This window comes from Butyrivibrio sp. VCD2006 (assembly GCF_000423925.1).
Classification (GTDB): domain Bacteria; phylum Bacillota; class Clostridia; order Lachnospirales; family Lachnospiraceae; genus Butyrivibrio.
Genome location: NZ_AUIX01000024.1, coordinates 1 through 57,671, shown reverse-complemented (window position 1 = coordinate 57,671; position 57,671 = coordinate 1). Strand labels below are relative to the sequence as shown.

At 42.3% G+C, this 57,671-nt stretch carries 50 protein-coding genes (1 of these 50 running past the window's edge); 44 read left to right on the top strand and 6 right to left on the bottom strand.

Features of this window, described 5'->3' with window-relative positions; all coding sequences use genetic code 11:
* Nucleotides 1-268, bottom strand: partial view of a ParB N-terminal domain-containing protein gene (locus G586_RS0110430; protein ID WP_026527726.1) — the beginning only. It extends 608 nt beyond the left edge of the window; the window shows 268 of its 876 coding nt (coding positions 1-268); the start codon lies at nt 266-268; its stop codon lies beyond the left edge, outside the window.
* 564 nt (nt 269-832) lie between these two features.
* Between G586_RS0110430 and G586_RS0110425 the strand changes: the two genes are divergently transcribed.
* The 17 genes from G586_RS0110425 to G586_RS0110340 all read left to right on the top strand — a co-directional run bounded on the left by G586_RS0110425 (nt 833) and on the right by G586_RS0110340 (nt 19,061).
* On the top strand, nt 833-1,450 hold the full coding sequence (locus G586_RS0110425; protein WP_026527725.1) for a leucine-rich repeat domain-containing protein: 618 nt from the start codon (nt 833-835) through the stop codon (nt 1,448-1,450).
* A 20-nt stretch (nt 1,451-1,470) separates the two neighbouring features.
* Nucleotides 1,471-1,755: a hypothetical protein gene (locus tag G586_RS0110420; RefSeq protein WP_026527724.1), complete on the top strand. Its 285-nt coding sequence runs from the start codon at nt 1,471-1,473 to the stop codon at nt 1,753-1,755.
* A gap of 214 nt (nt 1,756-1,969) precedes the next feature.
* Nucleotides 1,970-2,485, top strand: coding sequence for a GNAT family N-acetyltransferase (locus tag G586_RS0110415; protein ID WP_026527723.1), 516 nt, complete (start codon nt 1,970-1,972; stop codon nt 2,483-2,485).
* 6 nt (nt 2,486-2,491) lie between these two features.
* Nucleotides 2,492-2,722, top strand: coding sequence for a hypothetical protein (locus G586_RS0110410; RefSeq protein ID WP_026527722.1), 231 nt, complete (start codon nt 2,492-2,494; stop codon nt 2,720-2,722).
* A 41-nt stretch (nt 2,723-2,763) separates the two neighbouring features.
* The gene (locus G586_RS0110405) at nt 2,764-3,444 is read left to right on the top strand and encodes an alpha/beta fold hydrolase (protein WP_026527721.1); all 681 of its coding nucleotides are present in this window, start codon (nt 2,764-2,766) and stop codon (nt 3,442-3,444) included.
* Nucleotides 3,445-3,538: 94 nt separating this feature from the next.
* On the top strand, nt 3,539-4,093 hold the full coding sequence (locus G586_RS0110400) for a hypothetical protein (RefSeq protein WP_026527720.1): 555 nt from the start codon (nt 3,539-3,541) through the stop codon (nt 4,091-4,093).
* A gap of 112 nt (nt 4,094-4,205) precedes the next feature.
* A complete protein-coding gene (locus G586_RS0110390) occupies nt 4,206-4,805 on the top strand; it encodes a DUF1349 domain-containing protein (RefSeq protein ID WP_026527719.1) in 600 nt (199 codons plus the stop codon).
* 16 nt (nt 4,806-4,821) lie between these two features.
* Complete coding sequence (locus tag G586_RS0110385; RefSeq protein ID WP_026527718.1) at nt 4,822-5,034, top strand: NAD(P)H-dependent oxidoreductase; 213 nt, start codon at nt 4,822-4,824, stop codon at nt 5,032-5,034.
* 130 nt (nt 5,035-5,164) lie between these two features.
* Nucleotides 5,165-6,124, top strand: a complete 960-nt coding sequence (locus G586_RS0110380) for a GNAT family N-acetyltransferase (protein ID WP_026527717.1) — start codon at nt 5,165-5,167, stop codon at nt 6,122-6,124.
* Between the two features lie 202 nt (nt 6,125-6,326).
* Nucleotides 6,327-6,788: a GNAT family N-acetyltransferase gene (locus tag G586_RS22565; RefSeq protein ID WP_026527716.1), complete on the top strand. Its 462-nt coding sequence runs from the start codon at nt 6,327-6,329 to the stop codon at nt 6,786-6,788.
* A gap of 220 nt (nt 6,789-7,008) precedes the next feature.
* Entirely contained in the window at nt 7,009-8,760 is a 1,752-nt protein-coding gene (gene ilvD / locus G586_RS0110370) for a dihydroxy-acid dehydratase (RefSeq protein WP_026527715.1), read from the top strand.
* Between the two features lie 90 nt (nt 8,761-8,850).
* Nucleotides 8,851-9,717 carry a CPBP family intramembrane glutamic endopeptidase gene (locus G586_RS0110365; RefSeq protein WP_026527714.1) on the top strand — a complete coding sequence of 289 codons (867 nt, stop codon included), beginning with the start codon at nt 8,851-8,853 and terminating at the stop codon, nt 9,715-9,717.
* Nucleotides 9,718-9,745: 28 nt separating this feature from the next.
* Complete coding sequence (locus G586_RS0110360; protein WP_026527713.1) at nt 9,746-10,942, top strand: hypothetical protein; 1,197 nt, start codon at nt 9,746-9,748, stop codon at nt 10,940-10,942.
* Between the two features lie 44 nt (nt 10,943-10,986).
* Nucleotides 10,987-12,153, top strand: a complete 1,167-nt coding sequence (locus G586_RS0110355; RefSeq protein WP_026527712.1) for a hypothetical protein — start codon at nt 10,987-10,989, stop codon at nt 12,151-12,153.
* 151 nt (nt 12,154-12,304) lie between these two features.
* Entirely contained in the window at nt 12,305-14,662 is a 2,358-nt protein-coding gene (locus G586_RS0110350) for an EAL domain-containing protein (protein ID WP_026527711.1), read from the top strand.
* Nucleotides 14,663-14,714: 52 nt separating this feature from the next.
* Nucleotides 14,715-17,249 (top strand): InlB B-repeat-containing protein, encoded by a 2,535-nt coding sequence (locus G586_RS22560; RefSeq protein ID WP_035773016.1) that lies wholly within the window; start codon nt 14,715-14,717, stop codon nt 17,247-17,249.
* A 6-nt stretch (nt 17,250-17,255) separates the two neighbouring features.
* Nucleotides 17,256-19,061: a hypothetical protein gene (locus G586_RS0110340; RefSeq protein WP_026527710.1), complete on the top strand. Its 1,806-nt coding sequence runs from the start codon at nt 17,256-17,258 to the stop codon at nt 19,059-19,061.
* 101 nt (nt 19,062-19,162) lie between these two features.
* Here G586_RS0110340 and G586_RS0110335 read toward each other — a convergent pair whose 3' ends face one another.
* Nucleotides 19,163-20,266 (bottom strand): hypothetical protein, encoded by a 1,104-nt coding sequence (locus G586_RS0110335; RefSeq protein ID WP_026527709.1) that lies wholly within the window; start codon nt 20,264-20,266, stop codon nt 19,163-19,165.
* A gap of 303 nt (nt 20,267-20,569) precedes the next feature.
* Here G586_RS0110335 and G586_RS0110330 point away from each other — a divergent pair, with 303 nt between their 5' ends.
* From G586_RS0110330 to G586_RS0110275, 12 genes are all read left to right on the top strand, one after another.
* Nucleotides 20,570-21,928, top strand: a complete 1,359-nt coding sequence (locus G586_RS0110330) for an MATE family efflux transporter (RefSeq protein WP_026527708.1) — start codon at nt 20,570-20,572, stop codon at nt 21,926-21,928.
* Nucleotides 21,929-22,093: 165 nt separating this feature from the next.
* Complete coding sequence (locus G586_RS27295; RefSeq protein WP_026527707.1) at nt 22,094-24,208, top strand: leucine-rich repeat protein; 2,115 nt, start codon at nt 22,094-22,096, stop codon at nt 24,206-24,208.
* Nucleotides 24,209-24,263: 55 nt separating this feature from the next.
* Complete coding sequence (locus G586_RS0110320) at nt 24,264-25,340, top strand: threonine aldolase family protein (protein WP_026527706.1); 1,077 nt, start codon at nt 24,264-24,266, stop codon at nt 25,338-25,340.
* 137 nt (nt 25,341-25,477) lie between these two features.
* Nucleotides 25,478-25,666 (top strand): hypothetical protein, encoded by a 189-nt coding sequence (locus G586_RS0110315; RefSeq protein ID WP_026527705.1) that lies wholly within the window; start codon nt 25,478-25,480, stop codon nt 25,664-25,666.
* A 39-nt stretch (nt 25,667-25,705) separates the two neighbouring features.
* A complete protein-coding gene (locus G586_RS0110310; protein WP_026527704.1) occupies nt 25,706-27,757 on the top strand; it encodes a response regulator in 2,052 nt (683 codons plus the stop codon).
* Nucleotides 27,754-31,209: a DegV family protein gene (locus tag G586_RS22555; protein ID WP_051204714.1), complete on the top strand. Its 3,456-nt coding sequence runs from the start codon at nt 27,754-27,756 to the stop codon at nt 31,207-31,209. Before G586_RS0110310 ends, G586_RS22555 begins: the two co-directional genes overlap by 4 nt.
* Before the next feature lie 24 nt (nt 31,210-31,233).
* Nucleotides 31,234-32,757 (top strand): alanine/glycine:cation symporter family protein, encoded by a 1,524-nt coding sequence (locus G586_RS0110300; RefSeq protein ID WP_026527703.1) that lies wholly within the window; start codon nt 31,234-31,236, stop codon nt 32,755-32,757.
* Nucleotides 32,757-33,548 (top strand): response regulator, encoded by a 792-nt coding sequence (locus tag G586_RS0110295; protein WP_051204713.1) that lies wholly within the window; start codon nt 32,757-32,759, stop codon nt 33,546-33,548. The genes G586_RS0110300 and G586_RS0110295 overlap by 1 nt, the downstream gene beginning before the upstream one ends.
* A 30-nt stretch (nt 33,549-33,578) precedes the next feature.
* Complete coding sequence (locus tag G586_RS24915; RefSeq protein ID WP_207640722.1) at nt 33,579-34,220, top strand: response regulator; 642 nt, start codon at nt 33,579-33,581, stop codon at nt 34,218-34,220.
* Nucleotides 34,204-35,514, top strand: coding sequence for a sensor histidine kinase (locus G586_RS0110285; protein ID WP_026527701.1), 1,311 nt, complete (start codon nt 34,204-34,206; stop codon nt 35,512-35,514). Before G586_RS24915 ends, G586_RS0110285 begins: the two co-directional genes overlap by 17 nt.
* Before the next feature lie 45 nt (nt 35,515-35,559).
* Complete coding sequence (locus G586_RS0110280; protein ID WP_035773014.1) at nt 35,560-37,782, top strand: ATP-dependent helicase; 2,223 nt, start codon at nt 35,560-35,562, stop codon at nt 37,780-37,782.
* A gap of 123 nt (nt 37,783-37,905) precedes the next feature.
* Nucleotides 37,906-38,109, top strand: coding sequence for a hypothetical protein (locus G586_RS0110275; protein ID WP_026527699.1), 204 nt, complete (start codon nt 37,906-37,908; stop codon nt 38,107-38,109).
* A gap of 78 nt (nt 38,110-38,187) precedes the next feature.
* Here G586_RS0110275 and G586_RS0110270 read toward each other — a convergent pair whose 3' ends face one another.
* On the bottom strand, nt 38,188-40,236 hold the full coding sequence (locus G586_RS0110270; RefSeq protein ID WP_026527698.1) for a HelD family protein: 2,049 nt from the start codon (nt 40,234-40,236) through the stop codon (nt 38,188-38,190).
* Between the two features lie 135 nt (nt 40,237-40,371).
* Here G586_RS0110270 and G586_RS22545 point away from each other — a divergent pair, with 135 nt between their 5' ends.
* From G586_RS22545 to G586_RS0110225, 9 genes are all read left to right on the top strand, one after another.
* Complete coding sequence (locus tag G586_RS22545; RefSeq protein ID WP_051204711.1) at nt 40,372-41,433, top strand: fructosamine kinase family protein; 1,062 nt, start codon at nt 40,372-40,374, stop codon at nt 41,431-41,433.
* On the top strand, nt 41,412-42,134 hold the full coding sequence (locus tag G586_RS0110260) for a lysophospholipid acyltransferase family protein (protein WP_026527697.1): 723 nt from the start codon (nt 41,412-41,414) through the stop codon (nt 42,132-42,134). The genes G586_RS22545 and G586_RS0110260 overlap by 22 nt, the downstream gene beginning before the upstream one ends.
* Complete coding sequence (locus tag G586_RS0110255) at nt 42,134-42,709, top strand: xanthine phosphoribosyltransferase (RefSeq protein WP_026527696.1); 576 nt, start codon at nt 42,134-42,136, stop codon at nt 42,707-42,709. The genes G586_RS0110260 and G586_RS0110255 overlap by 1 nt, the downstream gene beginning before the upstream one ends.
* Nucleotides 42,710-42,882: 173 nt before the next feature.
* Nucleotides 42,883-43,272, top strand: a complete 390-nt coding sequence (locus G586_RS22540) for a DUF4342 domain-containing protein (protein WP_051204710.1) — start codon at nt 42,883-42,885, stop codon at nt 43,270-43,272.
* Nucleotides 43,273-43,421: 149 nt separating this feature from the next.
* Complete coding sequence (locus G586_RS0110245; protein WP_026527695.1) at nt 43,422-44,153, top strand: spermidine synthase; 732 nt, start codon at nt 43,422-43,424, stop codon at nt 44,151-44,153.
* Entirely contained in the window at nt 44,110-44,784 is a 675-nt protein-coding gene (locus tag G586_RS22535; RefSeq protein WP_051204709.1) for a GGDEF domain-containing protein, read from the top strand. The genes G586_RS0110245 and G586_RS22535 overlap by 44 nt, the downstream gene beginning before the upstream one ends.
* A gap of 138 nt (nt 44,785-44,922) precedes the next feature.
* Nucleotides 44,923-45,234 (top strand): PspC domain-containing protein, encoded by a 312-nt coding sequence (locus tag G586_RS27620; protein ID WP_081674317.1) that lies wholly within the window; start codon nt 44,923-44,925, stop codon nt 45,232-45,234.
* A gap of 175 nt (nt 45,235-45,409) precedes the next feature.
* Nucleotides 45,410-46,342 carry an AEC family transporter gene (locus G586_RS0110230; RefSeq protein WP_026527694.1) on the top strand — a complete coding sequence of 311 codons (933 nt, stop codon included), beginning with the start codon at nt 45,410-45,412 and terminating at the stop codon, nt 46,340-46,342.
* A 54-nt stretch (nt 46,343-46,396) separates the two neighbouring features.
* Nucleotides 46,397-47,746: an MATE family efflux transporter gene (locus G586_RS0110225; protein WP_026527693.1), complete on the top strand. Its 1,350-nt coding sequence runs from the start codon at nt 46,397-46,399 to the stop codon at nt 47,744-47,746.
* Here the strand turns inward: G586_RS0110225 and G586_RS0110220 are convergent.
* Nucleotides 47,730-48,935, bottom strand: coding sequence for an MFS transporter (locus G586_RS0110220; protein ID WP_026527692.1), 1,206 nt, complete (start codon nt 48,933-48,935; stop codon nt 47,730-47,732). The genes G586_RS0110225 and G586_RS0110220 overlap by 17 nt on opposite strands.
* A 213-nt stretch (nt 48,936-49,148) precedes the next feature.
* Here G586_RS0110220 and G586_RS26965 point away from each other — a divergent pair, with 213 nt between their 5' ends.
* Complete coding sequence (locus G586_RS26965) at nt 49,149-50,846, top strand: InlB B-repeat-containing protein (RefSeq protein WP_026527691.1); 1,698 nt, start codon at nt 49,149-49,151, stop codon at nt 50,844-50,846.
* A gap of 99 nt (nt 50,847-50,945) precedes the next feature.
* Here G586_RS26965 and nagE read toward each other — a convergent pair whose 3' ends face one another.
* Nucleotides 50,946-52,388, bottom strand: coding sequence for an N-acetylglucosamine-specific PTS transporter subunit IIBC (gene nagE, locus G586_RS0110210; RefSeq protein WP_026527690.1), 1,443 nt, complete (start codon nt 52,386-52,388; stop codon nt 50,946-50,948).
* A 41-nt stretch (nt 52,389-52,429) separates the two neighbouring features.
* Nucleotides 52,430-52,912 (bottom strand): PTS sugar transporter subunit IIA, encoded by a 483-nt coding sequence (locus tag G586_RS0110205; protein ID WP_026527689.1) that lies wholly within the window; start codon nt 52,910-52,912, stop codon nt 52,430-52,432.
* A 201-nt stretch (nt 52,913-53,113) separates the two neighbouring features.
* On the opposite strand from G586_RS0110205, the gene G586_RS0110200 reads away from it, so the two are divergent.
* The 5 genes from G586_RS0110200 to G586_RS0110175 all read left to right on the top strand — a co-directional run bounded on the left by G586_RS0110200 (nt 53,114) and on the right by G586_RS0110175 (nt 57,467).
* Nucleotides 53,114-54,187, top strand: coding sequence for a hypothetical protein (locus tag G586_RS0110200; protein WP_026527688.1), 1,074 nt, complete (start codon nt 53,114-53,116; stop codon nt 54,185-54,187).
* 190 nt (nt 54,188-54,377) lie between these two features.
* Complete coding sequence (locus G586_RS25605; RefSeq protein WP_026527687.1) at nt 54,378-55,034, top strand: DUF998 domain-containing protein; 657 nt, start codon at nt 54,378-54,380, stop codon at nt 55,032-55,034.
* Between the two features lie 66 nt (nt 55,035-55,100).
* Nucleotides 55,101-55,553 carry a GNAT family N-acetyltransferase gene (locus tag G586_RS0110190; protein ID WP_035773012.1) on the top strand — a complete coding sequence of 151 codons (453 nt, stop codon included), beginning with the start codon at nt 55,101-55,103 and terminating at the stop codon, nt 55,551-55,553.
* 75 nt (nt 55,554-55,628) lie between these two features.
* A complete protein-coding gene (locus G586_RS0110185; RefSeq protein ID WP_035773010.1) occupies nt 55,629-56,246 on the top strand; it encodes a hypothetical protein in 618 nt (205 codons plus the stop codon).
* A 411-nt stretch (nt 56,247-56,657) separates the two neighbouring features.
* The gene (locus G586_RS0110175; protein WP_081674316.1) at nt 56,658-57,467 is read left to right on the top strand and encodes a sulfite exporter TauE/SafE family protein; all 810 of its coding nucleotides are present in this window, start codon (nt 56,658-56,660) and stop codon (nt 57,465-57,467) included.
* Nucleotides 57,468-57,671: the final 204 nt, after the last annotated feature.

The following is a 57,671-nucleotide window of genomic DNA, read 5'->3' as shown; positions in this document are numbered from 1 at the left end:
CTGCTTTCATCTGCATGACATTATCAAACACACTCTTTCCTATGGTGGACCTGCTTGTGCCGATAATCTTATCCATAGGCACTAGTAATTCGCAGTTACTTTTAGGAGATTTGTAATGAGGAAAAATCTGATATTCATCTCTGTTAGGTTCCATGATTTTTGCTTTCATTTTCATAATGTGGTCCGCTGGAATACCCTTTTCGAGCAAATATTCCTCTAAATCTCCTGCATAATAATACATATCTTTATCTTCTGAATAACGATACATAATTAATACCTCCCCCAAAATTTATTTTCTCTTAAATTTTATAATATTGAAATCTCCAAAATCAAATTTACATAAAAGGACCAATGATAGTGCAAAATATAACAAAAGTCTCTCAACCATGCGCTTTGAGAGGCTATTATCTATATTTATCTTTTATCATAATTTAGGTGTTTATGGAGTTTATTTGTCTCGTGAACCGATGATCTGCGAAAAAAATAATAGGGAATCTCATTTGAAGAAAGTCATGAAATGACCAAACGCGCATAAATACTAGGTTTTTGTATGAAATTCTTATAATTATTGGATTTGGTTATCATAAAACTAGCCTTTAGGCAATATTGAAATTAATTGTATGCCATTATTTTTGAAAAGATAATCGGAGTTTAACGGAGAAATATTATGTCAAGTGTCCCTCAAAAGCTTTGAATATTCAAATAATAAAGGAGTCATATGGTTTAGTAAGTGTCCAAGATGGTGTTTATCGTTATTTAAGATATTATGAACAGCATGGATGGTAAAATATGTATAGATACTGTCATATGAAAGGTTTTAGTGAGGTAGTGTATGATGAAAAAGGTAATCTATTCGCTTAAACTTATTCTTATCATGATGATGCTTTGGATAACCAAGATGGATGTGTCCGCAGCAGAAGTAATTGGAACGCGTACATCGAAGGACTATACATATACTTTGTATGATGATGGCCTTCTTAAAATGAGCAGAGCTGAAACTCCTAATGAGGAAGGACTTTCACTTGAATATTGGAATGATACGTATACTATTTCACGCATAGAGATTGAACCTGGTGTAGAGTCAATTGGTTCAGGGTTATTTAGCAGATTTAATAATTTGACTGAAGTGGTAATCCCAAACACTGTAGTAAGTATAGGTGATAATGCTTTTTCAAATTGTAGTAGTCTTGTTACTGTTAGTATACCTAATACAGTTACTTCGATAGGTGAGGGAGCTTTTTCATTTTGTGGAAATTTAACCACATTATCGTTACCTACAACGACTCTAAGTATTGGAAAAAGAGCGTTTACACAGTGTGAAAAGCTTGATAATGTTACGATACCTGATGCCAGTTCGTTAGGTGGGGGTGTTTTTGGATATTGCTCAAATTTGTTTAATGTAATTATTTCTGATGCAAAACTTCAAAAAATAGATGCAGATGGAAATTAGAAACAAATGTCCCAGGTCACGTGGTTGGAAATGATGTGTCAGCAGGCTTTGATAAGGATTGGATTGAGATTGTTGACTTAAATCTTCAGGTAGCAGCCCCGGGCACGCAGGTAGCAATGAATAAAGTCATTGATCAGTTCAAGCATGGAGATGTAGATTTCGTTTTCAAGGGCAACTATATGGGCATAGATCCTGATAATCCTTCTGACACCTATGATCTCAGGCAGGGCTACATTGAAAATGAGAACACCTCTTATCCGCTGTTTCATTATCTACTCTCGGATGTAATCACAATAAAAGATTAAAATCCAATAGCTTAATCAAAATTCAGTGAAAAGCAGGCCTAAATCCGTGTAGGAGAAGGCCTGTTTTTATTTTGTGATATTTTTATATTTGGATAATAGACGCTATGGTCCCTAGACGGCGTTATCAGGGCATACAAACGCTTATTCATTATCAGAAAGATGAATAGGTTTTTGAGGGCTTGAAAATAAGAATTGTGATTGGGAGAATGTTTATATGAGTAAGATTGAAACAGAAAGATTATTTTTACGAGAAATGAATATGGATGATTATGATGCATTGAATGCTGTTCTGGGCGATAAGGAGATAATGCAGCATTATCCGTATGATTTTGATGAAGAGAGGGTTAAGGGCTGGATCGAGCGCAATATGCAGCGTTATAAAGACAACGGATTTGGCTTATGGGCAGTGTGTCTTAAGGAAACCGGAGAAATGATCGGAGACTGCGGGCTGACGCTGCAGAATATCGATGGCGAGATGCTTCCTGAGATTGGCTATCATATCAGAAAAGATTGTCAGCGTAAGGGATATGCCAAGGAGGCAGCAAGCGCAGCACTTAAGTGGGCTTTCGAGAACACCGATTATCCGTCTTTTTATTCGTACTGCAAGTATACTAACGAGCCATCCTACAAAACGGCAGAAGCTATTGGAATGCATTTTGAAAAAGAATATCCCGACGAAGCAAATAAGATTACACACGTTTCAGTAATTCACAGAGCAGAAATGAGGTAGGTTGGAATGGTTGTGTCAGATCATAATCCCTGGGAGTTAATAAGTCTTGATGATTATGAAAAGCATATGAGTCTTGAATCAGTTCATTGCCAGATGGAGGAAAAGGCTCTTTCAGAAACCATGACAAGGCTTGGATATGGTAGAATTTTTAAAGATTCTGTGCCATTACCAAATGGTAAGGCTTTGTTAAGGTTAGATTATGGCAGGGAAGAAATTGCGGATAAAAGATATTGGTAAAGGAGTGAAATGCTGGATTATTCGAAGTGGAAAGGAATATGATGGATATCACACAATATTTTATAGAAAAGGGTAAGGGAGAACCACTTATTCTGCTTCATGGAAACGGGGAAAATAGCAACTATTTTCAGGGGCAGATTGATGTGTTTTCAAAGCAGTATCATGTTTATGCGATCGATACCCGAGGACACGGGAAAACACCGAGAGGCGAGAAGCCATTTACCATAAGGCAGTTCGCAGACGATCTGTTATGTTTCATGGATGAACAACAGATTGAGAGGGCGCATTTGCTCGGCTTTTCAGACGGTGGGAATATTGCTATGGTCTTTGCTATTCAGCATCCTGACAAAGTAAATCGGCTGATTCTGAACGGAGCAAATCTGAATCCGTCCGGAGTAAAACGATCCGTACAGCTTCCAATTGAAATAGGGTATAGGTTCGCAAAGCTTTTTGCCAACAAAAGCGATTCTGCAAGATTAAATGCGGAAATGTTGGGTCTTATGGTAAACGATCCAAACGTGGAACCGGCAGAGCTTTCCAAAATAGAAGCGAAAACTCTGGTTATTGCCGGTACAAAAGATCTGATAAAGGAAGATCACACAAGGCTGATTGCTTCGGCTATCCCGAATTCAGAACTTGTTTTTCTTAATGGTGATCATTTTATTGCAAACAAGAATCCTGAGGAATTTAATCGGGCAGTTCTGGATTTTTTATGCAGGTAAGTTCTCAGTTTGCAGGGCTATTCTATAGGAAGTTTATGCTAATTATGTAACTGAGGGGAGGCTTTATGAATAATTTTCCAGTGGAGGAATCGTTTTGGAAATATTAAGCGTTAACGGAAAAGAATATGAAATAGTGCAATTGCTGGGGAAAGGAAAAGGCGGCTATTCCTACTTAGTTACCAGAGACGGTAAAGAGTATGTCTTAAAACAGATACATCACGAGCCATGCTCATATTATCAGTTTGGTAATAAGATTCAGTCTGAGATAGATGATTATAAACGGCTTAGTACTATTGGGATTAAAATGCCATTGATGCTAGATGTGGATCTGGAAAATGAGCGCATTTTAAAAGAGTATATTCATGGAAATACGATATATGACCTTGTTTACGAAGACAAGATGAAAGCAGATTATCTAGAGCAAATTAAAGAAATGTGTAAACTGCTCTATCAAGCAAAGACTAATATTGATTATTTCCCTACAAATTTCGTAGTAGAAGATGGGGAAATATTCTATATAGATTATGAGTGTAATGATTATATGGAAGCGTGGAATTTTGAAAATTGGGGTGTGAAGTATTGGTCGAAAACTCCGGAGTTTTTGAGATACGTGGAAGAGCAGTTGGCCGCCGGAATATTTGATACATAATGATATTAAGGATGAAAACAGTTATGTCTGCATAAATGATAATGGTGATATTATCGGTACATTCTTCTTTATCACGGAGAACATGGTTGGGATTACAGCAAAGGAGTAACTTATGGATCTGAATGATTTTAAATGGACAAGGCAGCCAAAGAGTTTTGAGATTAAAGATGGCACGATATCCGTTACCACACTTCCGCATACAGACCTCTGGCAGAGAACTTATTATCATTTTCAGAATGATAATGCACCTGTATATCAGATGAAGACTGATGAAAAGTACTTCAGTTTCATTGTGAAGACCAGTTTTAAAGAAAGCCATCACAGATTTGATCAGTGCGGAATAGTCATGTATCTGGACAGCGATAACTGGATAAAGGGATCTGTAGAATGTGAAAATGAAAGGTTCCAGCACCTTGGTAGCGTAGTTACAAATAATGGCTATTCAGACTGGGCTACGACAGAAATCCCCGCTGATGTTAAGTCCATGTGGTATCGCTTCAGCAGAAGGGAAGATGATTACTGCATAGAATGCTCAGATGACGGAGAAAAATGGAAACAGATGAGGATCTGCCACATGCCAAAAGGTGATGGTGAGATCCAGTTTGGTATATATGCATGTTCACCGGAAGACTCATCATTTACGGCTGTATTTAGTGATATGCAGGTAACGGAATGTGCCTGGAAGGCGCATGACGGACAGCAGCCGGATTAACGAGGAGGTAGGACTTATGGCTAAAAAAATAGTTGTTGTAAATGCAGGACCACGGGCAGGGTTCAATACTGATACACTTTTAAAAGAAGCAGCAAAGGGATGTGAGGAAGCCGGAGCGGAAGTAGTAAGATATGATCTCTTTAAGCTTGAGCGATACACTGGCTGCACTATTGAGGGCAAACGGAATTCCGTCAGGAATAAGCTATCAGCTGCTGACGCGGGCAGATGAGGATGATAGCGAGGGCTACATTATCCACGCATTAAATACTGTGAAAATATATTAGAAGTCACGACGAATTTTGAGATGAATTAATATCTCTGGATTAAAACAACAAATCGGTATTTTCAGAAAGGGAAAAATGATAATTAGAGACTTTGAACCGAAACATGTAGAGGAAGCATCGGAAATTGCCCTTGGAGTATATAATTATGAGAGAGCATTTACACAGGAGCTTCCGGAAATATCGAGTATTCCGGTACTGGAACAATTATCCGGAAATGGCTTCGGTGTTGCAGCATTTGAAGGCGGAAAAATGGTCGGATTTCTTTGCAGTGTGGAACCATTTGAGAACGCTTTTCGTTCCACTGATGTGAAAGGAGCTTTTTCACCAATGGGTGCGAATGGTGCTGTTATGGAAAATCGCGGCAAGATTTATGCGGCAATGTATGAGGCAGCTGCAAAAAAGTGGGTAAAAGCCGGAGCTATGTCACATGCAATTTGTTTATATGACCATGATGAGGAAGCAAAACAGCAGCTTTTTCGGTATGGATTTGGCTTAAGGTGCGAAGATGCCATTCGTCCGATGGAAACAATCGATTGCAGTGTATGCAGTGGATACGAGTTTTTGGAATTGCAAAAGGAAGATTATGCAGACGTTTATCCTTTGCAGTTGGGACTTAATGAACATTACTGTACCAGCCCCTATTTTATGAACCGAAAACCGGCTACACTGGAAGAATTTCTGGATTCTTCTGAAAGAGATAAGGTACGTTTCTTTGCAGCGAAGATATGCGGAGAATTATGTGCTTATATGGAAGTGTCAGATGAGGGTGAAACCTTCATTGCATCAGGGGACCTTTATCGTCATATCACTGGGGCATATTGCATGCCGGAACACAGGGGCATGGGTGTATACAAAAACCTTTTGAATTATGTCATCAATACCCTGAAAACTGAAGGTTATACCAGACTTGGCGTGGATTTTGAAAGCATCAATCCGTCAGGCAGTGGGTTCTGGCTTAGTTTTTTTCATGCCTATACAAACGGTGTTGTGCGCAGGATAGATGAGCGAATTATTCAGAGAATGTCTCTGATATAGTTTCATAGGATCCGGTGTGGGCATAGGAGAAAAGTCTTCATAAAGTCCAGATATGCTGTCGGACATTAAATCACAAATCCAGAAATGTGATAGAAAAATGTGGACTTACCTACGAGGGTACTTTGAGAGATTACTTTAAGATGAGTGAAGATAAGTTTGAGGGAAGAATGTATTATTCGATTCTTCAAGGTGAGAGGTAGAAGTGATAACTACAGAACGAATTAAAATTTATCCTGCTAACAGACAGCAAATGGAAGATACCATTGCTTCAACGAATGATGCAGAACTAAAAAAGGCATATACCGAAATGCTGGAGGGATGCCTTGAGCATTCTGAGCAATGGGATTGGTATGCCATGTGGATAATTGAAAATGAAGACGGCATTCAGATTGGGGACTTATGCTTCAAGGGATTGGAAGATGGCAAAAATCCGGAAATAGGATATGGAATAAATGATGAATTCCAAGGAAGAGGATATGCTACTGAGGCTACTAAACTTGCACTTAAGTGGGCATTTAGTCATGACGGTGTCATGGCTGTTGAAGCAGAAGCTGATCCGGACAATATCGCTTCTCAGAAAGTCCTTACAAAGTGTGGATTTAAGGCTACCGGAACGATGGGCGAAGAAGGCCCCAGATATATTGTTTTTAAGGGACAAGATTGAATGAAGAGATATTCCAGAAGTATACAAGAAAAAAAGCCCTTTAGATTTCCATAAAGAGATATTCCAGAAGCATATAAGAAAAATCCCTCAAAAGAATTCTCAAATTTCCCCACCCCCACAATCATTTAAATAAGCCTGACTCCCCAAGTATGTTACAATTGTAGAAAATATCTTGTATTCTATCGAATTAGTGTGCAGAAATTAGGCAGGTATGGGGAACATGGAACTGACAAGTCAGAAGATGAGAAAACTTGCACCGGAGCTTGATCCGTTGCGTATAGGCTGTGGATGGAAGAAGGAGGATCTGGGAAAACCTCAGATCATAATAGAAAGCACTGCCGGTGACAGTCATCCGGGAAGTGGGCATCTTCCTATGCTGGTGGAAGAGGTAAGGCGAGGCATATATGATGCCGGGGGCTTTGGCGCAAGATACGCCTGCACGGACATGTGCGACGGTGAGAGCCAGGGAACAGACGGAATAAATTATTCTTTGGCAAGTCGAGAGATGATTGCCAACATGATAGAGATTCACGCTAATGCTACGCCCTTCGATGGCGGAGTCTATGTGGCGAGCTGCGACAAAGGAATGCCGGGGAATCTCATGGGAATGGCGAGAGTGAACATTCCGGGAATCGTTGTGCCGGGCGGGACCATGAGCGCCGGTCCTGAGCTTCTTACGCTGGAGCAGCTTGGAATGTACAGCGCGAAGTATGAGCGCGGAGAGATTACTGAGGAAAAGCTGAACTGGGCCAAGGAAAACGCCTGCCCGACCTGCGGTGCCTGCAGCTTTATAGGGACTGCTTCCACAATGCAGATAATGGCTGAGGCTATGGGACTAAGCCTTCCGGGCAGCGCACTTTTGCCTGCAACAAGTCCTGATCTCAAGGAATACGCTTATAAATCCGGACAGCGTATTGTAGAAATGGCAAAGGAAGGCCTAAAGCCCTCCGATATCGTAACCATGGATTCCTTGGAGAATGCGATCATGGTTCATGCGGCGATTTCGGGAAGTACCAACACGCTCTTGCATCTGCCTGCAATTGCGCATGAATATGGGCTTTCCATCGATGGCGATACCTTTGACAGACTGCATCGTGGTGCACACTATATTCTAAATCTCCGTCCTGCAGGAAAATGGCCGGCTGAGTTCTTCTACTATGCAGGCGGAGTGCCCGCAATCATGGAGGAAATCAGGGATACATTACACCTTGATGTCATGACTGTGACAGGAAAAACTCTCGGAGAAAATCTTGATGAGCTAAAGAAAGGCGGCTTTTACGAGCGCTGCGATAAGTGGCTTACCGGAGCCGCAGAAAAATACAGAATTCAGATTTCAAAAGAAGATGTGATAAGGCCCTTCGATAAGGCAATCGGCACTAACGGAAGCGTTGCGGTTTTAAAGGGAAATCTTGCGCCTGAAGGTGCAGTAATAAAGCATACAGCCTGCCCTCCGGAAATGTTCAGGGCAGTTCTCAGGGCTCGCCCATTTGACAGTGAAGAGGAGTGCCTTGATGCAGTCCTTCATCACAAGGTTCAGAAGAATGATGCGGTTTTCATCAGGTATGAGGGTCCCAAGGGGAGCGGAATGCCTGAAATGTTCTACACTTCAGAAGCTATAAGCTCTGATGCTGAGCTGGGAAAAAGTATTGCGCTCATAACCGATGGGCGTTTTTCCGGTGCATCCACTGGTCCGGTTATTGGACACTGCAGTCCTGAAGCTCAGGCAGGTGGTCCGATTGCACTGGTAGAAGAAGGCGACCTTATAGAGCTTGATGTTTTCGAGCGAAAACTGAATATTGTCGGGATTTGCGGAGAACGAAAGACTCCTGAAGAGATAGAAGAAGAGCTGGCAAAAAGAAGAGCAGCCTGGAAGCCCAAGCCCCGCAAATACAAAAGCGGTGTGCTCAGGCTCTTTAGTGAACTGGCTGCAAGTCCTATGGAAGGAGCATATCTTAAGTACGACGAAGACTAAAAATTCCTAAATTCGAGATTGCATTTTTCAAACCATTACTGATAATATGTCTTGGGGGAACGAATATATTTAAGGGGATATATTGTTGGTATGAAAAAAGAGAATATTGATCAAAGAAAAGTAGCTACTGTCTTTGTTTCCTTAACATTGATACTGACATGGGCTTTTCAATTTATGCCTATGATCCTGAAAATGGATGTTTCGGAAACATCTGTATCATCATTCGATCCGGCTTCCGTCTTTTTTGCAATAGGTGGAATGCTGCCTTCGCTGATCGGCACAATTTTTGTTTTGGTTTTGTATAAAAAGGAGAACGTAGGAGATTTTCTGAAAAGATGCTTTGTTCCTACAAAAAAAGCGGTGCTGGCCATACTTATCAGTCTGGCTTTTATTTGCTTTGAAGCTTTTGTCGTGCAGTCTGTTTCCAAGATGTTCGGCGGAAGTGCTCTGGGCTTCATGGGATTAAAGATGATCATTGATAATCCTCTGATGTTCTTTTATTTTCTGTTTTGGGGTCTGATTTCAGGACCGTTATCCGAGGAAGTAGGTTGGAGAGGATTTCTGTCGGATATGATAATCACTAAGGAAAATATCTTTAGAAATACTCTGATAATCGGCTTTATCTGGGGCATATGGCATCTGCCTCTGTTTTTCTATCCCGCGCAGATTCAGTATGAATGGGCACATACAAATTTCTTGCTCGTAATCTGCTTTGTGCTTAGCTGTATGACAAATGCCCTTGTTTACAGCGCCATCTATGTTATTTCAAACAGAAGAGTATTCTCTATATTTTTCCTGCATATGTTTGAAAACATCATCCTGACCGGAGCGATGATCTATCCCTTCAGTGATGTTTATAAGACACTTGTTAATCCCGTTACAATTGTGCTGGATGTGCTTTTTTACCTGATAGTCACAAGAACAGGCCTGTACAGGAACGCGCTTGAAAAGATCTGATACATTAAACTATTTTGGAGGGAATGATATGAAAAAAATAAGAGGAATTATAAGAACAGTTATCGCGGCAGCGCTGGTTTTATCTATGTGTGTCCCGATAAAGGCGGAGGCTTACATTTATTACAGCGACGAATATAACTCGTATACAAGGGCCTCAGTAATTGAGGATAAATCCAGTGATGGATCAGTGTCCTACACTAACAGGGTAACCGGTAAAACATACAAAGTGTATCCTGACGGAAGAACAGAAGGTGATCCCGACTTCAATATTTGTGGCGCAAAGGTACTAAGCAGATATATGGTCCAGGTTGGAAGTAATCAGGATATCAAAATAGCGATGCCATTTAATCAGAAGCTTGGTGCTTTCAAAATCACAAAGGGCAAGAAGAATCTTTCCGGGAAGATACGTTTTGAAAATATTGTCAGAAATCATAAAGAATCCATCATAAAAGATGAAAATGGCAGATACTATTACAGAGACTATCTCACAGGTGAAAGAATATACGTAAATGATAAGAATGCTGATATACGTACTGACAGAGCTGTTTATAAGATCAGGCTTTATGGCAAAAAGAAAGGAAAATCAAGAATTGAATTTCCTGTAGAGAATTTTAACGGAAATGTAATCGGTAAAAAAACCATAGACATAGATGTTACCAATGATGCCAGAGTTTTCACCAGTGTCACATTTGCCGGAAAAGAGTTGAACCTTGACATCAACAACATGAGTAATTATATCGGCTCAGGTAAAGGGAAAAACGAACAAAAATACGTCAACTTCAAGAAGGGACGATTTAAGGTAAAGCCCAATAAGTATTACCAGGTTCATGCCATTTTTGTGAAAAGGTCAGCCGGATATGAACAGACGGATTTACAGGTAAATGACGTCACGGGCACACAAATGACCCCGGTAAAAAAAGGTGCGGATTTAAACGGAGATGGTGACTGCAACGACATAATATATGGAATTCAGGAATCGGAAGAGGGCTATACCTACGAAAAAGTCAGAAACGGTCAGGTTGTTAAGCTGAGTAATGTGCCTGATTCGTATACGAATGTCTACGGCACCTGTGACAGACACGGAGCCGCAGCCAATTACGAATACCGCGAAACTAGCAGCTCCAATTTAGCTACTACAACTTTTATTATCGTGTACAGAGACAAAAGAGATGGAATGTTCAGGGTTTCCAATTATGTCCTGCATAGAAGAATTTCAAAGAAATAACGTGACTGACTATTAAGTATTGACCTAAAAAGGAGTAACAATTGATGAAAAGAATAACGATAATGACCGTGTGTGCAACGCTGTCTCTTTTAATGCTTCCGCTGCCTGTAAATGCGGCATACGATTTTTATAACTCACCGGCAATAACAAAAGATGCAGATGACCAGGGCAATGTTAAATACACAAACAAGGCTAACGGAAAGACCTATACTGTCTACGCTGACGGAAGAACAGAAGGTGACGACACCTATAGAATCTTGAGTAAAGAAGCTCTGAGGAAGGAAACGGTTGAAATTCAGAAATACAAGGAAATAAGTATTTCTCTTCCCTACGGCCAGGCTTCCATCAGCAATGTTAAGGTAAAAAAAGGTAAGAATGTCATATCCGCAAAGATTTCCGAGGCAATAACTCAAAAGAATAAATATATCCCTTACGGAAGAGAGGCGGACGGAAGAACTTTTTATCGTGAGAGGCTGACCGGTGAGAAAGTGTATGTGGATGCGCAAACCGAGATGTATACCGACTATGCAGATTATAAGATCAGAGTATTTGGAAAAAAGCTTGGCAAGGCTGTTCTTGAATATCAGGTAAATGATTCCGCAGGGAATAAAATCTGCACAAAGACTATAAAGATAAATGTTAAGGATAACGCAAACGCAGTACTTGCAGCGTCTTTCGGAGGAAAATCACTTATACTCGATTACTCTAAAAACGCAAACAATAAGAAGTATATCTACAATAACAAGACAAAAACCGGCGGACAATTCACAAGGAAGAAGTCCGGAAAGTTCAGAGTAAAGCTTGCTAAAGACTTTCAATTAAAGAGCATTTATGTCGCGCGTTACGATCTTGATAAAGTGGAAAAGCCCTTAAATGAAAAGGACTATCAGGGCTGGGATATGTACAGCGCAACAGCACCTCTTGACCTTAATGGTGATGGAGATTGCAATGATGTGATCGATGGCTTCGAGGAAAAAAAGGAGTCCACTGTTCGTTATGAAAGGATAAGAAATGGACAAAAGATCAAGCTGACTAAAACCACCTTGAAAGGCGGGAATGATTACATAAGGAAATATGACAACTCGAAGCATACTCTTACAGAGAGTGGTAACGTATCTGTGACTGAAATTATTGTTATATATCAGGATAAAAGAACCGGTAATTACTACTGGTGGGCAACAGATATAAACCTATTGGTGGAAAATGCCTGAATTCTATAGGTTACAATATTGAAATATATAAGGAAGTCAGTGATACTGGCTTCCTTTTTATGTTATAATAAAAAGAGTTTTACTTTTTATATTGGGCAATTCCGTAACTGACTGACGATTTTGAACGCAACACTCCAGAGGAAGATAGCTTATGGTTCTTTTCTTAACCAGCAGTTTCATACCATATCAGGAGCCTGATGCTTATGAAAAAGCAGAGCCTATCGAATGTTTTGGCTTTTTTGAGGATCTTGCCGGTGAATGGCCTGAATCAGCCAATCTTCTTTATGTGCCATGCGATCCGGATGCGACAAAAGATAATGAGCATCAGCTGAAACAGGTTTTGGACGCCTTTGAGTTCGCTGGCCTTGAGGTAAAAGACGTTAAGATACTGGATGGAAAAAAATTTACATCTGAACTGGTCGAATGGTCCGATGTAATCTATCTTGCAGGTGGACATGCACCCACGCAGCTTGCTTTTATGAAGCGCGTTAATCTGAAGAGAGCACTCTCAGGCTATAATGGTATTGTTATCGGCCTAAGTGCCGGCTCAGTTAATGCGGCTTTTTACGTTTATCACATGCCTGAGCTTCCCGGCGAAGCCACGGATCCAAACTATGTCAAGTTCACTGACGGTCTTGATCTTACAAATATCCAGATAATTCCACACAGAGATTATATGCGTCAGTTGACTCTGGACGGTCTTAGATTTATTGATGATATTGTTATACCAGATAGCTTCGAATGCAGGTTTTATCTCATTTCCGACGGTAGCTATTTCAAGGTTAAAAATGGAATGACTACCTTTAAGGGTGAAGGTGAGCTGATTGAAGACGGCGTGATAAGTCCTCTCAAACAGGGTAATATTGTTCCGTACATGAGCTACATTGAGCAGCCTGTTATCAGGACACTTATCTCTGAAGGCTATGACATGGTCTTTACCGTGGAAAAGCATGATGAGCGCTGCGAAGTATATTTTTTGCGGGACAGCCTGAATGACCTTTTCGAGCGTAGCCGCCTCAATTTTAAAGATATTCGCACAAAAATTGCAAAAAGAATCGTAGAAAAAGAGCGCGATATTTTTACGGAAGAGATGCAGCTGCCGTTCATAGAGAAAGAAATGGCTGACAGAGGAGATTTTGTCAGAACCATTCATGTAGATACGAAGGATGGCCGCCGTGCGAAAAATATCAGAGTCAAGGAAGTTCCGGGATATCCGGACTGGCTGATGATCATTGTCATAGATATCACAGCGATTCTGGATCACGACTGGATGACAGACGAATACGCAAGGACAGGCTTTTTGGACAGAGCAAGAGTTTTCCTTTCCGAGCTATCTCCGGATGAGCATTATTCCCTTGTCTATGCCAATGTTAAGGGGTTAAAAGCCGTAAATGAGCTGTTTGGCAATCCGAGAGGTGACCTTGTAATTTTCCAGACAAGAGATGCCTTAAGGAAACACCTCCGTCCCGTGATCATGGGGAGACTCGAGAATGACCATTTTGTCCTGATAACTGCTGATGAAAACCTTACGGATAAAAATATAAAATCCATGAGCCGTCAGGTTTTCAAGACCGAGTCAATAAAATACAGTTATGAGATTCACTGCGGAATATACCCGATAACAAATCCCAGCATCGATATTTCACAGATGCTGGCAGGCGCTAAGCTTGCTGAAAAGAACATCAAGGACAATAACAGAAACATTCTCTTTGGATATTATGATGATTCCATGAAGGAGAAGTATGTCAAGCAGCGCTATCTTTTATCTGACTATGAGAGAGCTCTTGCAGATGATGAGTTTGCGCCTTATTATCAGCCTATCGTCAATGCCAAGACCGGTGAGATCGTAAGTGCCGAGATGCTCATAAGATGGCGTCACAGAGACCTTGGAATGGTTTCGCCTGCTGACTTTATTCCTATAATTGAGTCTGAGGGAAAGACGTTCCTTCTTGATAAATTTATGCTTGATCGCGGAACTGATTTTATAGAGAGACGCGTCGTTGAGGGTAAAAAGATCGTGCCATGTGCGATAAACCTTTCTCGTGTGGATTTCTATGACTACGCGTTTATCGAGAGCATTTTTGATTCAATTAAGGGGAAAAAGATCGATCCTGCGATGATCAGATTTGAAATCACGGAATCTGCCTACACTGACTTAGAGTCCAAAGCCCTTGATTATCTGTATAAGATGAAAAAACACGGCATCCAGATTCTTCTTGATGATTACGGCAGCGGCATGAGTTCACTGTCAATGCTGGAAACCTTTGATTTTGACATAATCAAGCTGGATATAGGTTATATCAAGAAAATTGGAATCAATAAAAAGTCAGAATCAATCATTATCTCGACGATCAAGCTTGCACATGCTCTGGGGGCCAAGGTGACAGCTGAGGGCGTTGAAAATGAAAAGCAGCTAAAATTCTTGCAAAATGCCGACATTGACTATATTCAGGGCTTCTATTTCTACAAGCCCATGCCGGAGGCAGCGTTTGAGAATCTGCTGAATTAGTTCAAGTTAGTTCTAAAATAGAGGGGAAAAAATAAAATGGGGAAATTATCTAATGAAAAAAGTTTTTGTAAAATCAGAGAGGAACAATAGGAAATTTTTAAAGAGAGAATGCCGCGCCTTAAGATTATCAATCAGGTCTGTGGCACTCTCTTTTTGTGTGCTTGTAGGGACTTTTTCAGGAAATGGCGCGATAACTGTAAAGGCCGCTGAAAATATCGCAGTCTATTATCCTGCAGATGATCTTCCGGCAGTACCGATGCCGGAGATGCATAATGAAGTCATCGTATGCGATGATGCAATTGTTCCAAGAGTACGTAATGCATCTAATACTGATGTAAAAACAGGACCGCATTATCAGTCGCTTGGTGATGAAACCAGCAAAAAGATATATCGCGCAATGGTTAAGGCCAGTGACAATGTACTGCCATATGGTGAGAACAGTGCTTCGGCTTTTTTGGCTGCGGCAGTTCCGATCGTTGAAGACGAGGAGAGCCGGTTTACATACGAGTTTGACCAGTTTGAGGATGCCTATGAAGCGGCGCGATATGATTATCCCGACCGCACTCAGCTTACTCTTTGCGGTTTTACTTTCTCAAGCAGAGAAAGCAGGTATAGCGAAACCAATGAGGTCAGGTATAGCACGTATCTTACAATGCAATCCAAGGTAAGTGGATACGATCAGGAACGTTTTTCACAGATGAATGATGAGCTGAAGCAAAAACGTGCTGAGATACTAAGTGATCCTACAATTGCCGGTGCTAGCGGAAACCTGGGAAAAGAGCTTGCAATTCATGATAAACTCATTCAGATAAATCAATATGATAAGACCTGCGCTAATCTTAATTCTTCTTATCATGTGGGGCATACAGCATATGGTGCGCTGGTGCTTGGATTGTCGGTCTGTGATGGTTATTCTATGGCATTTGAGTACCTCCTTGCTAAAGAAGGCTTAAGTTCCATGGTTATTTCGGGACATGTTGATGATGGCGGTGGCCATGCATGGAATATCGTCAAACAGGGCGGAGACTGGTACGAAGTAGATACTACCTGGGATGACTATAATAGCACGGAGAGCCTGCCGGATGGACTTGTAGAGGCCTTGAGGCATAATTATTACCATCTTACAACCGAAAAACTGGCAAATTACTCCTATGAATTCAAAATCGGTGGCAAAACTGCCCGCGGAAGTAATAAGCATATAAGGGATGGCTTTAGTGCAAACAGTCCGATAGCTACAGGAACAAAGTATAGCTATGAAAATGTGAAAGCGATATTGAATAGTGCCGAGAATATTCCTACAACAGACATTCAGGTTTCTCCGGCAAATATAACTGCCACAATCGGAGATAGAGGCATTATTACTTGCAAGGTAACACCTGATAATGCTTCAAACAAGAATATCAGCTGTTCTGTAGACAATAAAAATGTCGTATCTGCTTCAGTTACCGCAGATGGGAATATTTCCTATAAAGTCAAATGGTATGGCAGCGCAAATATAAGTATCAAGAGTGAAGATGGGCAAAGTGAGGCTTCCTGCACAATAAATGTCCCCAAGGTTTATCATAAGGTTTCCTTTGATCTTAATGGAGGAGTCGGAACGGCAGATGATAAAGATGTCCTTTATCGCGGGAACTATGGCACTCTGCCATCGAATGTAACAAGAGAAGGGTATGATTTCCTTGGATGGTACACTGACGCAGACGGTGGAAGCAAAATTACATCCAATACAACATGCACAATACATGAAAACCACACTCTGTATGCGCACTGGCAGATAATCGAGGAGGTAGAACCCGAGCCTGAGCCGGAACCTACGCCGGAACCTTCGCCGGAGCCTGAACCAGAGCCCGAACCCGAGCCCGATCCGGAACCGGCACCGGAACCTGCTCCTGAACCTACGCCGGAGCCTGAGCCCGATCCGGAACCGGCACCGGAGCCTGAACCTGAAAATCCGGGGGATAATGATGATGAGCCGACTACACCTGGTGGAGATGATGGTGAACCTACCACTCCTGGTGATAATGATGATGAACCGACAACACCTGGTGGTGGTGATGGTGAACCGACAACACCCGGTGGCAATGATGATGTTCCATCCACACCCGGAGACAATGGCAATGAACCGTCTACCCCTGCCGGCAACGATAATGCATCAACCACGCCGGACAGCAGTGCAAATGTTCCGGCTACTACAGACACAATTCCTGTAAGTAGTCCGGTTTCCAGGGAACTCTCTTCAAACGGTGTAAATTACGAGATTGATACAAAGTCCGGAACAGCAGCTGTAACAAGAGTTACAAACAAAAAGATCAAGTCTGTTAGAATTAAAGCAGAGGTCTCAGTAGGCGGCAGCACCTACAAGGTTACTTCCATTAAGAAAAAGGCCTTCAAAGGATGTAAGAAGCTTAAGAAAATCGTGATCGATGCCAATAATCTTAAAACCATCGGAAAAAAGAGCTTTAAGGGAATTAAGGAAGGCGCCAAAATAACTATTAATTGTAAAAACAAAACCATTTTTGACAAAATAAGTAAAAAGCTTGTGAATGCAGGCGCTAAAAATGCATCATTCAAATATGTGAGGGGATAATTTGTGATGAAGAAAGTGGATTTTGAAAAGATAACACGCGATTCCATCAGCCAGATAGGGCTTAAAACCTGCGAAGGTGCGCTTATTTTGTGCCTCGCAGGCATTATGGGATGCTCCGGAGCAAATACGTCTGCCACGGAGGGGGCTGAAGCCTCAGCCGAGAATCAGGCTGTGGCAGGTGAAAATGCAGACGCAGAGGATAACACATCAGGTCAGTCTGAAACGGATTCAGCTCAAAATGATATTGACTCTTCAAAAGAGGAAAATAGCACAGACGAGTCAATAGAAGAGCAGGCGAACGGAGAAGATGGTGCGTTGACTGATGAAGTCATCGCGTCTGATGACACTTCCAAATCCCAGGGATCATCTGCTTCCGGCGAAAAGTCCATGGAATTATACGAGCTTTTCCTGAAAAATGAAGCGACCGTACTGATCAATACTGAAAATGATTTTGGAGAGTACTGGAACCTTGATAGTCTCAAAAATATGGATGTGACGCTTGAGGCGCTTTCGAAGTCGATAATCGATTACTTTACAGCAGATAATCCTTCTTCAAGGTTACGCTTTGAAGGTATAGATTATGCCTATATTGACTGCGGAAATGATGGTGATCCCGAGCTACTGCTTCGTTTTAACACTACTGACAGTGGTGATAGCTGGCAGGAATATATTGTCATAAAGGCAGTTGACGGCATTTTAGAGACTGTATATTCAAACATTGCCTGGGGCAGAAGCCGCTTGTATTTCAACGAATATGGATATATTTTCTCAGATGGGTCAGCCGGGGCAACTGAGCACATTTTTGATAAGAGTTTCATTGATTCAGCGGGAAAATTGCATTTTATCTATTCGGATTATTCAACATCAGGGATAATGGCCGGTAATATTGGCAGTGTCATTGCAGTAAATGGTGAAGTTTATTCAGTTCCAAACGAGATACTGACTGATGATGAGTATGTTTTCTTTAGCTTCGATTTCTTCAATACGCCGGAAAGCTACTTTGATGACATATATACCTATGCAAAAGTGGAGCCTGATCCGGATCCTGACTATGAGCATGGCTATCGCGGTTATTTTTACGCACCATTGGCAGATGACGACAGTATATATGAGGAGGGCAATCCATATAGAAAGTTTTTTGAATCCACAGGAGCACCACTCTATTCTCTTAAAGAAATGGATTCAAAAGTCGCGGATAAAGAGGCAAAGGAGGGCTTGACCGAAGAGGTCAAAAACGGAGCAGATGCTGATTTTAAGCCGTTAGAATATGATTTTGCTGCAGATATTCCTACCTATAATGATAATAATATACTGAAGATCAAGGAATATTTCCCGATAGCATTTCTTACACATGACACAGATGGCAATACCGCATATTTGCGGATAAATGCTGACGGAACCATAGAAGGTGACTACAGTGACTGGAATTATAACGAAGCGGATGGAAGCAGTGTTACCAATAAGAATGAATTCACGGGAGCCTTTACTGTATCTGAAAAGATAGATGATACAACCTATGATCTCGAGCTTTCCGATTACTCACTTAAATATGAGGTTGGAACCAGTGAGACTGCAGAATATATAAAGGGTTCCGCCTCAGTGACAAACTATGTTGATGTATGGGGATTCGATGATAATTGCACTAAATTCAGACTATACACTCCCGGTACGGATATTTCCAAGATTGATAAAGCCATTGTTTCCAAGCTTCCGGATAATTTCAGAGAGAGTGATATAGAGAATGATTGCCTGAAAGAGTACCTGTTATACGGACTTGAGGGTAAGAACTACATATGGACCGGGTTCAACTAATTTATATCCAGTCCGGTCAATAATCTAATAAGAAAAAACATGAAATGTGGGTTACATGCTTAAAACCTGTAACCCACATTTCGCGTAAAACAAGAAAAATTCTACAATTCTGTAGCATTCTCAAGATTCAGACTATCCTTCACGGCATCGCTGTTAGGAGTGCTCTCGGTTATATTTTCAGCCTTTTCATCGCTCTTGGCAGTTGTGTCACCGATGTCATCTACTCCGATGATCTCATTTAACATGCTTTGGATCATTAGCTGGATCATTTCCTGAAGCTCTTCGACAATCCTATTATAGGAGCCTTTGGAAGCAGAAGTTGAAACTTTTACCAATCTATCGGCACTGCCATCATTGTCATCACTTCTAACGGTTGTGACATTTTGCTCTGACAGTCCATTGACATTATTGTCAGCGGAGATATTCATCAGCTTTTCGAAGAAGGTCTGCATCTGCTCAAATAACTTCTTCGCGCCTGAGAGATTGCCGGTATTCATGGAAACATAGCCGACTTTTAGCACATAATTGCCGTTTTCGGTGATGTCAGAAGGTGCTGCATCTCTTACAGCCTGCATTGCATTGTCAGCCATCCCCTCGGTGTCTCGGATATATGCGCAGAGGGTAGCGAACCCGGCATAATCTGTGTCCGTAGGATCTACGCTGTAGGGATCGATTTCCTTTGAAAAGGCATTTCCTTCCTTATCCGTACCGGATGCTGTGTAAATCCTTGAATCTCCCGATACCTTGATAGTGATTTTGAGCTCCTGGCCATCGCTGCTGTAATCAAAGGCTGAGCCATCTGCGCCTGTCTTCATGTTAGAAGCGATATCATCCGGTAGCTTTGCTGTGATGATTCTGGTGTAGGAGAGGAAAGCACCATCTCCGTAGGAGTTTTCCGGTTTCATTCGCGGTCTTGACACATCACCATCAAGAACGGTCTTCAAATCATCTGAATCTTCGAATGAACTCGGTGGCTTTGAAACATCCCCGTCGAGGACATTTTTCATCACTGCCGTATTTTCTTTCGAAGCATTCAAATCTGCAGTTTTTCCTGTCGCAATGCCCAGTGCTGTTAAGAAGGATGGCACCTTAGCGTCCTCGGTTTTCATCTGAGATCCGGTTTGATTCCCGGTGTTCTCTACCTTAAAAGCGCCATAGGCCATATAAACACTGCGAAAACTGCCAATATTACCTGTATTGTCCATATGTATCCTTTCTGTGCACCTTCGGTCAATCCGGTGCACGCCACTCCCCATTGGACCGAGTGGCTTACTGCCTCTATAACATGCTTCCTCCTTTCAGGGACAAAGATAAGGCGCCCCAATGTCGTCCCTAGACATTAAAGCGCCATCCATAGCTGTTTTATATATCGGATAATCACCTCAGAATTATAAGAGCTATATGTAACAACATCAAAAACAGGACCTAAAAAGTCAAAAATCCGCCATGCCAAAGGCAGAACTTTTCAGATGGATTCTGCTATAATACATCTTCGGGAGTGTAATTGTATGAAAAGAATTGATTTTGAAAAAGGCAGAACAGTAAATATAATCCTGGCGACGGCCATTCCTATGCTGGTGGCACAGATACTTAATCTCTTGTATAACATCGTCGACAGAATCTACATAGCAAGAATACCGCTTGTGGGCACAGTCGCACTTGGTGCAGTTGGCCTGTGTTTTCCGGTAATAATTCTCATAACAGCTTTCACGAACATGTACGGAAGCGGTGGTGCGCCGCTTTTCTCAATTGCGAGAGGGCAGAAGAACTATGACGAAGCGAAGGGCATCCAGAATACCGCATTTTTCCTGCTCATTGTGACTGCTGTAGCTCTCACGATTTTCGGAGAGATCTTCGGAAAGCCCATTCTGAGTGCATTTGGCGCATCGGAGGCAGCTATGGTCTACGCGCTGCCGTATCTTAGGATATACCTCATTGGTACTATCTTTTCCATGATAGCTACCGGTATGAACCCCTTCATCACCGCTCAGGGCTTTGCTGTTGTTGGGATGACCACCATTATTGTGGGTGCCGTGTCCAACATCATACTTGATCCGATTTTTATCTTCGCGCTGGGCATGGGCATTGAGGGTGCTGCGATAGCAACTGTTCTTTCACAGGCACTTTCCGCGCTTTATGTTCTTAGGTTTTTATTTGGAAAAAAGGTAGCTTATAAGGTTCATCTGCTCAGGGGAAAAGAGATCAGAAATTGCAAAGACAGGGCAAAGAATATCATCGGCCTTGGAACTGCAGCTTTTATGATGCAGTTTACCAATGCAGCGGTTCAGATTGCCTGCAACAATGTGCTTGCTGATGTGGGCGGTGACATCTACATCTCGATTATGACCATCGTCAACAGCGCAAGGCAGATGATGGAGACGCCTATCCTCGCGATATCCGAAGGCGCATCACCTGTCATAAGCTACAACTATGGCGCCCGCAGGGGAGGCAAGGTAAAGCATGCGATTATGATCATGTTTTGCCTGGAGATGGCTTATTCGCTGGTCGTATGGCTCTTTATAAGGATATTCCCAGGTGCAGTTATCGGTGTATTCAGTAATGATACTACGATAATGGCTGATGCGATCCCTGCATTTAACCTGTATTTCTCAACGTTCATTTTCATGACATTCCAGCATACAGGCCAGATCACCTTTAAATCTCTGGGACGAAAAAAGCAGGCAATATTTTTCTCCCTGTTCCGCAAGGTTGTGATAGTGGTTCCGCTTACATATTTGCTGCCTTACCTGTTCCATATGGGCACAAATGGCGTATTTGCTGCCGAGCCCATAAGTAACGTTGTCGGTGGAATGGCATGCTTTATCACAATGATCTTCACAGTTCGGGCAATACTAAAAAATGAATAATTTTTTCATTTGTCAAGTACGGATTATGAATTATTTTTTTCATAATCCGTATACTATTTGGTCTTAAAATCACCTATACTCTTATCATCTAAAAATATGTCTACTTGTAGCAACGAATTTTACTGTTAGTTCCATTGTTTTTTTCATTTAGGAGGGAGACACATCATGGTTAGAAGTAAACGTCTGCTATCTCTTATTACCAGTCTGGCACTGGCAATAAGTCTGTTTCAATTTGGCGCCTTGCCCGCCGAAGCTGCTCCAAAGGCGATACAGCGTCTGGAGCTAAAATCTGATTTTCCTGAAGTTATACGTGTTGATGAAAGGGTCGCAGGAACCGGTACAGTCATGGATTATGACCAATATAAGCTTACAACAAGCGGTACTTATGCTGCTAAATTCAGCGGTGGTCAATGGCGTAAAAAACAAGAAGACGGTAACTTTAACTGGTTTACCAACCCCTGGTTTGAAGGTGGAGATTATAGGTTCCATGCCACAATCACACTGACAAACAGCAATAATTACTTAACTGAAGATACTGAGGTCATAATAAATGGAAAGACTTGGGAAATAGAATCTTTAGAAAGTAACTCAGAGATTAAGGTGTTTTCACCTGCTATAACGGCAATATATAACTATGATTTATTTGTCGCCGATGTTAGAAATAAATTGGAATTGTCAAAAAGAGATAGTGAAAAGGTGACAGCTTTTATTGACCAGGCTCTTGATGAAGGCAAAATCGTTAAAACAGAGGATAATTTTTACGACCTGAACGACGATGAACAACCGGATGTAAAAATAATCTATGATTTTGAAAAAGAATGCCTGGTTATGGAGACGCTTCCCGACACATCTTTGGAAGGGACGTTTACTATAAGTGTAGATCCCGAAAAGCTTGAAGAAAATGAAATTCCCTGCTTTGAGAAACTTCAGTTTGAGTTTCCTGTTCAAGGTGATCCCCATGATCTTGGAACATTGGAAATAAATCTTACTGATGGGGTTGTTGGACTAACGGGTAGCGAATATGAAGCATTTTCTCTTACTCTCGGATCATCAAAGTGGAAGAAAGAGAGTGATATTGATGAGATATATTATTCCACACTTGATGTAGATAACGATGGCCAGTGGGATTTCTATTATTGTGATAAGCTTGAAGGCTATGGTGCCAGCATTGGCATGCATCCTGAGTGCACCATCCGTGGCGATGAGCTTGTGTATGAACTGGATAGTGAGGAAAGAGCTCGTGCAAGAGTAATGGAAAAAGACTACTATTCAGTAGTCCATTTTATCGTGGCTGAGCAGGCTCTACCTGATAACCTTGGTGAGTATATAATTGACTTGAGAAACGGAAGCGCTACATTTGCAGGAGAGATGGCTTATTTCCTGATGTTTTCTCTTAACAAAATGGGATACATATCTAAAACAGCAGATACCCGGCTTTATGTAGATGTCAGAAACGAAGACACCAATGTAGTTACCTACAATCTGGAACTTGATTATGACGGAACAGGCAATATTGCATATGATGTTGTTATGGTTGCCACTAAGACCCCTGAATTATCAGTAAAAGTTACGCCACTTACTACAAGTACAATAGAATATCAGGAAACTCTTACTTCAGGCACCGGACTTTATAACTTGTGGCATCACGGCTACTTTGGAGATTTGACCTTCATCTTCAAGGACTATCCTGTAGTTCCTGATCCGGTAGATCCGAATAACCCTACAAACCCGACTAACCCTACAGATCCAGGCAACCCGGCAAATCCTACAAATCCGACCAATCCTTCAGGAAATGGTACAGCTCCTGCTCCTACAGTAGCTAACCAGGCTCCTGTTCACGCAGTGGGCGAATCTGTTGCAAACGGCGGAGCTTCATACTCTATCAGCTCTGTCACAGCAGGAAGCGAGGCGGTTACATATGTGAAGCCTGATTCTGCAACTGCATCAAGCGCAACCGTTCCTAACGACATCTTAATTGACGGAACGTCCTATAAGGTTACAGGAATTGCAGCAGGTGCCTTCCAGAACAACAAGAAGCTTAAGAAGGTCACAATCGGTGCCAATGTTGCATCAATCGGAAGCAAAGCATTCTATAAATGTAAGAACCTTAAGAACATCAAGGTCAACACTGTTTTACTTACAAAGAGCAGCGTAGGCGGAAGTGCATTCAAGGGAATCCATTCCAAGGCAAAGGTGAAGGTTCCGAAGAAGCAGCTTAAGAATTACAAGAAGATCTTCAAATCCAAGGGATTGAAGGGCAAGAACCAGAAAGTTAAATAAAAATGCCAAAAGGGCCGATCACGAATGTGGTCGGCTCTTAGAAAGTGAAGAAACCATGACCAGAAAAATATCTTTTTCAAGCGATTATACGAAAGGTGCGCATCCGGAGATCCTGCAGCGCCTTCAGGAGACAAATTATGAGCAGATAGACGGCTACGGCACCGATGATTACTGCAAAAGTGCAGCCGATAAGATCAGAGCTGCATGTGACTGCAAGGATGCTGATGTATTCTTCCTTGTGGGCGGAACTCAGACCAATCAGACAATAATAGATATGCTCCTTGAGCCCTACGAGGGCGTTGTAGCAGCCCAGACGGGGCATGTGGCAGCTCACGAAGCAGGAGCCATCGAGTTTTCGGGACATAAGGTGCTGACACTTCCCAGCATTCCGGAGAAAAGTGCCTCATCCGATGCCATCTACTCAGATGAGATAGGAAAAATCCGCGCAGAGGACCTCAAAAAGCTTCTGAAGGATTTCTATGAAGATGATAATCATGAGCATATGGTTTTCCCCGGTGCCGTTTACATCTCTCATCCCACAGAATATGGCACGCTTTATACCAAGTCAGAGCTTGGTGAGCTTTCCGCAATTTGTAAGGAGTATGAAATACCTCTTTTCCTCGATGGTGCGAGGCTTGGCTACGGCCTTATGAGCCGCAGGACTGATGTGACGCTTCAGGATATCGCAAAGCTTGTGGATGTATTCTATATAGGCGGAACCAAGGTTGGCGCACTATTTGGAGAAGCAGTGGTATTCCCGGGCAAAGTTCCGACAAAGCACCCGGTGCCCATTATCAAGCAGCACGGCGCACTTCTCGCCAAGGGATGGCTGCTCGGACTTATGTTTGATACGCTTTTTACTGATGATCTCTATATGGATATCAGCCGCAATGCTATAGACAAGGCAGAGAAGCTTCGCGAAGGACTCACTGAAAAGGGCTATCAGCTTTACATTGATTCACCTACCAATCAGCAATTCATTTTACTTGAGGATGACAGATTAAAGGAGCTCTCAGAGCATGTCAGATATGGCTTCTGGGAAAAACCGGATGAAAATCATACTGTAATAAGACTTGCCACCGATTGGGCGACAACTGACGAAGATATAGAAGAGCTGATGACATACCTATAAGACATTTTTCAACACTTTTCCTTGATTTTAAGCGAGTTTATAAAGAATTTATCATTTGTCACACAGTGAAACACACAAGCAAAATAGGCTATATTACAATATTCTTATAAGATAGACATATTAGCGAGGTACCCGGTATGAATAAATTAAAGCCTATTATATTGTTAGTGACAATTATTCCTATTATAATTACATTAACTGCATGCAAAGACAATGAACCTCCTATAGGTTATGATGCTGCGCAGCTTGAAGCAGATGATGGTGATAGCTCATATGAAAAAACTGCTTCTCAGATTTTTACGGAAGAAATGGAGAAGATGAACTAATTTCAGATTTTCATATGATCTAAATTATGAGGGATAAAAATGAACCAGACAAATCATGAGCGATTCACGATTCTCCTTATGTCACTGGCTTTTTTTGGCTTAACAGTAGAGAGCTTCGTCGCGGGGTGGGAGTTCTGGGTACCTCCGCTTATTATTCTTGGAACATTATCCATCTGGTTAATGCATATTTCAGGATATCCTGAGTACAACATACGCAAGGTAGCATATTTTATATTATCTATGCTTGCCGTTTTTTTTCATGGCGTTCATGATAGCAGTTTTTTCGACATCGCACTTATTGTCGTTTTTGCTATGGTGACGTTTTCTTTTTATAACAATGCCTATATGATGAACTGCCTTATTGCTGAGTATATTACCTTGCTATGTCTGCAATTCTTCGTTATTTCCCACGGAAGCGGTATCGTGTTTGATACCATGAACATATCAAGAGTATTTCTTCATGTCAGCATTGTCTTCATGATGTATTATTGCAGCATGAAGGTTATAAGCAGCCGTACGGAAATGCAGCAATCCTACGAGGATAGCGAGCAGCAGATAGAAGCGGTTGATGCCGATATGGAGGACTTTCTGTCCAATATTTCCCACGAACTGAGAACACCTGTAAACGTTGTAAACGGCATGTCCGAGATGCTTATAAAAAAAGATGCCGGAAATGAAGCCATCAATATTAAAAATGCGGGCATACGTCTCGCATATCAGATCGAGGATATTCAGGACTACACCGAATGCAAACGTGAAAAGGTCATTCTTGAAGAAGATGATTATATGAGTACCTCTCTCATCAACGATGTTGTGGTGGGCTTCAGATTTTTAAACAATGAAAAGAAACTGGAACTGATCGTGGATATAGATCCTTCAGTTCCCTCAAAGATGTACGGAGACGTAAAAAAGCTCCATAAGATATTCAGGCACCTTCTTGAAAATGCCATTAAATTCACCAGAAAAGGCGGAATCTACGTAAAGATGTTTTCGGAAAACACCGACTATGGCGTGAATCTGTGCATTGAAATGACAGATACCGGCATAGGAATGGATAGATGGTCCGTCGCTTCAGTATCCAAGGGCATGTATCAGGTCAATAAGAAGAGAAATCGCAGCTCAGGCGGAATCGGTCTGGGACTGTTTATCGTGTACGGATTCGCGCACAGAATGGGCGGATTTGTGAAAATTGAGAGCGAAAAGCACGTCGGGACTACCGTGCGTGTCACAATTCCCCAGAAGGTCATCGATAAAGAGCCTTGCCTTGCAATATCCAAGAGCTTTTCAGGTGACATTGTCTTCCATGTGCGATCCGATAAGTATAAGGTTCCGAAAGTCCGTGATTTTTATCGCGCCATGGCTACAAATCTTGCATCCGGTATAGGTGTGCCGCTTTATCCCGCAGAGACAATAAAGGAAATCGACAGATTAAAGGAAAAGCTGGATATTTCGGTTATTTTCATGGGACAGGAGGAATACGAGGAAAATCCTGCATATTTTGATGAGATGAGCAAGGGCGATGTGGTTGTTGCCGTGTCTGCAAACGCAGGCTTTAAGGCAACTCCCGGAAGTGCTGTGCTTGTGATGCCAAAGCCTCTCTATGCATATCCCGTCATTAAGGTTCTAAATGAAGGCAAGAACGCCGGGAACCTTGCAAATATGGAGCAGACCGAAAGACCCACATTTACTAATGTTCGCGCACTGATTGTGGATGATGAGCCCATGAACCTCATTGTGGCAACTGAGCTTTTCAAGGAATACGAGATCATAACAGAGACAGCAGGCAGCGGAAAAGAAGCTATCTCCAAATTCCGCAATAATGATTATGACGTTGTATTTATGGATCATATGATGCCCGGTATGGACGGCGTAGAAGCGATGAAGCAGATAAAAGCTGCTGCGCAGGAAATGAAGAAGAGTATCATTGTGATTGCCCTTACAGCAAACGCAGTTTCCGGAGCCAGAGAAATGTTCATAAAAGAAGGCTTTGACGGATTCATAGCTAAACCGATCAACATTGCTGATTTTGAGAGAGTTATGATGCGTGAACTTCCCAAATCCGGAGAAGATAAGGGAGGGCAGAGCGCATGATGAATAATGGTATTATCAGAAATCTAATTGATACAATAAAAGATCCCGAGCGCGAGATTACCGAAAGAATCTATCTGGTACTTTCCATAGTGTCCGAGATCATGGTATTTATCGCGCTTATCGGCGATTTTATTATTCAGGAAAATCCTTATGAAATAGCAGCCATAATAGGGACGCTGATATTTGTGCCATCGATCATGTTTATATCCCTGCGCATAAATAAAATCATGGCAGCCATTAAAATAACTGTCGTTGGTCTTGTTTTCATCATACTTCCTTCACTGTACATTTTTGGCGGAGGCGTTCAGGGCGGCGGATTTTTGTGGATAATTTTCACCTTTACCTATGCCGGTCTTGTGCTCAAGGGTACCTGGCGAAAAACCATGCTGTTTTTAATCATTCTGGAATCAGTGTGCTGCTATCTGATTGAATATTACTATCCTGGGCTTATGTATCAGCACTCAAGAGGTCATTTTTTGTTTGATTCCTTCATGTCCGTGATTCTTGTGGGCTTCATCTGCTTCATAATGACATTGCTGCAAAACATATTTTTCAGGGATGAAAATGCCCGTGCCAGAGCGGCCGCTGATAAGGCGGAGGAGCTGACCAAGTCACAGAACCGTTTCTTCTCCAGCATGAGCCATGAGATCAGAACGCCCATAAACTCAATTCTGGGCCTGAACGAGCTAATTCTTCGTGATGATACTGCTTCTGATGAGATCATAATGGATTCCGTGGGCATACAGGGCTCCGGAAAAATGCTGCTGGCTCTCATCAATGATATTTTGGACTTTTCAAAAATGGAAGCGGGCAGTATGGCCATCGTTCCTGTGGATTACAGGATAGGCGATATGCTCTCGGAAATAGTCAACATGGTATGGCTCAAGGCACATGAAAAGGGCATTAAGCTTAGTGTCAGCATAGATCCCAAGGTACCTTCGGTATTATACGGAGATGAAGTAAGGCTAAAACAGATCATCATTAACCTTCTGAACAACGCCGTAAAATACACGGGCGCAGGCTCCATTGATCTTCACATCGAAAGTGAACTTAAGGACGAGAAAAACGTAGAGCTTTCAATTTCAATCTCTGATACAGGTATGGGAATCAAGAAAGAGGTAATTCCTTTCCTTTTTGATGCCTTTAAGAGAGTGGATGAAGAGAAAAACCGCTACATCGAAGGAACAGGCCTTGGACTTTCCATAGTAAAACAGCTTGTGGAGCTTATGGGCGGAACCATTACGGTAAACAGCGTATATGGAGAGGGTTCGACCTTTACCGTAGTGCTGAATCAAGGAATATCTGACAGCAGCGAGATCGGTGAGCTGAATATCCATAACCAGAGCACTGTTAAGAGGGACGCTTATGAGGCAAGCTTTCGCGCACCGGAGGCTAGAATCCTTATTGTCGATGATAACGTGATGAACCTTGAGGTTGAGGCAAAGCTGCTATCTGATACAGATATAAAGATAGATATGGCCACAAGCGGAAATGAAGCATTAGAGCTAGACCTGAAATACAGATATGATGTCATTTTTATGGATCATCTCATGCCGGAAATGGACGGTATTGAATGTCTTGTAAAGATCAGGAATCATGACGGCGGCATGAACCGCACAACGCCGATCATTGTACTTACTGCCAATGCCGGAAGTGATAACAGAGAGCTGTATAACAGATCAGGCTTCGAGGGATATCTTGTAAAGCCTGTTTCCGGTGAAGCTCTTGAAAGCACTCTGATCAAATATATTCCGGAAGAGAAGCTCATCCTCAACACCAACAAGGTCATGACTCTTCGTGAGGACATTAATGCAGTGGCGGGATATACAGGAAAAGCACCTGTTATTATTACATCCTCTAGTATGTGTGACCTTCCAAATTCAATCATTAAAAAACTGCGCATTCCCATCATTCCATTCCGCATCAGGACTGATGAGGGTGTATTTAAAGACGGTATCCAGATGGGGGCAGATGAACTTATACGCTATCTTAGTCGCGGAAAAAATGCGACCTCTGCACCGCCGGATGAGCAGACTTACACGGATTTCTTTGCAGAGGGACTCAAAAAAGCTCATCACCTGATTCATATTTCTCTGACTACGAGTATGAGTGATGAGTATACGATTGCATCTGAAGCTGCCAAATCCTTTGATAATGTGACAGTAATAAATTCGGGCTGCATATCCTCTTCAGTGGGGCTGCTGGTACTAATCGCTTATAAGCTGTCCCAGATAAATGATAACGTTGATGAAATCGTAGATGAGCTTGAAATGGTGAAACAGCGCTTAAAATGCAGCTTTGTAATCAAAACGACCGAATTCATGGCAAGAAAAGGGCTTATAAGTGCGGGGATTGACCACATAGCAAGGAGTCTTAATCTTCATCCCTGCCTTACAATAAGTCACGATAAATCAAGAATTTCCGGAATATGGGTAGGTAACACAAGACGAGCATATAAGCGGTATATTTCAGCGGCTATACCGGTGGATATTATTCCCGATCCCGAGCTTATCTTCATAACATACGCTGATATCCCTAAGGAAACACTGATGTGGATCAAGGAGGAAATAAGTAGGCATGCCTATTTTGAAAATGTGGTATTCAAGCAGGCATCCGCAGCAATTTCCTCAAACTGCGGCCCCGGAAGCTTTGGAATCCTGTATTTTGTAAAATCGAATAAATCCTACAATCTTTCCTCCATTTTCGAAAATGAAACGCTTACCATGGAAAATGATACAGAGGCAGGGAGAACCGAAGATGACGACGAATATGAGGACGAGGCTGACGCTGTGGATATATCCGAATTGCTGTCAGATACAAGGGCAATCCTTGAGCCTGCACCGCCAAAATGGTACGACTCCATTCCGGGAATCAATGGAAAAGCTGCCATTACAAACAGCGGGTCAGAAACTGCTTTCAAATCCGTACTTAAGATATTCTATGAGTCTATCGAGACTTATGCAGGTGAGCTTCAGGGCTTCTATGATAATAGCGATTGGCCGTCTTATACCATAAAAATCCATGCACTTAAGAGTTCCTGCCGCCTGATTGGCGCCCTTGATACAGCTAAAAAGGCAGAAGACCTTGAGATGGCAGGAAAAGCTGAAAACATTGATTTCATAAAGGAAAACCATGACGGCTTTTTAGTTGATTATATGAGCTACAAGGAACCTCTTGGAACTATATTCGGTGAAGATGAAGAGAATAAGGAGTCTTCCGAAAAACCTAAGGATAAGCCTGTGATCAGCAGCGTACTTCTTGACAGTGTCTACGAGGGACTTAAGGATGCAGCCGAATCCATGGATTATGATGCGATTGAAGAGATGATGGAAGAGGTCAAACGATATGAGATTCCTGAGGATGACCTTAAAAAGCTGCAGGCACTGAATGAAAAAGCAGGTCAGTTTGACTATGACGGAATGCTTGAGATATTAAATAACTCTCCGGACTAAATTTTGTGGAAAGGGGAAAACTGCATGGAAACAGTAATTCGCATAAATGATACAGTGAATAGCTTTGCATGGGGTACTTTCGGCCTTTCACTTCTTTTGGGGACCGGACTTCTATGTACCATAATCAGCGGTTTTTTTCAAATAACACATCTAAAACACTGGTTTAGTAATACTTTTGGTATACTTAATGGTAGAGGACGTATCATAAACGATGCCGGAGCGCTTTCTCAAAGGCGTGCCTTCTGGACATCCCTTTGCGCAACAATAGGAACCGGAAATATTGCAGGTGTCTCTACCGCAATTTGTCTTGGTGGACCCGGAGCTGTTTTCTGGATGTGGGTTGCCGCATTTTTAGGGATGATGGTCAAATATTCCGAGAATCTTCTCGGAATGTACTACAGGCGCAGAAACTCAGAGGGTTCCTGGTCCGGCGGACCTATGTACTATCTGGAAGACGGTCTTGGTTCAATTAAAAACTGCAAGAGGCTGGGGAAAATCCTGGGTATTCTGTTTTGTATTTTTACTGTGCTGGCATCCTTCGGAATTGGTAATATGGCCCAGATAAACAAGATTACCATAAATGTCGGGGCAACCTTTTTTAATAGTGACGGGCCTGTAAGGGGTGCGGGAGTCGCCAATGTAAATCTGGCAATAGGAATTGTACTTATGATAGCAACCGCCGGAATTCTTTTAGGCGGATTCAGAAGACTGTCAGCTGTTTCAGAGCTGCTTGTTCCGTATATGTCAGTGATATATATAGCGGGCTGTCTTGTGTTAATACTTTTTCATATAACCGGACTTCCTGCAGTTTTCGCATCTATTTTCAGATTTGCACTCGGACCTGCTGCTATAAAGGGCGGCGCCGCGGGAACGGCTATGCAGATTGCCTTTAACACTATAAAAAATGGCTGTAAACGAGGCGTATTTTCAAATGAGGCAGGACTTGGCTCCTCAGTAATGGTGCATAGCACCAGCTGCTCAAGAGAGCCGGTTCACCAGGGACTCTGGGGAATTGCAGAGGTTTTCCTTGATACGATCATAATATGTACCATAACAGCTATTGTAATTCTTAACTCAGAAGCTGTTGACCTTAGCACAGGACTTGTAAAGGAAGGCGTGAACGATGCCACGCTTGTTGCTCAGGAATTCGGAAATCATTTTGGAAAACCGGGTGAATTCTTCGTTGTAATTGCCATCACATTATTTGCTTTTACAACGGTTCTTGGATGGTCATTCTATGGCTCGAAGGTTACGGAGTATTTGCTAGGAGTGACCGCCTCCAAGATCTACAGGGTGATTTTTGTAGGACTTATCATATTTGGTGCCATTATGGAATCCAATCTGGCATGGGATATTTCGGATACGTTTAACGGACTGATGATGATTCCAAATCTTATTGGTCTTGTGGTGCAAATACCGCTTATAATAGAACTAACAAGGAATTACACGGACAGAAGGATTAAGGGGAAGGATATAGAAGCTATTCTGTCCTATGATGTTGATATACAAAAAGACGCACAGAGAGCAGTACTAAAGGGAGCAGACTAATGGAATTAAGCAGAGGGAAATCAAGAAATGTGGAAGAGACCAAAAATGTGATGCTTATCAGCGAAAAAGAAAGCGTCATTCTCCGAAGTATTGAAAAAAAGCTTGATGAGATGAAGATCAATTCACTGATAGTCAGGGCCAAGATTGATAAGATCGAAGATCGCCGGAATGATGCAGAATTGTTTATCATGTATCTTCCTGACCAGATTTCCGAGGATCTTATGAAAGCGCTCGTCTATCTGGCTGATTATGTCGAAGAAAGCAACAAGCCCCTCATCCTTATAGGAGAAGTTGAAATGAAAGGAATTCTCCTGACAAGGTTTAAGAGACTGGGGAGCTTCCTTATGTGGCTTGACAGGCCTTTGGATATCGACGAATTGGGCCTCCAGGTAAAACGTGTTTTTAACAGCCAGGCTAAGCAGACGCTCATGCGCAGAATACTCATTGTTGATGATGATCCAAACTATGCAAAGATGGTCAGAGACTGGCTTAAAGATGTCTATAAGGTGGACATGGTATCATCAGGAGCCCAGACCATCAGCTTTTTATCAAAAAACAGAGTGGATCTTATCCTTCTAGATTACGAAATGCCTGTGGTTGACGGTCCTCAGGTGCTTCAGATGCTAAGAGAAGACGGCGCTACCGCGAATATTCCCGTCATATTCCTTACCGGCATAGGTGATAAGGAAAGTGTTGCCCGCGTTTTGAGCTTAAAGCCCCAGGGCTACATTCTTAAATCAACCACAAGAGGAAATCTTATTGCCACTCTGCGAGATTTCTTTTCAAAATAACTAAGGTTGGGGACAGCCCTTAATACAAATGTGACCACACTCTCAAAGGAGAAATTTGAGGTTATGGAAACCGGTTTTGGAGAAATAATAAAGTCTCTTCGAATAAATAACAATCTTTCACAGCAGCAGCTTGCTGATAAGCTATTTGTCAGTCGCTCCAGCGTAGCCAATTGGGAGAGTGACAGAAGAGTTCCGGATCCTGTGCTTATCGTCAGAATCGCCAAGTTTTTCAATATTGATGTATCAATGCTGCTTGGCGCTGTAACCACTGATTCTACAACTCCTGAGGTGATCATCGTAGATGATGAGCGCTTTATTTTGCAGGGAACAGTGCCTATCGTGGCAGAAGTCATGCCTTACGCCACTATAACCGGATTTACCAAGCCCTCTGAAGCTATCAGCTATGCCGAAAAGCACAGAATAGATATAGCATTTCTGGACATAGAGCTTGGAAATATGAATGGCATAGAACTGTGTGAAAAGCTTACGGAAATAAACAGTACCACCAATGTTGTTTTTCTTACAAGCTATCCTGATTATGCGCAGAAAGCCTGGGATACTGCGGCCAGCGGTTTTCTTGTTAAGCCTGTGAAAAAAGAAGATATATCGGTTCAGTTAAAGAAGCTCAGATATCCTCTGAAGGGAGCAGTTTATAATGATATCATGGATTGATATAGTAGATTTGTCTATCGTCTCAATGGGATTTACCGTTGCTCTGATGGGTCTTTTTTTCGCGATTCATACCCGTTTTATGGAGTTTTGGCTAAAAAGATATTTCGTCATTGTCTTTAGTGTGGCAATCGCCTATACTCTTTCAGATTTTACGTCTCAGATTTCGCTTGTCTTTCTTTCGGAAAAATTCTGGATTTTATCCAAGATCGCTGTTTTTTGTGAGTCCTTCTTTTCGTCGCTTCTTATGCCCATGCTGACTGTTTATATGCTGCATTTGGTTGGAGATAATCTAAAGTCAGTGATTTTCTATAGAATAATGGGGTTGTGGGGATTTTATTTCATAACACTGGTTATCACGCAGTTTACTGATTCAATCTACACTATCTCAGATAAAAACATCTACAGCAGAGGACCATTTTATCCTATTCTTCTTGTTTCACCGGTTTTACTTATGCTGACAAATATCATCTACCTTAACACTATCAAGGATCGGATTACACGAATAGATATTATATCTCTGCGTCTATACATACTGATTCCTCTGGGCGCCATGATAATTCAGATGTTCTTTTATGGCATTCTTGTTGTCGTTTTGGGAACTTCAGTTGCCATAATGTTCATGTTTATTAGCATTCTGCACACTCAGATTGAAAAGAACATCGATCAGGCAATCAAAATATCAGAGCAGAAGCTCACCATAAGAATGCTGCAGATGAGTCCGCATTTTATATACAACACGCTCTCAAACATCTATTATCTGTGCGATATTGATCCGGGAAAGGCTAAGACTCTGGTAGGAGATTTCACCACTTATCTCAGAAAGAATTTCTATGCCATTGAAAAGCAGGAGCTGATCTCCTTTGAAGAAGAGCTTGTGCACACCAAGGCCTTTCTGGCAGTGGTTATGGCCCGCTATGAGGGTCAGATTTTTGTTGAGTATGACACGGATTATATTTCCTTCCAGATACCGCCACTTACACTTGAACCAATCGTTGAAAATTCGGTAAAGCATGGGTTTGATCCGGATGCCGACGCTCTCCACATAATTGTCCGCACAGAGCATCAAAGCGGCCATACCCGCATAATTGTTGAGGATGACGGCTCAGGATATTCACCGGATAGCATAAGTGATACCGCTTCCGGTGGCATAGCTTCAACCGGTACTGTGGGACGGGAGGGACATATCGGCCTTTCCAATGTGCGCGACCGCCTGAAATCCATGTGCGGCGGCGAGCTTATGATCAGTGAGCGCGATGGCGGCGGAACAATTGTCACCATCACTGTTCCGGATTGAATTTCTCCCCTTGCCTTGACGCTCAAATAATCTATAATTCTTAATATGAATGACAACGATTTTTATGAAAAATACTTAACACATCTAAGCGCCCAGCAATTGGACGCAGTAAGAACTACCGAAGGGCCGGTGCTCCTTCTGGCGGTGCCGGGAAGCGGCAAGACAACGGTACTTGTAAACCGACTTGGCTACATGCTCTATTGCAAGGGCATGGATCCCTCACATATTCTGACGCTGACGTACACAGTCGCTGCCACTAAAGACATGGCAGAGCGATTTAAGGGGATTTTCGGGGAGGATGTATCAACATACCTTGAATTCAGGACCATCAACGGCATCTGTGCGAAGATAATCCAGCACTACGGCAGGCTGATCGGTAAGAAGGCTTACGACCTCGTAACCGATGAAAAGTTCACAGGCAAGATAATCACTGACATTTTCATAAAGGAAAAGCACGACTATCCCACGGAGAGCGACATTAAGGGCGTTCGCACGCTCATAACCTATTGCAAAAACATGATGCTCTCGCCGGAGGAGATAAAAAAGCTTGACCACGATCTTGATATAGACCTTCTTTCAATATACGAAGCCTATAACGCTGAGCTCAAGAACCGGGGTCTTATGGACTACGACGACCAGATGGTCTACGCCTACAGAATGCTTAAGGGTTCGCCGGAGCTCCTTAAGTTTTATCAGGATAAATACAGATATATCTGCGTCGACGAGGCTCAGGACACATCAAAAGTCCAGCATATGATAATAGGCCTTTTGTCAGGGAAAAACGGAAACCTTTTCATGGTCGGCGATGAGGATCAGAGCATCTATGGCTTCAGGGCAGCATATCCTGAGGCTCTTCTTAATTTTGAGAAGGATCATCCAAGTGCAAAGGTTCTTGTAATGGACAAGAACTTCAGGTCAAATGCCGCGATCGTGTCAGCTGCTGATGTTTTCATAAGTCATAACGATATGCGCCATGATAAGCACATGCAGGCAACCCGCGAGAAATCCTCAGATATTAACTATATTCAATTAAATAGCAGGCGTAATCAATATAATTATCTGGCGAAGGTGGCAGCTGATGTAAAAACCGGGACAGCAGTGCTATACAGAGATAACGAGAGTATCATCCCTCTTGTCGATGTCCTGGACAGGCAGGGGATTTCCTATCGCATAAGAAACGCTGATGTGGGATTTTTCACACACAGAGTCGTGATGGATATTTTGAGCATCATAAAATTCTGCATGAATCCCTACGATGCTGAAAGCTTCCTCAGAATTTATTTCAAATGCCAGACCTATCTGAAAAAGATGCAGGCGGAGAGACTCTGCAGTATCGCAGCAAATATGGACCTTCCGATTCTGGATGCGGTGGAGGAAACAGAGATGCTAAATTTCCATGTGAAGGGGAAATGCCGGTCCCTTCGCACGCATCTTGCCAATATGCGGCATGAAGAGCCATATAAGGCGCTGACTAGAATCGAGCGTTTCATGGGCTATGGCGAATACATGGAGAATAACCATTTAGACACCAACAAGCTGTTCACCCTGAAGATGATAGCGGGCGGCGAGCGGACACTTGACGGTTTTATGCGAAGGCTTCAAGAGCTACAGATAATACTAAGAGATAAGGAACCTGATTATTCCTCGAAATTTATTCTCTCAACCATACATTCAAGTAAGGGACTTGAGTATGACGAGGTTTATCTGATGGATGCCTGCGACGGTGTTTTCCCCAGTCAGATTCCGGGGATGAAGCGATTCGGTGATTCGCAGGAGCTTAAGGACTTCGAGGAGGAGCGCAGAATCTTTTATGTCGGAATGACAAGGGCCAGAAACAAGCTGAATATCCTCACCTACAATGATGAGGAATCAACATTTGTGCATGAGATTACGTCACTTCCGGGAAATGATAATGACGATGATTACGAGAGCAGTTCATCCTTGCGATTCGGATCATCTGTGGGAGCTTCGGACAGGAGGAGAGCACAGACATCCTCAGGGAAAACCAAGTCTAAGGCTGCCGTTAAAAAGATGCTAAGAACCAACAATTATGCGAAAAAATCCGCATCTGCCACAGATGCCGAATGTCCTACAGAGCTGGTTATAGGGCAGCGCATCCTGCAGCCCAAGTACGGCAAGGGCTTTATCACAGACGTGGATGTGGACGAATTTGACATTCCAACAAAATTCTCCGTGCAGTTTGATGACGGGGAGGAGCGTAAATTCATGTATCCCTTCGCATTTAACTCCGGAATGAAACTAATTTAATAGGCTTTGAATTAATTCTTAATATTATCTTAAGATGTTGATATTTGCCGCGTCTCCGCTGTTTTCTACCTTTTTGGTGTGATAAGATATTATCTGGATAGAAAAAAAGGAAGGAGATAAGGTATGTCTTTATCAAAAAAGTATGGGGCAGTAGCATTATTGGGGGTATTAGCAATCGTTGCAGCAAACGGTGCAAACATTTCTGATTTTCTTAGCGGAATCGTAACAGGCTTTGCTGCTGCACTTATGGTTTATGCACTTTACAAAATGTCAGTTGCACTCAAGGATGAGAAAAAGGGTGGCAACAACTTAAAGAAGAGCGCATAATTTATCGAAATTAAATTAGAAAAACCGGAGTCACCTCTTAAGGCAGCTCCGGTTTTTTAGTACCGTATTATATTATCTTTAGTTCTTAACACCTTCAGCTAGCTCGCCCAGAGTAAGTACAGCCAGATGCTGCGTAGCACGGGACATTGCGGTGTAGAGACAATGTCTTCCAAGCTCATCGGAAGGGTAGTTTTCCGGATTAACATCAACCAGGATGACGTGATCAAACTCAAGGCCCTTGGCCAGCGTAAGCTCTATTAGAAATGCGCCGCTCTTTGGAAGGCAGTCGTGACCTGCGATCATCTGCGGAGCATCATCACCGAGAGCTGTGAGCATCTTTTCAAGAGAAAACTCATTTCTGCATATAACCGCCGTAAGGCCGTCCATCTCTCCATATTTCTTGATATATTTCCTGATTTCTGCGATATATTCCTTATCGGATTCGCATACCTTTACCTCGGTCTTTTCTCCGGGACGCTTCACGGAAGATACCAGTAGCTTCTTTTCCTCGGGCAGTATGGATGCGAACATATCAGTGATCTCAGGTGAGCTTCGATAGCTTGTCATAAGTGGTAATTCCACGAATTTCTTCTTGTCAGCCTTAGCCAGCTCCTCAAGCTCTGAGAAGGTCACAGTGCCTTCGCGGATTGCCTGGAACTCATCGCCAAGCAGCATGAAACGGGCATTGGGGAAGTACTTCCTAAACACCATCATCTGAGCCATGGTGTAATCCTGCACCTCGTCCACCATTACATAGCGCATGTTACGATCGCATTCTCCCGTGAGTTCCATCTTGGTGTAAAGCCACTCAGCAGCGGAGATTTGCGATTTTCCAAGAATACGCTTTGCAACGTGCAAAACGTTTATCCAGCCACAATGTCTGACTGTCCTAAGTGCGCCGCCAAAGTCATTTTCTATGCGGTTATCCTCAGCAGAATCTGATTTTGCTGTGCTTCCTGAATCATTAAAGGAATCGCGCTCCAGATTTTTAAGTGCATTTTTAACCCTGTGCTCAAGCTCATCCGACACAGTCTGTATAAGCCTTACGCCCATGGGGAACTGCCTGAATTTCTTAACAACAGAGAAGACCTCGTTCTTTGTCATAACGACCTTATCTTTTTGTCTGATATCAAAGAAATCCTCAGGCTCCGGAGCAAGTGTCTGCAGTTCATCGTGAATCTTCTGAAGGCGGGCAGCATCGGTGTAATCATACTCGCCATCACCAAAGGGCACACTCACCATCTCCATAAACTCAAGCCACGTCAAGGTCATAGGGTTTGTCTCGCCAAGATCCGGAAGGACATTGTCAATATAATCCCTGAAAACCGGATTCAGCGTCATAAGACACACCTGATCGGGGCGAAGAGTATCTCTTTTCTGATAAAATAGGTAGGCGATACGCTGCAGCAAAACAGAAGTCTTGCCACTTCCCGCAATACCGTTAACAAGAAGCACCGGCACATCCGGATAGCGGATTACCGTGTTCTGCTCCTTCTGAATCGTTGCGGTGATAGCCTTCATCTTGTCCGAATGCGTCTGCGACAGAGACTGAAGCAGCATAGGATCTTCGATGGCTATCTGCGTGTCAAAATAGGAGATCAGCTCATTTTTATTAAGATCAAACTGACGTCTAAGCTGCAGATCCACAGGGATTTCCCTGTCCTCTACGGTGTAGCTTGTGTGACCGAATTCCTGATTGTAGTACACCTCAGCAATCGGTGATCTCCAATCAACAATCATCTGATCGTAGCCGTTTTCCGAAATAGCCGCGCGGCCGATATAATAGCTCTCCGGAGCTTCGCCCTCTGAAAATTGCAGCTGAATTTTTGCGAAATAGGGCGATTCCAGCAGTTTTTTTACGCTACTGAGGCGCTTGCCCAGAGAATTGCTTTCTACATTATAGGTATCGATGTAGCGGTTCCAGACCTCAATCTCAGCCAGAGTCTCCATCGTGGTCTCAATATCCGCATAATCAAAACGGATGTTATCACGGATATCATTTTTGTCATCCACAGCCTTCTCATCAAGAGCCGTGATCTGCGCTTCAATATCCTCTTTCATCTTAAGGAGCTTATTGTAAATCTCCGTCAAATGCGCCTGTTCTAAATCAAATATTTCTTTTTCCATAAAAAATACCTCTCCTTAGTATACCATATGGAAACTTTGCATAAAATGGTACCATTTCTCGCAAAAAATCCGTATAATTAGGGTATATGGTGAGCATGAAAAATGCTTATAAGCAAAAGTTTTTGTGAGGGGAAAATGAACAATATACCAGTGTGCAATTCGCTCAAAGAAGCGATACAGCTTACCTTTGGGCGTGGAGTCTGTATTGAGAGCAGGCAGCGAATCCATGGCGGTGATGCCAATGATGCCTATCTCATCCGACTTTCCAACGGGAAAGCCGCTTTTATCAAAGAAAACACTATCTCTAATGCTGACTCCTTCAGAGCGGAGGCTGAGGGGCTCTCTGCGATAAAATCCACGAATTCACTAAGAGTTCCGATGGTTTATGCTCTTGGAACAAATATCTTTTCGGCGCCGCAGACAAAGAGTCAGGACCATAAAGAAACCGGATATTCATTCCTTTTGATGGAATTTATTGATAGAAGAGGAATAAGCAAAGACTTCTGGGAAAATCTTGGCAGAGGTCTTGCAGCCATGCATAGGGCTGATACCTCTTCATTTACAGGCACTGTGCCAGCTCCTCAATCCGATACCACATTTGTTACTTATCCGTCCACAAAATCACTATCTCAAGTGGATTCCCCCGTTTATGGCTTTAAATCGAATAACTACATCGGGGCAGGTAAGCAGCAGAATACTACAAAAACCGGTTGGATAGAGTTTTTCTCGGAATGCCGCCTAAAGCCTCAATTTAAGCTTGCTGAAAAATACTTCGACGAAAGACTGATTAAAGCAGCAAATTACCTTGTTGATAATCTGGATAAATACTTAATTGAGCCTGAAAAACCTTCACTTCTTCACGGTGATCTCTGGTCCGGCAACTTTATATCGGACGAGAACGGTCAGCCGATGCTCATAGACCCCGCGGTTTATGTGGGCTGCAATGAAGCAGACATTGCTATGACAGAGCTTTTTGGCGGTTTTGACCGAAGGTTTTATGAGGCATACTATGATGAAATGGGTGAGATACCGGGATATGATAACAGGCGTGATCTTTACAATCTGTATCATCTTACAAATCACCTGAATATCTTCGGCTACGCTTATCTACCCGCAGTTGCCAGGACAATTACACACTACGCCATAGCGAAAACACCAGAAAGAGGAACGCATCAATGCTCCGCTATTACTTTGTAATAATTGTTTCATTTCCGCTGATTATTTACTACATAGTCAAGGCGCGCTATTTATTTCGCCATCCTGACAAATACGATGAATACTATTGCTACAGGGTTGCCCGTAACATGGTAAAAACAGTTATGCGCAACGCTCGCATCAAAACAATCTACCGCGGAATTGAAAATCTGCCCACAGAAGGAGGATATATCCTGTATCCCAATCATCAGGGAAAATATGATGCCTTGGGAATAATCAATGCACTGGACGAGCCCTGTTCAATTGTCATAGATAAGAATACAGCCAAGGGAGCCCTTACAAATGAATTCACCGGATTACTTAACGGAATCCGACTGGATAAGGAGGATATAAATCAGCAGCTATACTCCATAAAATATATGTCCGAAGAAGTAAAAAAGGGCCGCCGATACATTCTTTTTGCAGAGGGAGGATACACAGATAATCGCAACACGCTGCAGCTCTTCATGCCGGGAGCTTTCAAGGCCGCACAGTGGGCCAAGTGTCCCATTGTACCTGTGGCACTCATCGACAGCTATAAGCCCTTCTCGGTCAGCAGCCTGAAAAAAGTCACAACTAAGGTTCATTTTCTTGAGCCTATAGAATACGAGGATTATAAAGAACTAAATACCAGACAGATAGCCACTCTCGTCCGGGAGAAAATTGAGGATGACATTGCAAAAGCGCTTTCAGGAGGTAAGTGATGAAGATTTTAGAAGAAAAAATACTCGAAGAAGGTAGAGTATACCCCGGAAATGTATTAAAGGTCGACAGTTTTCTTAACCATCAGATAGATGTAAGTCTTCTTGATGTAATCGGAGAAGCTTTTTATGAGAAGTACAAAGATAAGAACATTACTAAAATTCTCACGATCGAAGCCTCCGGAATTGCGGTAGCCTGCTCCGTAGCAAAGCACTTCAATGTCCCTGTACTTTTTGCCAAAAAGAGTAAGAGCCTCAACATCGGAAACGATGTATATGTCTCAAGAATAAGCTCCTATACCTATGGCAAAGAGTATGACGCCACTGTATCCATGCGGTATCTGGGAAAAGACGATACAGTTCTCATCGTTGATGATTTTATCGCTATTGGTAATGCCATGAAGGGGCTTATCGAGATCTGCGATCAGGCGGGTGCCAATATAGCAGGTATCGGAATCTGCATAGAAAAGGGCTTCCAGAAGGGCGGAGATGATATCAGACAGATGGGTTACGATGTCACTTCCCTTGCAATCATTGACGAAATGAAGGATGACGGCACCATAACCTTCCGCCGGTAGAAAGGCTCTTAAAATGAATTGCAATCCGTCAACCCACAAATCCAGAGAATTACAGACAGTTTTTTTGCTCTATATGATATATAACAGCTAGACGATATGGATTACAATGTGGTCATAAGCTGAAACACAAACACAAACAAAACTCGTTAACACACATACAAGGAGGAATTATTATGAACATCACACTCGAAGCTATTGAAAAGGTAATGGAGCTTACAGGCGTTGAGTACAAGGCAGCTAAGGAAGCCCTTGAGCAGACAAACGGCGACGTTGATGAGGCTGTTAAGCTCATCCGTCCTGAGACAAAGGATATCGGCGAAGATGTTAAGAACCTCATCGATAGACTTAAGAAGATTGTTGAGGAAGGAAATGTCGACAGAATCCAGATCAAGAAGGATGAAGAAATTGTTCTCAGCGTTCCCGTAAACATCGGAATCGTTGGCGGAATCCTCGGACTTGCAGCAGCACCGTGGGCGCTCATCGCAGGATCCGTTGCAGCATTTGGACTTGGTTGCAAGCTCATCGTTGTAAAAAAGGATGGTTCTTCAGACGAAGTTAAATAAAAATTCAATATGTATACGTTGCAATACCCCGAAAATAGTGCATTTTCGAGGTATTGTTTTACTTTTAAAACGTATATAATTATATTATATACACTTGATTTTGGATAAATAAACCTGAGGGATTTTGTCAGGTCTTGACGGGGGTTGTTTTGACTGCACTTCAACTACTGAGATTATACATATTTCCGAAAACTGTATATGTAAGCGAAGACAGAAATCTCTCAGTAGTCGACAGAATTGAAAATGGTGAACCTGTTAGGATCTTTTACCATGGAAGAACCAGAGAATCAGGCGTATACCTGGATAAACAAAAACGAAAACACCCGCTATTTAAATACATGGTGATGCTTAAGGATATCTGCAGAAAATATGACGGATTAAATCACGGCCTTATGATTGGCGGTGGCGGCCTGGTTTTTACAGATATATTCCTTGGAATCAACAGGTCAAACACCATGACTGCGGTTGAAATGGACTATAGATGCATTGACATAGCAAAGAAATATTTTGGCATTTCGGAAAACGACAGACTAAGCATCAAATGTATGCCCGGAGAAAAATACATATCAAATACAGCGAAACAGAATATGGGAGCTGCAGATAAGGAGAAGATTTTTTACGATTTTGTCCTATATGATGCATATGTTGGTGACAAAATCGCTGGGGCTTTGATAACTGAAGATATGCTAAAAATGGTTAGAACCATTATGTCACCGGATGGAATTCTTGCGATAAATGTAATAAACGATCCTGATGGCAAGGTCCGGATGCAGACATATTTAACTGAAGCATTTTTAAAAGGAATATTCAGATATACCAGCCTGACCCGATGCGCAAATGGCGGAAACAGCATACTGCTGGCGTCGGACAGAAAACTTTGAAAGGTGGGTTACGGATTTTGATCCCGCTGATGCTCCGATGATCAAAGAAGCTTTAGAGAGTACTACATTCATCTTAAGCTCTGAGATCGCAACCTATTTTCTTGTGGAAAAACTGCGTGTTCTCAGCTCAAATGATATGCTAACAGGAGTCAGAAACCGCAACGAAATGAATAATGTGGTGGACCGCTATGCCCAGGGAGCAGCGATAGTTGATGAGCCTTTAGGCATAGTTTTCGCTGATCTCAACGGCCCTAAGACAATAAACGACTTAGAGGGGCACAGTGCCGGTGACGCTCTTCTTAAGAGAGCAGCTCTTGTGCTATCCGAGGTCTTTGATCCGAAGTACATATACCGCGCCGGAGGCGATGAGTTCTCAATTATCATCCCCGGAGCTACCAAGGAAATCGTTGATAAAAAAATCGAGGAAACAAGGGAAGTTTCCAAGAATTATGAAGGTGTATCCTTAGCTCTTGGCGGAAGTATCGCTAAAAAGCAGACTGATATTCATCAAGCTCTCCGCGAAGCGGATAAGGTGATGTATGAAGATAAACGCAAATACTATGAGGAACACCCTGAAAAAGAGAGCCGCTCGCTAAGGGATGATTACCATTTGCCCAAAACGGAAAAATAAAAGCATATTTTTTTCCATAAATATCATTTATTTGAAGACAGTTTCTATTTAGAATCGTTATATAAAGTAGAACTACAGGAAAACATATTTCTGGTTTTCATTTTTCACAGATAAGCGTATGAAAAAAAGGAGAGTGTCATGAAAGGCAAAAAGTTATTCAAATCAAACAACAGAAAGATATGTGGTGTATGCGGAGGTGTTGCTGAGTACTTCGGAATCGATCCCCTTATTGTGAGACTCATTTGGGGAATTCTCGCATTCGCATGGGGCACCAGCATTTTAGTATATATCATTCTTGCATTTATCATGGATAGCAGACCTGATTATATTGAAGGCGGCACATATGCTTCCAATGACGGCTCAAACTACATTGAGCACAGAGACTATGTGAACGCTGAGCCCGTTGGCTTTAGAATAAACAACGGCGTTAAAGAAGAAATCTACAAATAATTATAGATTTAATCCACCCACTGGGGGATAAATACCGTCCCCCTACATAACCACTCCTGGCATCGGAATTAAGAAATTAGTTCCGATGTTTTTTTATCGCAAAAAATGAGTAAGTCCAAGCGACAGATTTCTGCTACAATAGGATTTGTTGCATTTAACAGAAGGAAATAAAAAAATGGTTATGCTAAAACAGATGATAATCCTTTTTATCCTTATGGGTGTCGGGATTATCTGTAGAAAAACTAAAATCATGAATGATGCGGTGAGCAAGGGCATGTCCGCAATAGTAGTAAACATTGCAAGCCCTGCATTCATTCTCTCAGCCGGTATCAATCAGGAGGAGACCATCGCTCCAAATATGCTCGTTGCCAACATAGCAGTAACGGTTGTTATCTATGCATGGCTGATATTTCTTGCGATTTTACTGCCAAAGCTTCTGAAAGTAGAAGAGGAGCATGTAGGAACCTATCGCATTATGACGATATTTTCAAACATCGGATTCATGGGCTTCCCCATTGTCCTGGCATCCTACGGTGAGACAGGTCTTATGTATGCTGCCATGTTCCAGTTCCCGTACAATCTGCTCATTTACACCTACGGTGTAAGCGTTATGCAAAAGAGCAGCGGCGCTGGTAAGGAGAATGTGAAGTTCCAGTGGTCCAAGATATTTAATGTCGGTGTTATTGCGGTATTTTTATCAGTTCTGCTATTTATCCTGAAAATACGCGTGCCTTCTTCAATTGAGAGTGTTGTAGATACAATAGCAGGCCTCACTGTTCCGCTAAGTATGATGGTTATTGGTTATTCACTAAGCGGCATGAAGCTTGGGAAGCTATTTTCAGATAAGAGACTTATGGTATTTTCACTGATAAAGCTGATCATAATCCCTCTGATCTCAATTCTTGTACTGCATTTCTTCATAACAGATCCGATTCTCCTGGGAGTCTGCTTCATCATGGTCGCAACGCCGGTAGGCAGCATGACTGCCATGTTCGCAGAGGCCTACGATGGGGATAAGGAGACAGCGTCCATGGGAGTTGCGCTTACAACGCTTTTGTCAGTAATCACAATTCCTTTGTGCAATCTCTATGTTCAGAGCTTACTGTAGTAAGCGCCTTTGACATTTGCTATTACTATATAGAAACAGGAAGTAGCGTAACACATGAAACTCTTTGTAAAAGACAAACAATTCTACAAAATGCTCGTGGCATTTGCGCTCCCGATAGCGCTTCAGCAGCTGATCACCGTCGGTGTGAACATGGCTGACAACATAATGCTGGGGCAGCTTGGCGAGGCTCCCATGAGCGGAGCAACTCTTGCCAACAATTTCATCACAATATTCCAGATAATGTGCATGGGTCTTGGTATGGGTGCCAGCGTCCTCGTAAGCCGCTTTTTTGGTATGAAGGACAGACTCAGCATGAAAAAGTCAGTAATCATCATGATGAGGCTTCTCCTCATAGTTGCAACCGGCTTTTCAGTGGCAACTGCTCTTTTCCCCGCAGGAATCATGAGCATGTTCACATCAGAAGAGGAGGTTATCCGCCAGGGTACAGGCTATCTTCTGATTTCAATTCCCTGTTATTATTTGAACGGCTTTGCAGTGACTTCAAGTCTTATGCTTCGCAGCGTAGGAAAAGCGAACATTCCGCTTGTTTCAAGCTGCTGTTCGTTCTTCATAAATATCTTCTTTAACTGGGTATTCATCTTTGGAAAATTAGGTGCTCCGGCCATGGGCGTAAATGGAGCGGCTCTTGGAACTCTTATAGCGAGAGTAGTGGAATTCACTATTATCGTGGGCTTTTTGTTCTTTGTTGATACAAATATCGGCCTTCGCCTTAAGGATATCACGATCTCTGTTAAGGATCTTATTCCCGAGTATATAAGGATTTCTATCCCTGTTCTCATTTCCGACACGCTGCTGGGACTTGGAAACAGCGCAGTAGCAATAGTAATGGGACATATCGGCGCAAGCTTTGTAGCAGCCAACTCAATCACAACCGTGGTAATGTCTCTTGCAACAGTAGTTATCCAGGGTATCTGCCAGGCAAGCTGCACCATCACAGGTATTACCCTTGGAAAGGGCGAAGTGGAAAAGGCCCAGAATCAGGGCTATACCTTTGCCGCACTTGGCTTTATTATTGGTGGAATCGGCTGTGTTTTGATCCTGGCGATATCGGATGTTATTGTAGGAGCCTACAAGATAGAGCCTGAGACAGCAGTACTTGCTAAGGATCTTATGCATGCTGTTGCCGTAGTAATCTGGTTCCAGGCGGCAAACAGTATTCTTACAAAGGGAACTCTTCGCGGCGGCGGTGACACCAGATTCCTGATGGTGGCAGACATCATATTCCTGTGGATATGCAGTATTCCTCTGGGTGCTCTCGCAGGTCTTGTCTTCAAATGGCCCGGATTCTGGATTTACATAATGCTCAGAATTGACCAGTTTATTAAGTGCATCGTCTGTGTGATCCGTCTTAGAAGCGGGAAGTGGATTAAGAAGATAAAGTAGTTTTTTCTCTGATTTTATATGCCCCTATAGCACAAAACAGCGAGATTACAAAGAATCCGGCCACAATCTCCATCGCCACATTAAGTCCGAAATTATCACCAAGGAATCCGGTAAGGGCTGTAAAAATCACGCCTCCAACACCGGTTGCAGTAGTGATCATGCCCGTTGCCGTAGCGGTTTTTCTTCCTGCAAGAGGAATCATGGTGTTAAGGACGCAGGGGTAGATAGCTCCGCTTGCCAGTCCAAGGGGAATGCAGAGCAGCAAAACAAGAATGCTGCTGTTTGTATGGGCCAAAATTACAGTGATAACCGGAATTGATACAATCGCTGTTATCAGTATGGTTTTGGCCTTTTTTGAGAAATAGCCCGAAAATACTCTGGCCGGAATCATGACAGCCCAGTACAGGGAAAGTGCATATTTTCCGAGTTCTGAACCAAGTTCATCCTTAAAAAGGGTGTCCACGAAAAACGTAAATCCATTTTCAAAACCCACGTAGATACACATGATAACGCATAGAAACAGAATACCTATCAGTACGAAATCCTTCTTGGAGCCGGCTTTTCCGTCATTCGGGCCATCGCCAACGATGATTTCACGCATTTTATCGCCGGATCTTGTTATTCCTGCAAAAGAAATGACACTTCCTGTGGCAAGAAGAGCGAACAAGGTGCGCCATGACAAGCCGTTTGCAAGATAGAAGCTGACTATGAGCGGTGCAACCAGGGCTCCCAGCGCATACATAGATGTTATGTATCCGATTTTCCGACTGCCACTTACGGGGTATGAGTCAGCAAGCGTTGCGATTGAAATGAACTGAAGTGCGCTTGTAGTAAGGCCTAAAAAGAAAACACCCGTTACGAAAATAATGTCCGCATTTGTGAGAAGAATAATGGTTGCTGCCGCAAACTGCAATCCAAGAAGAATCATGATGCTCTTGGTTTTACTTGTGCGGTCGGCCCAGCTTCCTAAAATCAGCGGTGCCAGCATCGTTGCGAACAGCTCAACCGATGCAAACAGTCCCATAGACGTGACTGACAGATCATAATACTGGCCGATGTGCCAGAGACTGGCCTGATATCCGCCTGCCTCAAAGCCATTAATAAACACTATAAGGAAGAGGACCATCCATAAAATATCAGTCCTTTCCCCGGCTTTATCCATAGTTTTTGTCCAAGCAGTTTTTCCCATAATATGTGCCTCCTCTCTACCATGGTAGCCCCGCAAATTCAGGCCGGTCAATGTACTGCATATGAAAAAAGTATTAAAACAAAAAGAAGGAGGGGGTATCGATTAGCTGAACAATAATGAACTATTTGCCGCCAAGACGATATTTTGCTATAATCGTTCATCGAGGGGACAACTGCAGAATTGCAGGATGAAAAAAGTCAAAGGGGAAATTAAATGAAAAAACATTTGGGGAATCTTTTAGTCCTTATCACATCACTTATGTGTGTGATAGTCTTATTTGGATGCTTATCCATCAATTCCAATGCGCAAGCCGGTGTAGTTCCGGCATCAGATCTGAGATTAAGCGGTGACAAAATTCATTTCAAGGCAGGCTCAGCAGGAACATATGTTACGATGATAACTGCTACTGACGCAAACGGAATCGTTCATTCCATGCGTCCCTTGGATTTTCAAGTGTGTGCGGCAAATCAGGAAGTTGACGTTGAAAACGACCATATAAAGTACGATTATCTGGGATACATAACACTATATGTTATGGTCAATATTCATGAGTCAATGTATCTTGGTAACGATCTTTCCGATTATTTAACTAATCCTGATTGGACGGTAGCTGCTGTTTCAATAGCTGTGAACGAAAAAATGCCTATGCCTGAGAAGGTGCAGGTCACAAAGCGTAATATAAACGGAGAGATTTCTTACAGGATAGCTTCATCAACATCGTGTGTGTATGAATATGGTCCTGCTGATGCAAATGGCGGCGGTGATTTTAGGGGCCCCGGTTGGATTTGCGTGCCGGAATCTTCTTTTACCTTTTTTGAGACAACAACATTATATGTAAGAACCAAGACTACTGATCTGGGTAGGTATGCGAATTCTGATCCTTATGTATTCGATATAAGAAATGCTCCGGCAGAATACCCTATAACTATACAAAAGGTTGATGGCGGAACAGGTGAAGCTCATATAGACGGAGCCGCAAACTGCCGGTTTGACGGAGCAGTTCCGGGTTCAAATATCACTCTCGTTGCTGAGCCTTATAGTGGTTATCGCTTCAATGGATGGCAGGTTGTATCCGGAGGAGTCACTATTCAGAATAACAAATTTACCATGGGAAGTACTCCTGTTGTAATAAAGCCTGTTTTTGAGGCTACTCCGTACTATCATGTAAAATTTGATCCTAATGGTGGAACCGGGTTGATGCGCGACATAAAGGTAAGAAAATATGACAGCTTTGAGCTTCCAAGCTGCACTTATAGGGGTCCTGAGGGAAAAGTATTTGCAGGCTGGGATAAAGGTCTGCCTGGAACTGTAGTCACAATTACAGGAGACATAACGCTTAAGGCTCTTTGGGAGGATATAGTGTGGCCTGAAGATCCGGAGCCTACTGATCCAACGGATCCCACGACGCCAACAGCCCCCACAGATCCTGCAACTCCGACGGATCCCACAACGCCGGCAGATCCCACGACACCAACGGATCCCACGACACCAACGGATCCCGGCGAGCCTTCAACACCAGGTACGCCTGCTGATCAGCCCGGAACTGAGACACCTGCTGTCAACGGCAATGACCTTGTGGTACCCGTAAATTCAAGTACGGCCGAACGTATAGATCCAAGCCTGAAGGCCACCAAAATTACTAAGCTTAAGGCAAAAAAGAAGAGTATTAGCATCAAATGGAAAAAGCAGGCTGGCGGTACAAATGGGTATGAAATCCAGTACAGCACCGATAAACAGTTCCAAAAGGATGTAAAATCCATAACGGTTGGCAAAGCAAAAACTAACTCGCAGAAGATTAAAAAGCTTAAATCAAATACAAAATACTATTTCAGAATCCGCACATTTAAGCAGTCCGGTTCTGACAAGGTCTTTTCAAAATGGAGTAAGACCAGGAAAATCAAAACCAAATAAAGCAATAATCCAAAAGGCGGCAGAATATGCCGCCTTTTTTCATTGTATGTAATAGTCTTCTGCGATATTTAATAACAAGTGATTATTAACTATCATTTGTTATAGCATCTTCTTCAATTCATCGTAAACAAACTGAACCTTGGGACCTACTATAACCTGTACTGTTGTCTTGGAAGGCCTTACAACTCCGGCGATTCCGGCCTTCTTTATTGTCTTCTCATCAACCTTCGTATAATCGATAATTTCTGTACGGATTCTGGTTGCACAGTAATCGAGTTCCTTTATGTTCTCTTTTCCTCCAAGACCTTCAAATACAAGCTTTGCGATTGCCGTGAAATCATCATTTGCGAGCTGGATATCGTTCTCGCCCTCGTCCTCATCCTCGAAACGTCCGGGTGTTTTCAGATCGAACTTCAGGATCACGAAGCGGAATACAACGTAGTAAATCCCGGAGAATACTAAGCCTATAGGGATGAGCAGGAGAGGATTAACAGCCATCGGAGCCTTGAAGCTGAGCACCCAGTCTACAAGACCTGCGGAGAAGTTAAAGCCAAGCCTAAGCGGCAATACTGCGCAGACAATGGCAGAAATACCGGCGAGAATGGCATGTACCAGATAAAGTCCCGGCGCAATAAACATAAACGCAAACTCAAGGGGCTCTGTTATACCTGTGAAAAATGATGCGAGAGCACCTGCCATGAGGAGCGATGCTGCCGTCTTTTTCTTGGAATCCTTAGCAGTGTGATACATTGCAAGAGCGCCTGCAGGAAGTCCGAACATCATAACCGGGAAAAATCCTGTCATATACTGACCTGTAACACCCTTTACGGCACCTTCCGCACCTGACCAGAAAAGTCCCAGATCGTTGATTCCTGCTGTATCGAACCAGAATACTGCATTCAGAGCATGGTGAAGTCCCAAAGGAATGAGTGCTCTGTTAAGCATTACATAGATGCCGGCACCAACAGGGCCAAGTCCCATGATAGTTTTTCCGAATAAAACAAGCGCACCGTAAATGATGGGCCAAACAAAGTAGAGGATTACGGATGCAACAACAGATGCACATGCCGTAACTATAGCAACGCATCTCTTTCCGCTGAAGAACGCAAGCCAGTCCGGAAGCTTCGTATCCCTGAATCTGTTGTAGCAGGATGATCCGATAACACCTGACAGGATACCGATGAACGCGTTACTTATCTTGCCAAAGGCCGCATTGACTTCAGAAGGGTCAATGCCCTTGTACATAGCAACAGCGTTGGTACTAAGGAGCGTTGTGATCATTAGAAATGAAACAAGACCGGAAAGAGCACTGGTTCCATCGTGATCCTTAGCCATGCCCACAGCAACACCTATTGCGAACAAAATAGGGATCTGATCGATGATGGCTGACGCAGCCTTGATCAAAAAGGCCGCCAGGATATTATTGGCTCCCCAGCCCGTGGGGTCGATCCAATACCCGATGCCATAGAGAATACCTGCCGCAGGAAGAACCGCAACAGGAAGCATTAGAGATTTACCGATTTTCTGCAAATACTTCATCATACAACTTTTCCTCCTTATAATATGAAATTGTCATAGCAACATCACTTACTTAAAAGAATAACTGTATCCCCGGCGGCAACTGTGCCGGACATCTTCTCAAATTTAGAAAATTTGCTGTGATTTGAAATAACAACCGGTGTGATAACCTCGTAGCCGGCGTTCTTTACGCCTTCAAGGTCCACCTCAACGATGAGATCTCCCTTTTTAACATCCGTTCCCTGTGTGGCATGAATCGTGAAAAATTCGCCCTTGAGGTTCACGGTATCGATTCCTATGTGCACCAAAAGCTCAGCGCCGTCCACAGTATTTATGCAATAGGCATGCCCTGTAGGAAAAAGCGATATCAGCGCGCCGTCAGCAGGAGAGTAGTATTTTCCGTCCGTTGGCATAATAGCCACGCCTTTTCCCACCATTTCCTCAGAAAAGGTCGGATCATTAACCTCTGATATCGGCACGATTTCTCCGTTTACAGGAGACGCAATCTCAATTTTATTACCCTGGAAAAGTTTGTCGAATAACCCCATTTTGAAGCCCCCTTGCTCAAGAAAATGTCAACGATTTAACATAATTTCATTATATCATATAGCGTCATATTTACACATTCCCCTATTAAATATAAACTTAGAATAATGAGCCTGGGGGACGAAGTTAACAGGTCAAAATAAAAATGGACACTAACCCCGTCCCGTGGGGACAACACAACAAAAAGGAGATTCTTTAATCACATGATATCGCTAGTTATAGGACTGATTTTATTTAAACTGCTGGTCCTGGCATCGGCAGATTTTGAAGGGAATTTTTGGACTTATTTCAGAATCAGGACAAGTCCCCATGATGTGTTAATTGAAAAAATCCGCCCAAAGGAAGTTTATGGTAATCAGGCTTTTCATATCTTGGGGATGACTGTTCTTAGCGTATCGGTATTATTTGGACTTGCTATTTTTCTTAGAGAAGATATAGTTCAAAGCGCAGCAGAATCCATACCTATTGTAGATTTCGTTGTCACTGGCATGGGTACACTGAATGAAAAAGGCGGTACGGATTTCGTAAAGCTCGGAAGTGCTGCTTTTAACGGAACTCTTACTGCTTTTATCGTTGGATGGATAGAAAGCTTAATATTCGAAACTGAGGATCATAAAAGGGGAAGAATTTCATTTTCCATAGGCTACGCGGCACTTACGATACTTATTTCAATGGGCATCGGTAAAATCCTGGAAATCATCGCTTTCCAGGATATATTAGGTGATTTGTTTTATTCAAAGCTTGTGCCTGTTATGATGCTGGCAATGTTCTTCGTTTACTTTTTCGCTACTGTTTTTTCCTTTGCTTATATGGAAAGCTACTTGGTCCTTTCAATACTGCTTATTTTGATGCCGTCAAAGTTCATGAGCTTCATCCTTGACGATATTTTATTCCCGAACGCGACCATGGAGGATGTAGAGAGAATCATTGAAACCGTTAAGAATCTTCCGGGATGGGCAAAAATACTGGCTGCGCTGATTTTGATCGCCTTGGGATATATGATTCAGATGGTCATGGACATGATACTTGGCTCAGTTTTATCATCGCGCAACAGGAGCGCAGGTACAGTCAGAATTAATTCCGGAAAAAAGCCTGTTATCAGAATAGCTCTGTATACCATGATTCTCATTGGAGTAATTCTGCTCAATCTGTCAACCGGCGCACTCTTAACTTATGGAGGCGATACTGCCGGACTCGAATTTATGCTCCGCGGAATGGCAGTAGTAGTAGGGTTAATCCTTCTTCGCTTAGCTGTTCTTGTTTGGGGACCGAATTGATAAAAAAGTGTAAAACAGACCTTTATCCGTGTAAGGAGAGGTCTGTTTTTTTTGTGTGATAAATTGTATTCGGGAGTAGTAGGTTTTTATTTGAATCCGATAATCAGAGTATTTCTCTATTTTTTTATTGACTAAACTAATACTCAAACGGATTTTATAAGGTGGTTTGGCCATCAGATAGGAGTGAGTGATGAACAGAAAACTGATTAACTGGATTGGCCTTACAGGGCTTGCTGCACTTATATCTTATGCAGCTGCAGCGTATTTTTGCAGAAGTGCATTTCCGGGATATAACTGGATGGCGTCTGCTGTAAGCGACCTTTCGGCAGAGACAGCACCTTCAAGGCAGCTTTGGGACAAGCTTTCTGCTGTATACTCTGCGGGAAGCGTGGTATGTGCCACATGTGTGGCTATATACGTTTCAGAAAAACAGATCTCAACCGGAATGTTCCGCGTGGGGATATATTTGTTCACTATTATGAACTGGATATCGAAAATTGGATATTCGATGTTTGCTCTTGATGATGCCGGTAAGCAGATATCTTCATTTCAGGAAGTTATGCATATGATCGTTACCGCATTTGTGGTGATCTTTTCAATAGTTTCGCTTGTTCTGCTGATAATAGCAGGCTTCAGGAATAAAGAAGTAAGAGGCATCGGAATCTGGGCAGCAATATTCTTTGCTATGATGCTGCTTGGACCTATAGGCATGCAGGCATTTCCACCTCAGTATTTCGGTATTGCTGAGAGATTCAGCATATATTCCGCGATAGGGTTTAATGCTGTTCTTGGAGTGTATCTTTTCAATGGATTTGAAAATCAAGAAAAGGTCTGTTTTTTCATGTGATAAATTATAATTAGGAGTAATAGACATGTGCTGTTTTCATCTTTTTATAAATGGAGATATAGAAAAATGTTTGAATTGCGACAGATAGGACTAAAGGAAAAAGAACCAATCAAAGCACTTTTCCAAAGCGTTTTCATGAGTGATCCGTGGAATGATGACTGGTCTGACGAGCAGCAGCTTGATCTTTACATTATTGATCTTATCGGGCAGAGCAATTCGCTTACTTATGGCCTCTATGAAGGCGACGATCTCATCGGAATTTCTCTGGGATTCACCAAGCACTGGTTTTCCGGCACAGAGTACATAATAGATGAATTTTGCATAAAAATGGAGAAACAGGGTACAGGCGCAGGTTCCTTTTTTATGGCTGAGATCGAGAAGGCAATAAAGGAAAAAGGCCTGATTCACATCTTTTTACAGACCGATTCTGAAGTCCCTGCTTACAGTTTTTATAAGAAAAATGGCTTTGTAGAGTTAAAAACTCATGTATCATTTTCAAAGGACTTGAAGAATACATGAAAATTTATGGGGAAACCGGGTATTGAGTGATGGATATAGACATTTACTCGAAATAGATGAAAGGACAACACATCAATGATGACAAGATATGAAGATTTGGAAGAATTTATTTCGGTACACACAACAGTTACTCAGGAAAAGCTAGATGGAGAGAAGGTTTTCAGGGTCATAAAAAAGGAAAAAATCATGCAGTTCGATGAGAATACCTTTGTCAAACTGAGAAATATAGATTTCCATAATGGTATCATCAGGGTAAAAATGTTGAGCAGGCTTCTTCCTGACGCTCCGGATTTCGCCAGAGGATTCATAGGAATCGTTTTTAGGGTAAATCAGGATAATAGCGAGTTCGAATCTTTTTATATAAGGCCAACTAATGGGACGACAAATGATCCTGTGCGTAAGGCACATGGATGTCAGTACTTTTCTTATCCGGGATATACTTTTGCTTATTTTAGAGAATTTGGAATCACTAATTATGAAGCGCCGATTCATAATGGATTAAATGAGTGGGTACAGCTGACAGCCATTATTCATGATGAAAAAGCTCAGTTTTATTTGAATGAAGAAAAAGATCCTGTACTTGTGGTTCATTTTATGAAACATGGTAAAGATGCACACGGATCTATAGGATTCTTTTCTGAAATCGGAACAGAGGCTTTCTTTAAAGATTTTGAAGTAGAATATAATGACTGACAGATTCGAGTTTTTGAAATTACAATGTTATTGAATACACGGTCAAGATACATCAAAAAATATATAAATTTCCTTTATACTTGTAGATGTTTTATATTTCTTCATCCGTCTTATATAATCATCCGGTTCATTCTCCCGCATATGTTGTATCAAAAGATACTCAGTTGAATCTATTGAGCCATACTTATAAGCAAACAAAAGAACATCAAAAAAGTCTCTCGAATAATTACAGTCCTTATTTTTCATTAATACCACAAGGCACTGGAACAACACAGAACTTTCTATCTTTCTTATTCAGCCGCTGCACGTGATGTGTGGCGGTTATTTTTCTCTAAGGCAGCATGGATGCTGACGTTATACAGCTTCGTTATATAGCTTCCGTTACCATTCACAGATAAATGGAAGTGAAGAATGAAGCTCACATCAGTGGGCTTTATTTTTATTGTTGAACCGGTTAGAATCTTTGTATTAAGCAAATCGCGGTTTATAAAGGGGGATTATTGTTTGACTTTGTGGATAATTGCCACGCTATGTGCTTTTTTTATAAAGGGACTTTGTGGTTTTGCAAATACACTAGTCTTTACATCTATTTTAGGATTTGGAGTGGCAAACGTTAATATATCTCCAGTGGAATTATTACTTGGATACCCGACAAATCTAATATTGACTTGGAATAATCGTAAAAAACTTGATAAAAAAGTCTATATTCCTTTAGCATTGTTGGTTCTAGGTGGTAGTATCCCTGGGGCAATACTTTTAAAGAGTGTTGATGTTAAATATTTAAAAGTGTTTTTTGGAATCGTTGTTATTCTTATTGCTGTTGAAATATTTTTTAGAGAATATCAATGTACAAATGCAAAGGATTCAAATATTATATTGTGCATCATTGGCGTACTATCTGGCATCTTATGTGGATTGTTTGGGATAGGAGCGTTGCTTGCTGCCTATGTTGGGCGAGTGACTACTACAACGGATGAATTTAAAGCCAATATAAGCGCGGTTTTTATTGTTGAAAATACAGTAAGAATTTTTACATATTATTTGCTTGGAGTATTTACGCTTGATTCATTGAAACAAGCAGCAACCCTTATTCCGTTCATGATTATTGGATTGTTTGCTGGAATGGAGAGTTCAAAAGTCTTGGATGAAAGAATTGTAAAAAAGATTGTTATAGTTCTTTTGGTAATATCAGGTTTATTTTTAGTTGGAATGAATTTGTAGTGTTAAAAGACATTGACTACTTCAAGTTTGTTGAAAAGAAAGCACTATTTCTAGGCGGAGTTATGCTCCGCCTAATAGTTCTTCTACAGTATATGGTTCTCCAGAAGTCAGTCTTAAGAGGGCAGTGAATTCATTAACACCATTTCTAGCGCAGGTTTCAAGATATGTCCTGATATCTGCAAAATATGATGCGTATTCAATGCT

Coding starts and splice junctions, on each gene's coding strand:
- G586_RS0110175 (WP_081674316.1), top strand. CDS start 56,658: ATGAAGCTCACATCAGTGGGCTTTATTTTTATTGTTGAACCGGTTAGA.
- G586_RS0110300 (WP_026527703.1), top strand. CDS start 31,234: ATGGAAACAGTAATTCGCATAAATGATACAGTGAATAGCTTTGCATGG.
- G586_RS0110230 (WP_026527694.1), top strand. CDS start 45,410: ATGGTTATGCTAAAACAGATGATAATCCTTTTTATCCTTATGGGTGTC.
- G586_RS0110415 (WP_026527723.1), top strand. CDS start 1,970: ATGAGTAAGATTGAAACAGAAAGATTATTTTTACGAGAAATGAATATG.
- G586_RS22545 (WP_051204711.1), top strand. CDS start 40,372: ATGAACAATATACCAGTGTGCAATTCGCTCAAAGAAGCGATACAGCTT.
- G586_RS0110255 (WP_026527696.1), top strand. CDS start 42,134: ATGAAGATTTTAGAAGAAAAAATACTCGAAGAAGGTAGAGTATACCCC.
- G586_RS0110200 (WP_026527688.1), top strand. CDS start 53,114: ATGATATCGCTAGTTATAGGACTGATTTTATTTAAACTGCTGGTCCTG.
- G586_RS0110190 (WP_035773012.1), top strand. CDS start 55,101: ATGTTTGAATTGCGACAGATAGGACTAAAGGAAAAAGAACCAATCAAA.
- G586_RS0110205 (WP_026527689.1), bottom strand. CDS start 52,912: ATGGGGTTATTCGACAAACTTTTCCAGGGTAATAAAATTGAGATTGCG.
- G586_RS0110320 (WP_026527706.1), top strand. CDS start 24,264: ATGACCAGAAAAATATCTTTTTCAAGCGATTATACGAAAGGTGCGCAT.
- G586_RS0110310 (WP_026527704.1), top strand. CDS start 25,706: ATGAACCAGACAAATCATGAGCGATTCACGATTCTCCTTATGTCACTG.
- G586_RS0110295 (WP_051204713.1), top strand. CDS start 32,757: ATGGAATTAAGCAGAGGGAAATCAAGAAATGTGGAAGAGACCAAAAAT.
- G586_RS0110405 (WP_026527721.1), top strand. CDS start 2,764: ATGGATATCACACAATATTTTATAGAAAAGGGTAAGGGAGAACCACTT.
- G586_RS0110365 (WP_026527714.1), top strand. CDS start 8,851: ATGAAAAAAGAGAATATTGATCAAAGAAAAGTAGCTACTGTCTTTGTT.
- G586_RS22560 (WP_035773016.1), top strand. CDS start 14,715: ATGAAAAAAGTTTTTGTAAAATCAGAGAGGAACAATAGGAAATTTTTA.
- G586_RS0110330 (WP_026527708.1), top strand. CDS start 20,570: ATGAAAAGAATTGATTTTGAAAAAGGCAGAACAGTAAATATAATCCTG.
- G586_RS26965 (WP_026527691.1), top strand. CDS start 49,149: ATGAAAAAACATTTGGGGAATCTTTTAGTCCTTATCACATCACTTATG.
- nagE (WP_026527690.1), bottom strand. CDS start 52,388: ATGATGAAGTATTTGCAGAAAATCGGTAAATCTCTAATGCTTCCTGTT.
- G586_RS0110285 (WP_026527701.1), top strand. CDS start 34,204: ATGATATCATGGATTGATATAGTAGATTTGTCTATCGTCTCAATGGGA.
- G586_RS0110425 (WP_026527725.1), top strand. CDS start 833: ATGATGAAAAAGGTAATCTATTCGCTTAAACTTATTCTTATCATGATG.
- G586_RS27295 (WP_026527707.1), top strand. CDS start 22,094: ATGGTTAGAAGTAAACGTCTGCTATCTCTTATTACCAGTCTGGCACTG.
- G586_RS0110275 (WP_026527699.1), top strand. CDS start 37,906: ATGTCTTTATCAAAAAAGTATGGGGCAGTAGCATTATTGGGGGTATTA.
- G586_RS0110355 (WP_026527712.1), top strand. CDS start 10,987: ATGAAAAGAATAACGATAATGACCGTGTGTGCAACGCTGTCTCTTTTA.
- G586_RS0110360 (WP_026527713.1), top strand. CDS start 9,746: ATGAAAAAAATAAGAGGAATTATAAGAACAGTTATCGCGGCAGCGCTG.
- G586_RS0110185 (WP_035773010.1), top strand. CDS start 55,629: ATGATGACAAGATATGAAGATTTGGAAGAATTTATTTCGGTACACACA.
- G586_RS0110390 (WP_026527719.1), top strand. CDS start 4,206: ATGGATCTGAATGATTTTAAATGGACAAGGCAGCCAAAGAGTTTTGAG.
- G586_RS0110220 (WP_026527692.1), bottom strand. CDS start 48,935: ATGGGAAAAACTGCTTGGACAAAAACTATGGATAAAGCCGGGGAAAGG.
- G586_RS0110270 (WP_026527698.1), bottom strand. CDS start 40,236: ATGGAAAAAGAAATATTTGATTTAGAACAGGCGCATTTGACGGAGATT.
- G586_RS0110350 (WP_026527711.1), top strand. CDS start 12,305: ATGGTTCTTTTCTTAACCAGCAGTTTCATACCATATCAGGAGCCTGAT.
- G586_RS0110225 (WP_026527693.1), top strand. CDS start 46,397: ATGAAACTCTTTGTAAAAGACAAACAATTCTACAAAATGCTCGTGGCA.
- G586_RS0110315 (WP_026527705.1), top strand. CDS start 25,478: ATGAATAAATTAAAGCCTATTATATTGTTAGTGACAATTATTCCTATT.
- G586_RS0110280 (WP_035773014.1), top strand. CDS start 35,560: ATGAATGACAACGATTTTTATGAAAAATACTTAACACATCTAAGCGCC.
- ilvD (WP_026527715.1), top strand. CDS start 7,009: ATGGAACTGACAAGTCAGAAGATGAGAAAACTTGCACCGGAGCTTGAT.
- G586_RS0110410 (WP_026527722.1), top strand. CDS start 2,492: ATGGTTGTGTCAGATCATAATCCCTGGGAGTTAATAAGTCTTGATGAT.
- G586_RS25605 (WP_026527687.1), top strand. CDS start 54,378: ATGAACAGAAAACTGATTAACTGGATTGGCCTTACAGGGCTTGCTGCA.
- G586_RS27620 (WP_081674317.1), top strand. CDS start 44,923: ATGAAAGGCAAAAAGTTATTCAAATCAAACAACAGAAAGATATGTGGT.
- G586_RS0110335 (WP_026527709.1), bottom strand. CDS start 20,266: ATGGACAATACAGGTAATATTGGCAGTTTTCGCAGTGTTTATATGGCC.
- G586_RS0110385 (WP_026527718.1), top strand. CDS start 4,822: ATGGCTAAAAAAATAGTTGTTGTAAATGCAGGACCACGGGCAGGGTTC.
- G586_RS0110340 (WP_026527710.1), top strand. CDS start 17,256: ATGAAGAAAGTGGATTTTGAAAAGATAACACGCGATTCCATCAGCCAG.
- G586_RS22535 (WP_051204709.1), top strand. CDS start 44,110: ATGGCGGAAACAGCATACTGCTGGCGTCGGACAGAAAACTTTGAAAGG.
- G586_RS22540 (WP_051204710.1), top strand. CDS start 42,883: ATGAACATCACACTCGAAGCTATTGAAAAGGTAATGGAGCTTACAGGC.
- G586_RS22555 (WP_051204714.1), top strand. CDS start 27,754: ATGATGAATAATGGTATTATCAGAAATCTAATTGATACAATAAAAGAT.
- G586_RS0110380 (WP_026527717.1), top strand. CDS start 5,165: ATGATAATTAGAGACTTTGAACCGAAACATGTAGAGGAAGCATCGGAA.
- G586_RS0110260 (WP_026527697.1), top strand. CDS start 41,412: ATGCTCCGCTATTACTTTGTAATAATTGTTTCATTTCCGCTGATTATT.